Annotated in this window: 60 protein-coding genes and 3 pseudogenes (2 of these 63 running past the window's edge); 6 read left to right on the plus strand and 57 right to left on the minus strand. The window is 38.4% G+C overall.

Annotated features, from left to right (window positions below):
* The 9 genes from JOC76_RS04775 to JOC76_RS04815 all read right to left on the minus strand — a co-directional run.
* Nucleotides 1-133, minus strand: the 5' portion of a protein-coding gene (locus JOC76_RS04775) for a methylmalonyl-CoA mutase subunit beta (RefSeq protein WP_205176452.1). It extends 1757 nt beyond the left edge of the window; only the first 133 of its 1890 coding nucleotides appear in the window; the start codon lies at nt 131-133; the stop codon falls past the left edge of the window.
* 143 nt (nt 134-276) lie between these two features.
* Nucleotides 277-1575, minus strand: coding sequence for a dihydrolipoamide acetyltransferase family protein (locus JOC76_RS04780; protein WP_205176453.1), 1299 nt, complete (start codon nt 1573-1575; stop codon nt 277-279).
* A gap of 15 nt (nt 1576-1590) precedes the next feature.
* Complete coding sequence (locus JOC76_RS04785; RefSeq protein ID WP_205176454.1) at nt 1591-2574, minus strand: alpha-ketoacid dehydrogenase subunit beta; 984 nt, start codon at nt 2572-2574, stop codon at nt 1591-1593.
* A 12-nt stretch (nt 2575-2586) separates the two neighbouring features.
* Nucleotides 2587-3588, minus strand: a complete 1002-nt coding sequence (locus JOC76_RS04790) for a thiamine pyrophosphate-dependent dehydrogenase E1 component subunit alpha (protein ID WP_205176455.1) — start codon at nt 3586-3588, stop codon at nt 2587-2589.
* A gap of 65 nt (nt 3589-3653) precedes the next feature.
* The gene (lpdA, locus tag JOC76_RS04795) at nt 3654-5075 is read right to left on the minus strand and encodes a dihydrolipoyl dehydrogenase (protein WP_205176456.1); all 1422 of its coding nucleotides are present in this window, start codon (nt 5073-5075) and stop codon (nt 3654-3656) included.
* A 22-nt stretch (nt 5076-5097) separates the two neighbouring features.
* Nucleotides 5098-6216, minus strand: a complete 1119-nt coding sequence (gene buk / locus JOC76_RS04800; protein ID WP_372441908.1) for a butyrate kinase — start codon at nt 6214-6216, stop codon at nt 5098-5100.
* 130 nt (nt 6217-6346) lie between these two features.
* Nucleotides 6347-7450 (minus strand): branched-chain amino acid dehydrogenase, encoded by a 1104-nt coding sequence (gene bcd, locus JOC76_RS04805; RefSeq protein WP_205176458.1) that lies wholly within the window; start codon nt 7448-7450, stop codon nt 6347-6349.
* A gap of 29 nt (nt 7451-7479) precedes the next feature.
* The gene (gene yqiS, locus JOC76_RS04810) at nt 7480-8385 is read right to left on the minus strand and encodes a phosphate butyryltransferase (RefSeq protein WP_205176459.1); all 906 of its coding nucleotides are present in this window, start codon (nt 8383-8385) and stop codon (nt 7480-7482) included.
* A gap of 125 nt (nt 8386-8510) precedes the next feature.
* The gene (locus JOC76_RS04815; RefSeq protein WP_205176460.1) at nt 8511-10586 is read right to left on the minus strand and encodes a sigma-54 interaction domain-containing protein; all 2076 of its coding nucleotides are present in this window, start codon (nt 10584-10586) and stop codon (nt 8511-8513) included.
* Nucleotides 10587-10770: 184 nt separating this feature from the next.
* Here JOC76_RS04815 and JOC76_RS04820 point away from each other — a divergent pair, with 184 nt between their 5' ends.
* Complete coding sequence (locus JOC76_RS04820) at nt 10771-11007, plus strand: DUF2627 domain-containing protein (RefSeq protein WP_205176461.1); 237 nt, start codon at nt 10771-10773, stop codon at nt 11005-11007.
* Between the two features lie 338 nt (nt 11008-11345).
* Here JOC76_RS04820 and JOC76_RS04825 read toward each other — a convergent pair whose 3' ends face one another.
* Nucleotides 11346-12071, minus strand: coding sequence for a glycerophosphodiester phosphodiesterase (locus JOC76_RS04825; RefSeq protein WP_205176462.1), 726 nt, complete (start codon nt 12069-12071; stop codon nt 11346-11348).
* A gap of 37 nt (nt 12072-12108) precedes the next feature.
* On the opposite strand from JOC76_RS04825, the gene JOC76_RS04830 reads away from it, so the two are divergent.
* Complete coding sequence (locus JOC76_RS04830; RefSeq protein ID WP_205176463.1) at nt 12109-12246, plus strand: YycC family protein; 138 nt, start codon at nt 12109-12111, stop codon at nt 12244-12246.
* 69 nt (nt 12247-12315) lie between these two features.
* Here JOC76_RS04830 and spo0A read toward each other — a convergent pair whose 3' ends face one another.
* The 22 genes from spo0A to spoIIIAA form a co-directional block, all read right to left on the minus strand.
* Nucleotides 12316-13107, minus strand: a complete 792-nt coding sequence (gene spo0A / locus JOC76_RS04835) for a sporulation transcription factor Spo0A (RefSeq protein WP_205176464.1) — start codon at nt 13105-13107, stop codon at nt 12316-12318.
* A gap of 433 nt (nt 13108-13540) precedes the next feature.
* Nucleotides 13541-14830 (minus strand): SpoIVB peptidase, encoded by a 1290-nt coding sequence (spoIVB, locus tag JOC76_RS04840; protein WP_205176465.1) that lies wholly within the window; start codon nt 14828-14830, stop codon nt 13541-13543.
* Between the two features lie 122 nt (nt 14831-14952).
* A complete protein-coding gene (gene recN, locus JOC76_RS04845; RefSeq protein WP_205176466.1) occupies nt 14953-16641 on the minus strand; it encodes a DNA repair protein RecN in 1689 nt (562 codons plus the stop codon).
* 17 nt (nt 16642-16658) lie between these two features.
* Nucleotides 16659-17108: a transcriptional regulator AhrC/ArgR gene (gene ahrC, locus JOC76_RS04850; protein WP_205176467.1), complete on the minus strand. Its 450-nt coding sequence runs from the start codon at nt 17106-17108 to the stop codon at nt 16659-16661.
* A 137-nt stretch (nt 17109-17245) separates the two neighbouring features.
* Nucleotides 17246-18082 (minus strand): TlyA family RNA methyltransferase, encoded by an 837-nt coding sequence (locus tag JOC76_RS04855; protein WP_205176468.1) that lies wholly within the window; start codon nt 18080-18082, stop codon nt 17246-17248.
* Nucleotides 18083-18086: 4 nt separating this feature from the next.
* Nucleotides 18087-19988: a 1-deoxy-D-xylulose-5-phosphate synthase gene (dxs, locus tag JOC76_RS04860; RefSeq protein ID WP_205176469.1), complete on the minus strand. Its 1902-nt coding sequence runs from the start codon at nt 19986-19988 to the stop codon at nt 18087-18089.
* A 160-nt stretch (nt 19989-20148) separates the two neighbouring features.
* Nucleotides 20149-21042 (minus strand): polyprenyl synthetase family protein, encoded by an 894-nt coding sequence (locus JOC76_RS04865; protein ID WP_205176470.1) that lies wholly within the window; start codon nt 21040-21042, stop codon nt 20149-20151.
* A 2-nt stretch (nt 21043-21044) separates the two neighbouring features.
* Nucleotides 21045-21278, minus strand: a complete 234-nt coding sequence (locus JOC76_RS04870) for an exodeoxyribonuclease VII small subunit (RefSeq protein ID WP_205176471.1) — start codon at nt 21276-21278, stop codon at nt 21045-21047.
* Nucleotides 21268-22626, minus strand: coding sequence for an exodeoxyribonuclease VII large subunit (xseA, locus tag JOC76_RS04875; RefSeq protein WP_205176472.1), 1359 nt, complete (start codon nt 22624-22626; stop codon nt 21268-21270). Before xseA ends, JOC76_RS04870 begins: the two co-directional genes overlap by 11 nt.
* Nucleotides 22627-22900: 274 nt before the next feature.
* Complete coding sequence (gene folD / locus JOC76_RS04880; protein WP_205176473.1) at nt 22901-23758, minus strand: bifunctional methylenetetrahydrofolate dehydrogenase/methenyltetrahydrofolate cyclohydrolase FolD; 858 nt, start codon at nt 23756-23758, stop codon at nt 22901-22903.
* A 35-nt stretch (nt 23759-23793) separates the two neighbouring features.
* Nucleotides 23794-24186, minus strand: coding sequence for a transcription antitermination factor NusB (gene nusB / locus JOC76_RS04885; RefSeq protein WP_205176474.1), 393 nt, complete (start codon nt 24184-24186; stop codon nt 23794-23796).
* Between the two features lie 505 nt (nt 24187-24691).
* Nucleotides 24692-25099: an Asp23/Gls24 family envelope stress response protein gene (locus JOC76_RS04890; protein ID WP_205176475.1), complete on the minus strand. Its 408-nt coding sequence runs from the start codon at nt 25097-25099 to the stop codon at nt 24692-24694.
* Nucleotides 25100-25117: 18 nt separating this feature from the next.
* Nucleotides 25118-26473: an acetyl-CoA carboxylase biotin carboxylase subunit gene (gene accC / locus JOC76_RS04895; RefSeq protein ID WP_205176476.1), complete on the minus strand. Its 1356-nt coding sequence runs from the start codon at nt 26471-26473 to the stop codon at nt 25118-25120.
* A 14-nt stretch (nt 26474-26487) separates the two neighbouring features.
* Nucleotides 26488-27006 (minus strand): acetyl-CoA carboxylase biotin carboxyl carrier protein, encoded by a 519-nt coding sequence (accB, locus tag JOC76_RS04900; protein WP_205176477.1) that lies wholly within the window; start codon nt 27004-27006, stop codon nt 26488-26490.
* A gap of 258 nt (nt 27007-27264) precedes the next feature.
* Nucleotides 27265-27822 carry a SpoIIIAH-like family protein gene (locus tag JOC76_RS04905; protein ID WP_205176478.1) on the minus strand — a complete coding sequence of 186 codons (558 nt, stop codon included), beginning with the start codon at nt 27820-27822 and terminating at the stop codon, nt 27265-27267.
* A 14-nt stretch (nt 27823-27836) separates the two neighbouring features.
* Nucleotides 27837-28487 (minus strand): stage III sporulation protein AG, encoded by a 651-nt coding sequence (gene spoIIIAG / locus JOC76_RS04910; RefSeq protein ID WP_205176479.1) that lies wholly within the window; start codon nt 28485-28487, stop codon nt 27837-27839.
* Nucleotides 28480-29109: a stage III sporulation protein AF gene (spoIIIAF, locus tag JOC76_RS04915; protein ID WP_205176480.1), complete on the minus strand. Its 630-nt coding sequence runs from the start codon at nt 29107-29109 to the stop codon at nt 28480-28482. The genes spoIIIAG and spoIIIAF overlap by 8 nt, the downstream gene beginning before the upstream one ends.
* An 11-nt stretch (nt 29110-29120) precedes the next feature.
* Entirely contained in the window at nt 29121-30320 is a 1200-nt protein-coding gene (gene spoIIIAE, locus JOC76_RS04920; protein ID WP_205176481.1) for a stage III sporulation protein AE, read from the minus strand.
* 178 nt (nt 30321-30498) lie between these two features.
* Nucleotides 30499-30888 carry a stage III sporulation protein AD gene (gene spoIIIAD / locus JOC76_RS04925; RefSeq protein ID WP_205176692.1) on the minus strand — a complete coding sequence of 130 codons (390 nt, stop codon included), beginning with the start codon at nt 30886-30888 and terminating at the stop codon, nt 30499-30501.
* A 16-nt stretch (nt 30889-30904) separates the two neighbouring features.
* Nucleotides 30905-31108, minus strand: coding sequence for a stage III sporulation protein AC (gene spoIIIAC / locus JOC76_RS04930; protein ID WP_205176482.1), 204 nt, complete (start codon nt 31106-31108; stop codon nt 30905-30907).
* 11 nt (nt 31109-31119) lie between these two features.
* Nucleotides 31120-31635, minus strand: coding sequence for a stage III sporulation protein SpoIIIAB (gene spoIIIAB, locus JOC76_RS04935; protein ID WP_205176483.1), 516 nt, complete (start codon nt 31633-31635; stop codon nt 31120-31122).
* Between the two features lies 1 nt (nt 31636).
* Complete coding sequence (gene spoIIIAA / locus JOC76_RS04940; protein ID WP_205176484.1) at nt 31637-32560, minus strand: stage III sporulation protein AA; 924 nt, start codon at nt 32558-32560, stop codon at nt 31637-31639.
* A 206-nt stretch (nt 32561-32766) separates the two neighbouring features.
* On the opposite strand from spoIIIAA, the gene JOC76_RS04945 reads away from it, so the two are divergent.
* Entirely contained in the window at nt 32767-33438 is a 672-nt protein-coding gene (locus JOC76_RS04945; protein ID WP_205176485.1) for an SIMPL domain-containing protein, read from the plus strand.
* A 78-nt stretch (nt 33439-33516) separates the two neighbouring features.
* Here the strand turns inward: JOC76_RS04945 and JOC76_RS04950 are convergent, their stop codons facing one another.
* The 16 genes from JOC76_RS04950 to JOC76_RS05025 form a co-directional block, all read right to left on the minus strand.
* Nucleotides 33517-34026 (minus strand): TlpA family protein disulfide reductase, encoded by a 510-nt coding sequence (locus JOC76_RS04950; protein ID WP_205176486.1) that lies wholly within the window; start codon nt 34024-34026, stop codon nt 33517-33519.
* A 70-nt stretch (nt 34027-34096) separates the two neighbouring features.
* Nucleotides 34097-34228 (minus strand): CcmD family protein, encoded by a 132-nt coding sequence (locus JOC76_RS04955; protein ID WP_205176487.1) that lies wholly within the window; start codon nt 34226-34228, stop codon nt 34097-34099.
* A 12-nt stretch (nt 34229-34240) separates the two neighbouring features.
* The gene (locus JOC76_RS04960) at nt 34241-35002 is read right to left on the minus strand and encodes a cytochrome c biogenesis protein (protein ID WP_205176488.1); all 762 of its coding nucleotides are present in this window, start codon (nt 35000-35002) and stop codon (nt 34241-34243) included.
* Between the two features lie 3 nt (nt 35003-35005).
* Nucleotides 35006-35686: a heme exporter protein CcmB gene (locus JOC76_RS04965; protein WP_205176489.1), complete on the minus strand. Its 681-nt coding sequence runs from the start codon at nt 35684-35686 to the stop codon at nt 35006-35008.
* Complete coding sequence (gene ccmA, locus JOC76_RS04970; protein ID WP_205176490.1) at nt 35683-36387, minus strand: heme ABC exporter ATP-binding protein CcmA; 705 nt, start codon at nt 36385-36387, stop codon at nt 35683-35685. The genes JOC76_RS04965 and ccmA overlap by 4 nt, the downstream gene beginning before the upstream one ends.
* 25 nt (nt 36388-36412) lie before the next feature.
* A complete protein-coding gene (locus JOC76_RS04975; protein ID WP_205176491.1) occupies nt 36413-37420 on the minus strand; it encodes a hypothetical protein in 1008 nt (335 codons plus the stop codon).
* Nucleotides 37417-37791 (minus strand): hypothetical protein, encoded by a 375-nt coding sequence (locus JOC76_RS04980; RefSeq protein WP_205176492.1) that lies wholly within the window; start codon nt 37789-37791, stop codon nt 37417-37419. Before JOC76_RS04980 ends, JOC76_RS04975 begins: the two co-directional genes overlap by 4 nt.
* 12 nt (nt 37792-37803) lie before the next feature.
* Nucleotides 37804-38307 carry a cytochrome c-type biogenesis protein CcmH gene (locus tag JOC76_RS04985; protein WP_205176493.1) on the minus strand — a complete coding sequence of 168 codons (504 nt, stop codon included), beginning with the start codon at nt 38305-38307 and terminating at the stop codon, nt 37804-37806.
* Nucleotides 38308-40290 (minus strand): heme lyase CcmF/NrfE family subunit, encoded by a 1983-nt coding sequence (locus JOC76_RS04990; RefSeq protein ID WP_205176494.1) that lies wholly within the window; start codon nt 40288-40290, stop codon nt 38308-38310.
* A 24-nt stretch (nt 40291-40314) separates the two neighbouring features.
* On the minus strand, nt 40315-40767 hold the full coding sequence (locus JOC76_RS04995) for a cytochrome c maturation protein CcmE (RefSeq protein ID WP_205176495.1): 453 nt from the start codon (nt 40765-40767) through the stop codon (nt 40315-40317).
* Between the two features lie 13 nt (nt 40768-40780).
* Entirely contained in the window at nt 40781-41839 is a 1059-nt protein-coding gene (locus JOC76_RS05000; RefSeq protein WP_205176496.1) for a hypothetical protein, read from the minus strand.
* Nucleotides 41840-42355: 516 nt separating this feature from the next.
* Nucleotides 42356-43012 carry a c-type cytochrome gene (locus JOC76_RS05005; protein ID WP_205176497.1) on the minus strand — a complete coding sequence of 219 codons (657 nt, stop codon included), beginning with the start codon at nt 43010-43012 and terminating at the stop codon, nt 42356-42358.
* 9 nt (nt 43013-43021) lie between these two features.
* Complete coding sequence (locus tag JOC76_RS05010) at nt 43022-43471, minus strand: PCYCGC motif-containing (lipo)protein (RefSeq protein WP_205176498.1); 450 nt, start codon at nt 43469-43471, stop codon at nt 43022-43024.
* 183 nt (nt 43472-43654) lie between these two features.
* Complete coding sequence (gene efp / locus JOC76_RS05015) at nt 43655-44212, minus strand: elongation factor P (RefSeq protein ID WP_205176499.1); 558 nt, start codon at nt 44210-44212, stop codon at nt 43655-43657.
* A 21-nt stretch (nt 44213-44233) separates the two neighbouring features.
* Nucleotides 44234-45295, minus strand: coding sequence for a M24 family metallopeptidase (locus JOC76_RS05020; RefSeq protein WP_205176500.1), 1062 nt, complete (start codon nt 45293-45295; stop codon nt 44234-44236).
* A 72-nt stretch (nt 45296-45367) separates the two neighbouring features.
* Nucleotides 45368-45856 carry a YqhR family membrane protein gene (locus JOC76_RS05025; protein ID WP_205176501.1) on the minus strand — a complete coding sequence of 163 codons (489 nt, stop codon included), beginning with the start codon at nt 45854-45856 and terminating at the stop codon, nt 45368-45370.
* 241 nt (nt 45857-46097) lie between these two features.
* On the opposite strand from JOC76_RS05025, the gene JOC76_RS05030 reads away from it, so the two are divergent.
* Entirely contained in the window at nt 46098-47042 is a 945-nt protein-coding gene (locus JOC76_RS05030; RefSeq protein ID WP_205176502.1) for a DUF1385 domain-containing protein, read from the plus strand.
* A gap of 57 nt (nt 47043-47099) precedes the next feature.
* The gene (locus JOC76_RS05035) at nt 47100-47492 is read left to right on the plus strand and encodes an SA1362 family protein (protein WP_307784689.1); all 393 of its coding nucleotides are present in this window, start codon (nt 47100-47102) and stop codon (nt 47490-47492) included.
* 154 nt (nt 47493-47646) lie between these two features.
* On the opposite strand, the gene JOC76_RS05040 is transcribed toward JOC76_RS05035, so the two are convergent.
* From JOC76_RS05040 to lipM, 7 genes and pseudogenes are all read right to left on the minus strand, one after another.
* Nucleotides 47647-48531 (minus strand): patatin-like phospholipase family protein, encoded by an 885-nt coding sequence (locus tag JOC76_RS05040; RefSeq protein ID WP_205176504.1) that lies wholly within the window; start codon nt 48529-48531, stop codon nt 47647-47649.
* A 79-nt stretch (nt 48532-48610) separates the two neighbouring features.
* Nucleotides 48611-49636, minus strand: coding sequence for a spore photoproduct lyase (gene splB / locus JOC76_RS05045; RefSeq protein ID WP_205176505.1), 1026 nt, complete (start codon nt 49634-49636; stop codon nt 48611-48613).
* Between the two features lie 291 nt (nt 49637-49927).
* Nucleotides 49928-50383, minus strand: a complete 456-nt coding sequence (locus tag JOC76_RS05050) for a C40 family peptidase (RefSeq protein WP_239557547.1) — start codon at nt 50381-50383, stop codon at nt 49928-49930.
* Between the two features lie 158 nt (nt 50384-50541).
* Nucleotides 50542-51144: pseudogene (locus tag JOC76_RS05055) on the minus strand (ribonucleotide reductase barrel domain-containing protein); the annotation flags it as partial.
* A 290-nt stretch (nt 51145-51434) separates the two neighbouring features.
* Nucleotides 51435-52571, minus strand: a pseudogene (locus JOC76_RS05060) (ribonucleotide reductase barrel domain-containing protein); the annotation flags it as partial.
* Between the two features lie 327 nt (nt 52572-52898).
* A pseudogene (locus tag JOC76_RS05065) lies at nt 52899-53714 on the minus strand (ribonucleotide reductase barrel domain-containing protein); the annotation flags it as partial.
* A 328-nt stretch (nt 53715-54042) separates the two neighbouring features.
* Nucleotides 54043-54879 (minus strand): octanoyltransferase LipM, encoded by an 837-nt coding sequence (gene lipM / locus JOC76_RS05070; protein WP_205176507.1) that lies wholly within the window; start codon nt 54877-54879, stop codon nt 54043-54045.
* Between the two features lie 193 nt (nt 54880-55072).
* On the opposite strand from lipM, the gene JOC76_RS05075 reads away from it, so the two are divergent.
* On the plus strand, nt 55073-55459 hold the full coding sequence (locus tag JOC76_RS05075) for a rhodanese-like domain-containing protein (RefSeq protein ID WP_205176508.1): 387 nt from the start codon (nt 55073-55075) through the stop codon (nt 55457-55459).
* A gap of 90 nt (nt 55460-55549) precedes the next feature.
* Here the strand turns inward: JOC76_RS05075 and gcvPB are convergent, their stop codons facing one another.
* Nucleotides 55550-57010: an aminomethyl-transferring glycine dehydrogenase subunit GcvPB gene (gene gcvPB / locus JOC76_RS05080; RefSeq protein WP_205176509.1), complete on the minus strand. Its 1461-nt coding sequence runs from the start codon at nt 57008-57010 to the stop codon at nt 55550-55552.
* A protein-coding gene (gene gcvPA, locus JOC76_RS05085) for an aminomethyl-transferring glycine dehydrogenase subunit GcvPA (RefSeq protein WP_205176510.1) crosses the window boundary here: on the minus strand, nt 57003-57671 show its 3' end. 678 nt of this gene lie beyond the right edge of the window; 669 of the gene's 1347 nt are visible here — the last part of the coding sequence; its start codon lies beyond the right edge, outside the window; the stop codon is at nt 57003-57005. Before gcvPA ends, gcvPB begins: the two co-directional genes overlap by 8 nt.

Consider the following 57671-nt stretch of genomic DNA (forward strand, 5'->3'; position numbering starts at 1 on the left):
GTTTCAAAACTATGTTTTCATATGTATCATGATTTAAAGATTCTATCCTTTTCCCTTTGAGAAAGGCTTCCACTTTAGCTTGCCAATCCTTTTCAGTTCGCTCTGAAAAAGATTGATTTTTAAGATTGTCCATCTCCCTTTCCCCCTCGCTTTTCAAATTAAGCTAAAATTCAATTAATTCCCCTTATTTCTATTTTATGGCACAAATACGATTCAGGCAATGAAATTCCCTTTATTAACATGAAAACCGCTGCCAATCTGGCAGCGGTTTTTATGTTAATAAATAGATGTGGTTGATTTTGATACATTTTCAAGGATTTCCTTCACCCGTTGCAGGAAGCGACCGGATATAAGTCCGTCCAATACCCTGTGATCTATTGACATACATAGGTTCACCATATCTCGAACTGCTATCATATTATTATTCATGACCACAGGACGCTTGACAATGGATTCTACTTGGAGAATCGCTGCTTGCGGGTAATTAATAATCCCCATGGATTGAACAGAGCCAAATGAACCTGTATTGTTCACAGTGAATGTACCACCCTGCATATCTTCTGATTTCAGTTTTCCTGTCCTCACTTTTATAGCAAGTTCAGAAATTTCTCGGGCAATTCCTTTAATGGTTTTTTCATCTGCATTTTTAATGACAGGTACGTAAAGAGCATCCTCTGTCGCAACCGCTATGGAAATGTTAATATCTTTCTTTTGAATAATTTTATCTCCAGCCCACATTGAATTAATTTGCGGGAATTCTTTTAAGCTTTGAGCCACGGCTTTGACAAAAAAAGCAAAGAAAGTTAAATTGAAACCCTCTTTTTTCTTAAATTCATCTTTCAAACTATTACGATATTCCACGAGATTGGTTACATCCACTTCGATCATTGTCCAGGCATGTGGAATCTCGTGTTTGCTTCGAAGCATATTTGACGCTATTGTTTTACGAACCCCTGTTAGTGGTATCTCGGTGTCACCAGCGAATGTAGGAACAAGCACTTGCCCGGTGGCAGGTCCTGGTACAGCAGTTGGTTGACTAGGTACAGTGTTTAAAACTTCTTGCATTTCTGGCCTTGAAACGGTTTCTTCCACTGTTTCAGCCGATGGTATTTGACCAGATTCAATTAATTTCAATAGATCTTTCCTTGTAATCCGACCACCAGCACCTGTCCCTGAAACCTTGGTTAGATCAATCCCGTGTTCTTGAGACAGCTTAAGTACGGCAGGGGAGTAACGCGCTTTATTACTTTGATCCAATTGCGTAGTAGGTTCTTCTTTACCAGCTGGTAGTGTATTAGAATGATCCGCAGCGAATGATTCCGTGGTTCCATCGGCATCGAGCTCTATCGTACATATCACTTCTCCTACTGTTAACGTATCTCCTTCTTCTGCAATTAACTCTTTGATTACCCCTGTAAAAGAAGACGGGACTTCCGCATTTACCTTATCAGTCATAACCTCGGCAAGGGGATCGTATTTATTTACCTTATCGCCAACAGCTACTAACCACTTGCTAATCGTACCTTCGGTTACACTTTCCCCTAACTGAGGCATTTTAATTTGTTCAATTGCCACTAGTTCCTTACCTCCTTAAAATGCCGCAAGCTCTCGCATCGCTTTTTCAACTTTGTCCGGATTCACCATAAAGAATTTTTCCATTGTTGGAGAATAAGGCATAGCCGGTACATCTGGTCCTGCGAGTCTCTTAATTGGAGCATCTAATTCAAATAAGCAATGTTCGGCAATGATCGCTGAAACCTCACTTATGATGCTTCCTTCCTTATTATCTTCCGTAATAAGCAAGACCTTACCAGTTTTAGAAGCTGCTTCAATAATAGCCTCTTGATCTAACGGGTAGACCGTTCGTAAATCAAGTATATGAACTGAAATTCCATCTTGGGCTAATTTTTCTGCCGCTTGTAGGGCAAAATGAACACATAACCCGTACGTAATAACTGTAATATCTTCACCTTCACGTTTAACGTCAGCCTTCCCTATCGGTAAAGTATAGTCATCTGTAGGGACCTCACCCTTAATTAAACGATAGGCCCGTTTATGTTCAAAGAAAAGAACAGGGTCAGGGTCACGAATGGCCGCTTTTAATAAGCCTTTGGCATCGTATGGTGTGGAAGGCATAACGATTTTTAGCCCAGGTTGATTGGCAAAAACCGCTTCAACTGATTGGGAGTGATAGAGCGCTCCATGTACCCCGCCTCCATATGGTGCACGGATGACAATCGGACAGCTCCAATCATTATTTGATCGATAGCGAATTTTTGCAGCTTCAGAAATAATTTGGTTGACAGCCGGCATAATAAAATCAGCAAATTGCATCTCTGCAATTGGACGCATCCCATACATTGCCGCCCCAATTCCTACCCCTGCAATAGCTGACTCAGCTAGTGGAGTATCAATGACCCGTTCTTCGCCAAACTGTTCATATAAACCTTGTGTTGCTTTAAATACACCGCCTTTTACCCCTACATCTTCACCCAGAATAAATACTTTAGGATCTCGTTCCATTTCTTCACGCATTGCCATTGTGATTGAATCAATATATGAAATAATTGCCATTTTACGTCCCCCTTACTCTTCCGTTTCCGCATATACATATTTCAATGCATCTTCTGGTGCAGAATAAGGAGCATTTTCTGCGTAATCTGTTGCCTCATTCACCAGCTTCATTACACGTTCATTAATTTCATTTTCCAGTTCATCATTCATGACACCTGTTTCCTTCAGGTACGCTCCAAAGGTAATAATCGGATCCTCCGTTTTTGCTTTTGCCACTTCATCCGGTGCCCGATAAGTACGATCATCATCATCCGAAGAATGTGGCGTAAGCCTATAAGACACTGTTTCGACTAAAGTTGGGCCTTCACCGCGCCTTCCTCGGTCAGCAGCCTCTTTTACAGCTTTATACACGTCTAAAGGATCATTGCCATCCACCGTAACACCTGGCATACCATATCCAATCGCACGGTCTGAAACCTTCTCACATGCTAATTGTTTCTCAATGGGTACTGAAATCGCATATTTATTATTTTCACACATGAAGATAACCGGGAGTTTATGCACTCCTGCAAAATTTGCTCCCTCGTGAAAATCACCTTGGTTAGATGATCCTTCTCCAAAGGTAACGAATGTCACTAGATTTTTCCTAACCATCTTTCCTGCCAGCGCAATTCCTACGGCGTGAGGAACTTGTGTCGTAACGGGTGATGACCCGGTTACGATTCTATTTTTCTTTTGTCCAAAATGTCCAGGCATTTGCCTGCTCCCCGAATTGGGGTCCTCCGCCTTTGCAAAACCCGAAAGCATCAATTCTTTTGGTGTCATTCCAAAAGTTAATACAACCCCCATGTCACGGTAATAGGGGAGTACATAATCTTTTTCACGGTCAAGCGCAAAAGCAGCTCCTACCTGTGCGGCTTCCTGCCCCTGACAGGAAACAACGAATGCTATTTTCCCTGCTCGATTTAACAGCCACATCCGCTCATCAATGCGCCTTGCCAGAAGCATTGTTTCATACATCTCCAATACCTTTTGGTCGCTTAAACCTAACTTATCATGACGATTTTCTGTCATTAATACATTACCTCCAGTTGTTCAAATAGACACGAACACAAATTAAAACATGAAATTTTTAATTTTTATGAATGAATTGCTTTTCCGTCAACCGCTAGTGCCGCTTCTCCAATGGCCTCTGTTAAGGTTGGATGCGGATGAATGGTATGAGCAATTTCCCAAGGTGTTGCATCTAATACCATCGCAAGCCCTGCCTCTGTGATCATATCTGTTACATGCGGACCAATCATATGGACCCCTAGAATATCATCAGTCTCAGAATCAGCTACAATTTTCACAAAACCATCTGATTCGCCAAATACAAGGGCTTTTCCGATTGCCCGAAAAGAAAACTTACCTATTTTTACTTTATGCCCATTTTCTCTAGCCTGCTCCTCGGTTATTCCAACACTTGATACCTCAGGATTACTATAGATACATCTTGATACTAAACGATAATCCATTGGTGATGGTTTTCCCCCCGCAATATGTTCTACAGCTAAAATCCCCTCATGTGATGCTACATGTGCAAGTTGTAAACCGCCAATAACGTCGCCAATCGCATAAATATGGGATTCCTTTGTTTGGTAAAAATCGTTTGTTACAATAAAGCCCTTTTCAATTTGAATCTCAGTATTCTCAAGTCCAATTCCCTCTATATTGGCTTGGCGGCCAACCGAGACTAAGAGTTTTTCAGCTTTAAATTGTTTCAGTACTCCCTTAACTTCCGCTGAAATATGAACCTCTTGATCCTTTATAATTGTCTCAGGGAGGACCTTTGCACTCGTAATGAGATTGATCCCTTTCTTTTTCATTACACGCTGCATTTCTTTTGAAATTTCTTTATCTTCGGTTGGGATGATTCGGTCTGCAAACTCGATAACAGTAACTTCTACTCCAAAATCTGACAGCATGGAAGCCCATTCGATTCCAATTACACCGCCGCCAACAATAATAATGGATTTGGGCAAAGCCGAAAGCTGTAAGGCTTCATCCGAAGAAAGGACGAATTTGCCATCTATTTCTAACCCAGGAAGTGTTCTTGGTCTTGATCCAGTAGACACGATCACATTTTTAGGAATTAACATTTCGTTTTCTGTTCCGTTATTCATCTCAACTGAAATCGTACCTGGTATTGGTGAAAATATCGATGGTCCAAGAATTCTGCCAATTCCTTCATAAACATCAATCTTTCCTTGCTTCATTAGATGTTGGACACCCTTATGTAATTGATCAATAATTTTATTTTTTCTCGCTTGAACTTTACCAAAATCTAATGAAACATCACCAGTTATTACACCAAATTCGGCACCCTGCTTTGTTGTTGCAAATACTTCAGCACTTCTAAGTAAGGCCTTGCTTGGAATACAGCCCTTATGCAGGCAGGTACCGCCTAATTTTTCTTTTTCTACAATGGCTGTTTTTAAGCCAAGTTGTGAAGCGCGAATAGCTGCCACATAGCCGCCAGTTCCACCTCCAAGAATGACCAAATCATATTCTTGTGCCACTTAAATGTCCTCCCCATTTACCTTAAATTTTTAAAGGATGAAAATTACCTGGATATACCTTTACATCCTCTTCACCTCGTAAAACCCGAAGTGCTCCTTCCGCCAAGGCCTGAAGTTCATTTTCTCCTGGCTGAACAAATACATCCGCAATCCAATTAATCCGATCACTGATTAATTTCACAAATTCATCTCCATATGCGAGTCCACCAGTTAAGACAATAGCATCCACCCTGCCTGAAAGGACAGCACTGCAAGCTCCAATCTCCTTTGCAACTTGATAGGCCATTGCCTCATAAATGAGCTTTGCTTCCTTGTCACCTGCGGCAATCCTCTTTGCGATTAATTCTGCATCGTTTGTACCAAGATAGCCAACTAGCCCACCTTGTCCCACGAGTTTCTTCATCATTTCTTCCCGATAATAGTCACCTGAATAACAGAGAGCAATTAAATCCCCTGCTGGCACCGTACCGGCACGTTCAGGACTAAATGGACCATCTCCATGAAGACCATTGTTCACATCAACAACTTTGCCTTGCTTGTGAACACCAACAGTAATACCGCCACCCATATGGGCTACAATTAAATTTAGTTCACTGTATTCTTTTCCAAGATCCCTTGCTACTCTTCTAGCAACCGCTTTTTGATTTAAGGCATGAAAGATACTTTTTCTTTCAATTAAGGAAAAACCAGAAATTCTTGCAATGGGCTCAAGTTCATCAACAACCACTGGATCGACTATATAAGCAGGAATATTTAAACCTGAAGCAATCTCGTAAGCTAAAATACCACCTAAATTTGATGCATGCTGTCCTGCATAACCAGATTTTAAGTCTTCTAGCATAAGGTCATTGACTTCGTATGTTCCTCCTTCAATTGGACGAAGCAGACCGCCACGACCACAAACAGCGGATAATTTCGAGATATTTATTCCTTCATTATCCAGTGTTTCCAAAATAGTCGTTTTTCTAAATGAATATTGGTCAATAATATTTGTAAATGTATTCAAAATTTCCGCATGATGGCGGATTGTTTTTTCAAAAATCGAAACTTCCTTCTCAAATACGCCAATTTTAGTGGATGTTGATCCTGGGTTGATAATTAGAATTCGCTCTCTATTCTCTGGCAACGTCAAAACCTCCACTTAAAAACATCTTTTTAAAGGCAAATGCGCTGAATTCGAATTCAGCGCTCTTGCCTTGACAATCGCTTATCCCTTTTAAAAATTCAGGATTGGTTCACTAAGCTCGATGACACTTACTAGAAGTCGTTTTTTATCTTGAGATTCGATGGCTTAAGATATGATGGCCGTTTTGCAGGAACTGGCTTCTAGAATTACGAATTCTGGCTATTCTTTCTTCTGCCATTCTATCTGCTGCAACATATGTTGGAATACCATCTCGTTTCGAAATTTCAATAACCTTCTCAATGGTTGTATAAAGCTGTTCAACTTTTTTCATTGCGCGTTCTTGATTATATCCATAAAGCTCATCTGCCACGTTAATGACGCCACCTGCGTTTATAACGTAATCTGGAGCATAAACAATCCCCATCTCGTGAATGATATCTCCATGCCGAGCATCTTTCAATTGGTTATTAGCAGAACCAGCAATTACTTTTGCCTTCAATTGAGGGATTGTGTCATCATTTATGGTTGCCCCTAATGCGCAAGGTGCATAGATGTCACACTCAACCCCATAAATCTCATGAGGATCCACTGCACGGGCGCCAAATGCTTTAACAGCACGATAAACCGCTTCTTTATTGATATCTGTTACAATCAGCTGAGCTCCTTCTTTATGAAGATATTCGCAAAGAGTAAAGGCCACATTTCCAACACCTTGAACTGCAACTACTTTTCCTTCAAGTGAATCTGTTCCAAAGGCTTCCTTCGCAGCTGCTTTCATTCCGCGATAAACCCCAAACGCAGTGACAGGTGATGGATTTCCAGAAGAACCAAACGCTGGAGAAATACCTGTCACAAAATCGGTCTCTTCATGAATGATATCCATATCGGCCACGGTTGTCCCTACATCTTCGGCTGTAATATATCGACCATTTAAGCCTTGTACGTAACGACCAAAGGCCCTGAATAAAGCTTCATTTTTGTCTTTCCGGGGATCGCCTATAATAACTGTTTTTCCTCCCCCAAGATTTAAGCCTGCGGCTGCATTTTTATAAGTCATTCCTCTTGCAAGGCGAAGGGCATCTTCAATAGCCGCCTCTTCGGTTGCATATGTCCACATCCGGGTACCACCTAATGCTGGACCAAGTGTTGTATCATGAATAGCAATAATTGCTTTTAAACCGGACTGTTTATCTTGACAAAATACTAATTGTTCATAATCATAGTTCTCCAAGTACTTGAAGATTTCCATGTTTGTTTCCTCCTCAAAGGGTAAAAAATCTATTTATTTACACAGCATAATGCTAACGCTAAAGAATAAAGCTTGCTTTCAGCTGTATCTGATCTGGATGTTAGAACAATAGGGGCATTAGCTCCAGCAAGTACAGCTCCAACACTAGCTTTAGCAAAGTAAATTAACGATTTATATAAAACATTCCCAACCTCGATGGAAGGCACGAGTAATATATCGGCATTACCGGCCACATCACTTACTATGCCCTTGTGTTTAGCAGCTAGTTCTGAAATGGCATTATCGAGTCCAAGAGGTCCATCAACGATGCAGTCAACTATTTGTCCTCGTTTATTCATCATTGCTAGCGCGGCAGCATCAAGAGTAGCCTGCATGTTGGGATTAACTGCTTCAACTGCAGCAATTACAGCTACCTTGGGAATTGCTATCCCAACTGACTTTGCAAGTGTAACGGCATTATTTATAATGCTTACTTTTTGTTCTAGATTAGGGGCAATGTTCATGGCTGCATCAGTAATTAAGATGAATCGGTCAAATTCAGGAATTTCAAAACAGGCAGTATGTGACAGTACATTGCCAGTTCTAAGTCCATAATCTTTATTTAATACAGCCTTTAATAAAATATTGGTTGGGATATTTCCTTTCATTAAAACATCTGCTTGCCTATTTGAAACAGCTTGAACAGCCGTTTCTGCAGCAGAAGTAACAGAGTCTGCATGAACAATTTTTAATTTATTATTATTCAATAGCTCTTGTTTTTGCAATTTAATTAGTGAAATGATTTTTTCACGATCACCGAAGAGGATAAATTCAGCTAGATCGCGATTTAATGCATCTATTACGGCCTCAATGACTTCAGCGGTTTCTGCTGCAGCAACAGCAACTGTATAAAGGCCTTTACTGTTTGCTTTTTCAAGTAGCGAGTCAAGTAGCAAGCAGTCATCAACCCTTTCTCTCTATTCCCTCACAATAAAACATGCAAGTTTTATGCCAATGATTTTATATGTACACAATTGATTTTACTGAACAAAACAGTGCAATAAATTTCAGATACTGAAATTTATTGCATGCCGTTTTTTTCAAGATTGAATTTTTCTAGCTTATAATAAAGGTTTCGAACTGATAACCCCAGTGTTTTTGCAGTTAATGTTTTATTCCCATTCAACCTATTCAGCGTTTCCTGAATAATCTTAGCTTCGAATTCCTCTAGCATTTCAGGCAATGTCTTTGCTAAAGAATGATTTTCATTAGAATTACCTAAAGAAGAAACATTTCGGCTATTTATATTTCGTAACTCAGGAAGATGGTGAACATTAATTAAGGTTTCATTATACTTCATAAAAATAATAGCCCTGCCAAGGATATTTTCTAATTCTCTCACATTCCCCGGCCAGTCATAGATTATTAATTGAGCCAATGCCTCTTCGGTTACCCCTTCGACGTTTCTTCCATAATCCCGATTAATCTTTTCAATTAACCGCCTGCATAAAATTGGGATTTCCTCTTTACGTTTTCTAAGAGGTGGAATTTGAATAGGCATGCGATTTAATCGGTAATATAAGTCTTCCCTAAACGAACCGATGGCAATACCCTTTTCCAAATTGACATTTGTTGCAGCAATGATTCTTACATTTATGTTAATTGGCTTCGTTCCGCCTACACGTATGATTTCACTTTCCTGTAAAACCCTTAGGAGTTTTGCTTGAGTATTGGCCGACAATTCACCTATCTCGTCTAAAAAGATACTGCCATTGTTAGCCTCCTCAAACAGTCCACGCTTACCTCCCCTAATGGCACCTGAAAAAGCTCCTTCCTCATAACCAAATAATTCACTCTCTAGTAAGGATTCTGAAATGGCTGCACAATTTACTCGAATAAACTTGTTATATTTCCGGTCACTAGCATTGTGGATCGCGTGGGCAAATAACTCTTTCCCCGTACCTGATTCCCCCCGAAGGAGCACAGTTGCTGGGGTTTTCGCTCCGAGCTTTGCCTGTTCAATTGCAATCACCATTTCCTCCGAACGTCCAATAATATCTTCGAATGTGTACTTCGCTTCAAGGTTTCGGATAATTTGTCTCGCTCGGTTCAATTCTCTGCTTAATGATTTCATTTCTGACATATCGTGAATAACACCCACACTGCCTTTTAATTTTCCCTTTACAATAATGGGAGCTACATTAACAATTACTTCCTTTTTGTTAGGCCCTAATCTCATAGGTACACCTCGGACAGCCCTTCTAGTCTGCAAGACCTTCATATGCATGCTTTCTCCCTCAGATATATCTGCAGTGGCTGGGTGCCCAATTACCTGTTCTTGTGTAAGTCCAGTCAACCGGGTGTAGGCTGGATTAATAAGGATACCGCGCCCATTTTCATCAACAACGGAAATAGCATCATCACTCGAATGAATAATCGCCTGAAGCATTGTTTGAATTTCCTTTAAATCTGTAATCTCCTCTGCTAAATTAACGACTTCTGTAATGTCTTTAAAGACAGCAAATGCCCCCATTAAGGTTCCATTTTCCTCTAAGATTGGAATGCGGGTAGTAATAATTTTCCGACCATTTTTCAAAACCATTTCCTGATTAGACTCTATCCTTCTTGTCTTCAGAATGAGTAAAAGCCGGCTAGTGGGAATCACTTCGAGCACTTCTTTTCCGATTGCCTGTTCTTTTGATACATCCATGATTTCTTCTGCTCTTTTATTAAAAAGGATGACTTTTCCTTGCCGATCTATCACGACCATTCCATCATTAGTCGCATTAAAAATGAGTTCCTGCTTGTAGGAATCATTCTTGAGTTTTATCACCAGCTCTTCCTTTTCCTCCATGAGTTTTGCGACTAAAAAAGCCACACTTCCCGGAATTAATACTGTTTTTCTGTTTTTAGCATTGCGAATGGCCTGAAAAACTTCATCGTCACCAGTTACGTCAATAATGATATCGATTTCCTCATTAAGAAACGGCTTCCAGCATGTCCCTGTTTTTATTCCCTCTTTCCGCGAGAGGATGAATCCCGGAGCATTTTCGTTTCTATCAATAACTACTTGGACTTTAAGTACTTCGGATTCTTTTAATATTTTTAAGATTGCCGTTCCACCTTTTCCAGCTCCAACAATCATAATGTTTTGCATTTACTTAGCCCCTTTGATTTATAGGAAATATTTTTCATTAATCAGAGGAAAATTTCTGCAATTCTCTTCATTAACAATTTTATACCGAAAACACTCACTTTGACAATTTTCTTCTATGTATTACTATTCTGTTAAGATATAATGTTAGTGAAGTCTTTACATTTCTAATTGGAAGGATTTATTTATGATACGTATTATCGCCCTTATCATTTTAGTCATTCCAGGTGCATTAGCAGCTTTAGGAATTAAATTAATGCGTGATATGACATTTGGGATTCTTCAAGCTCCCTTTCCTAATTTATGGCTTCAATTTTTAGTAGGATTGATCTTTTTCATTGGGGGACTTGGATTTGTAGCTGGTTTTATTTTACACAGAGACCGAAAACGTAATAAAGTGCAGCCAAAATTTAAGAAATATTAAGCAAGGCGCAAGCGCCTTGGTCAGCCCCGACAAGCATAAGACGCTCCCAAAAGGAAGGCGCTTTTTGCCTTCATTTTGGGAGTGGCTGTAGACCATCGAGGGGCTAGGCGCTGGAGCCAGAAAATTTCTCGAAGTCGAAATTTATATTTTCTTAATCATTTAAAAAAGGAGAGGCTGTTCCAACATGAACGGCACTCTCCTTTTTATAATTAGGCTGTGTTAAAGGCCATTGTTGATTTTGAAACAATGTTGATCTCCACTGCAGGCGCCCGCGGAAAGCGAGCGCCTGCAGTGGAGATCAACATTCATGTTTAACACAGCCTATAATTAAAGTTGTTCTATTTTTTTTCATATTGTTTTCTGATTCTAAGGGCTTTTACTGGATCATCTGTTATAAAAGCTTGACAATTAAGGTTAAAAAACCGATGCATATCCTCTTCTTTGTTTACTGTATAAGGACGTACCGCAATTCCATTCTCCATGGTATGGAAAAGAATATTATCAGACATTGCCGAGTGTTTAGGATGAATTCCTTTTGCCCGAATCGATTGGGCATAAATCCAAGGCATATAAATTCCTTCAATAAATAGGGGTGCTGTTTCTATTTCTGGCGCAATCCGAAAACTGTAAACGATACTATAATGATTAAAGGAAGAAATAATGATTCGCTCGGAGAGGCTGTATTTTCGGACAAGCTGAATAACTTTCTCTTCCATCCCTTCATAGGGAATAAGCCCATTTTTCAATTCAATATTACAGATTAACTCGTTTGTTTGGAGCCATTCTAATACCTCTACTAAGGAAGGGATTTGTTCCTTTTTTAACCCTTTTTTATTCGCATTTAGTTTTCTAATTTCTTTAAATAAGAAATCTTTCACAAATCCGCTTCCAGTGGTTGTTCGATCCACCTTCTCATCATGGATGACGACCACTTCACCATCCTTAGTCAATTGTACATCTAACTCTAAGCCATCAGCGCCTGCTTTTTCCGCTTCAATAAAGGCGCCCATCGTATTTTCAGCATAAGAGGCGGAGTAGCCACGATGTGCAAAAATTTGTGTCATTTTTTTCACTTCCTAAATAAAAAAATGGAGGCATCTTATGAAACCATTACAATTATCACCAGAAACTGCCTTAAAACTATCTGAGCAATTAAACATACCGTTAGAACAGCTTATGCACTTACCTCAACATATTCTTTTAAAAAAACTAATGGAAGCAGAAAAGAAAAAAGAATAAAAAATTCCTAAAAACTTTTAAGGCCTTCATCAATAAATGAAGGCCTTTATAAATATTACCGATTGGTTTTTAAGAAGCCTTATGTTCAAGGCGTAATTTATCAGCTACCATCGCAATAAACTCACTATTTGTAGGTTTTGCTTTTGACATGCTAACAGTATAACCGAACAAGGAAGAAATGGAATCAATATTACCGCGGCTCCATGCCACTTCAATGGCATGGCGGATAGCTCGCTCAACACGGCTTGCTGTTGTATTATACTTTTTAGCAATATCTGGATATAACACTTTTGTGATAGAACCTAAAAGTTCGATATCATTGTAAACCATTGATATGGCTTCACGTAAATACAAATATCCTTTGATATGTGCTGGAACACCAATTTCATGGATGATGCTAGTGATACTAGCATCGAGATTTTTGGGTTTTGGTTCTGATTGAGAACGGTAACTTACAGCAGGTGCCTTGCGTGCAAATGAATTCGTATTTCCGCTGACTTGTCGAATATGATTACCGAGATTTTCCATATCAAAAGGTTTCAAAATAAAATAGGAGGCACCAAGTTCAACTGCCTTTTTTGTTACATCCTCCTGTCCAAATGCTGTTAGCATAATGACATTTGGAATAGTTCCTTTTTTGACATCACGTAAGCGCTCAAGGACAGCCAAACCGTCAAGATGCGGCATAATAATATCTAATACAAGAACATCAGGCTCTGACGAAGCCAGCATATCTAAACATTCTTGACCGTTATGGGCAATTCCTACAACTTCCATATCATCCTGGGAAGAAATATAGTCCTCTAATAGTCCAACTAACTCTCTATTATCATCAACAACGCACACTTTTATTTTCTTCAATTCCAGTTCCTCCCTTATTTCAAATCCGCCTCTATTTTTAACTGAACATTTTCATCATATGTTTTGTCTTAATTATATTGTAAATTAGAAATTCGACAATGCAACTAAAATTCCTTTCATTTTTTTAATATTTGTTAAAATAGTGATAAAATCTTATCTTTTCTTTGTTATACTTCTTTTTTCGACTCAAATCGCATTTTTTCCATAATCTAACTGATTTTTGTCGAATAATCTTTATTAAAAAAAGAAGCAAAATAGGTTTTTTTACCTATTTTGCGTTAATTGGCTAGCTCCAGCACCCAGCGGCGAGACGACTTCGCCCTTCGCCCTACGATAAGTCAACACGGAAAAGCTTCGCTCTCCGTGTTTCCTTTATCTCAGTTGAAGGGCTCCAGTCCATACGCCGCTAAACGGGTGCTTCCGCTTTTCTATTTTAACTAGCTTTGTCCTTCGGTGTTTCGTATATATTAATTCCAGCTTCATTAAGCATCCATTCAATATGAACTCCATAGCCGGATGTAGGATCATTGACAAAGACATGTGTTACAGCACCAACTAGCTTTCCATTTTGAATAATCGGGCTTCCACTCATCCCCTGTACAATGCCTCCTGTTTTTTCAAGCAGCTTAGGATCGGTTACTTTTATCACCATGCCTTTTGTTGCCGGAAATTTTTGCGGGATTGTACTAACAATTTCGATATCAAACTCTTCTACTTTGTCATCATTAACCACTGTTAAAATCTTTGCAGGTCCTTCTTTAACCTGATCTGATAAAGCGATTGGAAGTGCTTTATCCATTATTCCATTTTTTAAATTTCTGTTCAATTCGCCAAATATTCCAAACGGGCTATTCTTTTGAATATTTCCGACAATTTCATGATCAGATGAAAAGCGTGCTAATTTTTCACCTGGATCACCATTGCTTCCTTTTTCGATTGATGTAACCGTGGATCGAACAATTTGACCATCTTCAACCACAATTGGCTTTTTGGTATCCATGTCTGAGATAACGTGCCCAAGGGCACCATATTTCTTAGATTGCGGGTGGACAAAGGTCATCGTACCAATTCCTGCTGCAGAATCTCTGATATACAAGCCAAGCTTATAGGTATTCTCACCTTTATCTTTTAAAGGTGTTAGTTTAGTGGTGAATTTTCCACTTTCACGACTTATGACCAAATTAAGGGGTTTTCCATCTTGACCGGCAGATTGGACAAATGGAGCAACATCTGTCATTTTTTCAATCTTATTGCCATTAATTTCTGTAATGATATCTCCAACTTTAATTCCTGCAATTTCACCTGGAGATTTTTTTCCGTTTTCCGTATTGATTAGGTGGTGACCAACCACCAATACACCAACAGTATTCAATTTTACACCAATTGATTGACCTCCGGGTATCACACGGAAATCTTTTAAGACCTGTACATCGACCTTTTTAATCGGGATCCCTGCATACTCTAGAAGCATGACGTTTTTTCCATGTTCATTCGCATTAACTGATACCGAATTTTTTTCCTGATTAAGTGAAACCTTTGAATTGTGAGAAGCCAAGATGGCTGTTACCGGGGCAGCCTTCTGAAATGTGTAATCTTGTCCTTCAAATACGGTTATTGACTTGGGAATGGCAAGGTATTGCTGTAAAGGCTGAAAAAAAATAAGGCTAATTAATGAAACAAGGAGAATTCCACCAATAATTTTTCTAATTATTTCTAACTTCAAATCATTCACTCTCCTCGCTTCTTTTCACTCACTTATAAATGGCTACATCTTTAATTTTGCCTCCTTGACAATCATTTATAACTTGGTTCAACATAAAAAAGCTACCCAATTTGGATAGCTTTTCATTTAAGCTTAATTTTACCAGCTATTTGTAATAATTCTTCCGCATGTTTCTTGGTTAAATCGGTAATTTCCGTACCTGAAATCATTCGTCCAATTTCTTTTATTTTTTCCCCAGTCTTTAATGAAGTAACAGAGGTTTTAGTTCGTCCGCCTTTTATCAATTTAGCGATAAATAAGTGGGTATCGGCCATTGCTGCTACTTGCGGTAAATGGGAAATACACAAAACTTGAGAACCGATTGCCACTTTATAAATTTTTTCAGCAATAGATTGAGCCACTCTGCCACTGACCCCTGTATCCACCTCATCAAATATAATTGATGTGACCCCTTGATGTTTGGAGAAGATACTTTTTAAGGCCAGCATAATTCGTGACAGTTCTCCTCCTGAAGCCACCTTTGATAACGGTTTTAATGGTTCACCGGGATTGGTTGAAATATAAAACTCAACATGATCGACACCATTTTTTGCAAAATGATGGGGTTCTGACTCAAAGCGAATTTCAAAAATAGTTTTCTCCATATAAAGTTCTTTTAATTCTTTATGGATTAATTTTGTTAATTTTTCTGCCCATTTGTGACGAATTTCTGTTAATTGCTTTGCTTCGAGTATCAGATCTTTTTTAATGGATGATAATTCCTTCTCAAGTTCTCCAATATGTGTTTCTTTATTTTGCAGCGTTTCAATTTCTTCTTCTATCTTGGCTGCATATTCTAATATTTCTATGATTGTTTTACCATATTTTCGTTTCAGTTGATTTATCTCATTTAAACGATCTTCAATATCATTCAACCGCTGCGGGTCATATTCAAGTACGTCTAATTCGTTTCGTAATGCATGTGCTACATCCTCTAAAAGATAAAAACTATTTGAAACCGAATCAGATAACTCTTTAAAGTTTGAATCAAGTGCTGCTGCATCTTCAAGGGAGCCCATGACCATCCCAATCCAATCAAGCCCCTTTTGTTCACCTTTTAAAGCATTGTAGCCTGTTTGAATGGCTTCGAATACTTTTTCAAAATTCCCTAGTCTTCTTTTTTCTTCTGCCAATTCTTCGTCTTCGTTAGGCTTTAAATTTGCGTTTTGTATTTCGTCTAATTGAAATTGGATTAAGTCTAATCGATGTGCAGTTTGCTGATCATTTTCGCTTAATAATTTAAGCTTATGTAATGTCTGCTCATAGCGGCGAAAGACCTGAGAATATTCTTCCAATGATGGATTAATTTCTTCTGCTCCGAACTGATCAAGCAATGGAAGATGTCTAGTTTCATCCATAAGTTCTTGATGTTCATGCTGCCCATGAATATCGACCAGTGTTGACCCTATTTCCCTGAGTGTTGCAATCGTCACCAATTTCCCGTTAATCCGGCACACACTTTTCCCAGAGCGGGAAATATCACGGCGTAATATTACCATACCTTCCTCAATATCAATGCCAAAATCATATGCTCTCACATACACGGGATGATTGGGGTCATCTAATTGAAATAAACCTTGAATGACGGCTTTTTCTTCTCCGTGGCGGACAAATTCAGCTGACCCTCTGCCTCCCACTAGTAAATGAATAGCATCAATGATAATTGATTTACCGGCTCCTGTTTCCCCAGTAAGAACCGTTAATCCTTTTTCAAATGAAATGGATAAATCCTCAATAATGGCAATGTTTTTAATTGATAATTCAGCTAACAAGGAACCTCTCCCCCAATTTAAAGCATATCTAGGAACCGATTGGTGATGACCTCTGTGTCTTCTGGTGTTCGGCAAATGATTAACATGGTATCATCACCACAGATTGTTCCTAATATTTCATCCCAATCCAAATTGTCAATTAGTGCACCGATTGCCATCGCATTTCCTGGTAAGCACTTCATGACAAGCATATGACCAGCGGAATCAATCCTGATAAAAGCATCGATAAGCGCCCTTTTTAATTTTTGTAATGGATTAAAGCGCTGATCTGCCGGTAAACTGTATTTATATCTTCCATCTGTTAATGGCACCTTGACTAAATGCAGCTCTTTTATATCTCTAGAGACGGTTGCCTGTGTTACGTTATAGCCTGCCGCCTTCAATTCATCTACTAATTCATCTTGTGTTTCAATATCATTGCTGGCAATAATTTCTCTAATTTTAATATGTCGTTGACCTTTATTCATTGTTTCACCCCGTAATAAAAAAACATCAAAGTATTTTTACTATAATGTTTATCTACCCATATGTTAGCCCATTTCTTTGGGAATGTACATTTTTTTTTATAAAAATACAATCATATGCAAAAGGATAGGCTTAGCGCCTACCCTTCTACTTGCTTTGTATGGAATTCCTTATGAGATTCCTCGACAATCTCAACAGGCTGTTTCTGCAGTTGATTAATTCCTGCTTCCTGTTCACCTTCCCATTTAAGGTGAAGCAAAAATTCAATATTCCCGTCTCCTCCTGTAATAGGAGAATAGGATAAGTTTTTTATTGCATAACCTTCCTTAACCGCGAAGTTAATAATTTTTTCAATTACCTGTAGATGTACTTTACCATCCCGTACAATTCCTTTTTTACCAACTTGTTCACGACCCGCCTCAAATTGCGGCTTTACTAGCGCAATAATATCACTGCCTGGAATTAGAAGGGTTTTTAACACAGGTAAAATTAAAGTTAATGAAATAAAAGATACATCGATAGTGGCAAAGTTAGGCATTTCCCTGCTTAAATCTGCTGGTGTAACATAGCGGAAATTGGTCCTTTCCATTACCACTACCCTTTCATCCTGACGGAGCTTCCAAGCCAGCTGATTGTATCCAACATCCAGCGCATATGACATCTTAGCTCCATTTTGCAGGGCACAATCTGTAAATCCTCCTGTTGAAGCACCAATATCTAATAGTACTTTTCCTTGGACATTTACATCAAATACTTTTAATGCTTTTTCCAGCTTCAAGCCTCCTCGGCTAACGTAAGGAAGGACATTTCCCTTTACTGTTAAGGGAATATCGACCTTCACTTTTTCACCAGGTTTATCTAAACGTTCTTCATTTGTATAAACTAAGCCTGCCATTATGGCTCTCTTAGCTTTTTCTCGGGTCTCAATTAGTCCTCGATCAACTAATAAAACATCTAACCGTTCCTTATTTTTCATTGTTTTATGCCCTTTGTTGTTTTTTTCTTATCTGCGCTAATAACGATGCTCTCTTAACTACTTCTTCGGTTGTTAGCCCAATCTCTTTAAGTAAAGAATCAACATCACCATGCTCAATAAATTGGTCGGGTATTCCCATTCTATCAATGAGTGCTTGATGATATCCATGGGAGCCGGCATATTCCAAAATGGCACTTCCAAACCCACCTTGTAAGACTGCCTCTTCAATGGTTAAGATTGGGATATTTTGATCTAAGAGCTCGGTAAGCATCGTACTATCAATTGGCTTGATAAACCTTGAATTGATAACACGTATTGATAGGCCCTGCTTTTCAAGAATTTGGGCTGCCTCCATTGCCATCGGAATGGTAGTACCAAAAGTTAAGATGGCTGCATCCTTACCTTCTTTTAATGTCTCCCAACTGCCTATAGGAATGTTGTGGAATTCCTCATCCATGTCTACCCCAATCCCATTTCCGCGTGGGAATCTCATAGCTATTGGGCCATCATTATAATTAAGTGCTGTATAAACCATGTTTTGACCTTCATTTTCATCCTTGGGCATCATTAAAACCATATTGGGCATATGCCTTAAAAAAGCAATATCAAATACTCCCTGATGGGTTTCACCATCAGCACCTACTAATCCAGCCCGATCAATACCGATAAAAACATTTAAATTTTGTCGGCAAATATCGTGGAGAACTTGATCATAGGCCCGTTGTAAAAAGGTTGAGTAGATTGCTAAGAATGGCTTCATGTTTTGAGTTGCGAGTCCTGCCGCAACCGTTGCTGCGTGCTGCTCAGCAATGCCGACATCAAACATTCGGTCAGGGAACTCGCTGGCAAACCCTTCTAACTTCGAACCAACTGGCATAGCCGGAGTAATGGCAACAATTCTTTCATCAGTTCTTGCCAGTTTACGAACCGTTTCACTTACAACACTGCTCCATGCAGGCGGTTGTTTTTTAGTAGGTTTAACAAAATCCCCTGTATCCATTTTATAGGGACCCGTGCCATGCCATGTCCCAATCTTATCACTTTCAGCCGGTCTAAATCCTTTACCTTTTTTTGTGATCACATGAAGAAGTACAGGTCCTTCAGTTTTTTTAGCATATTGAAGGCTTTCAAACAAATTATCAAAATTATGGCCATCAATAGGTCCTAAATAAGTAAAACCTAGCTCTTCAAAGAACATCCCAGATACGACCAAATATTTCAAACTATCCTTTATTCTTTCTGCGGTAGCCGCCAGCTTTCCACCTACAGCAGGGACTTTCTTTAAAAGCACTTCGAGTTCATCTTTTACCCATTGGTATTTTCCGGCTGTCCGCAATTGGCCCAATATATTATGAAGGGCGCCGACATTTGGCGCAATCGACATTTCGTTATCATTAAGGACAACAATCATATCCTTTTTTTCATGACCAATATGATTTAAGGCCTCTAATGCCATACCGCCTGTTAAGGCACCATCCCCAATGACTGGAACTACAAAAGATTTCTCCTTTTTTAAGTCTCTCGCTATAGCCATCCCCATAGCTGCAGAAAGCGAAGTTGAACTATGCCCAGTTTCCCAAACATCATGCTCACTTTCTATTCGTTTAGGAAAGCCACATAATCCTTTAAATTTTCTTAATGTATCAAACTCACAGGCCCTTCCGGTTAAAATCTTATGAACATAAGATTGATGACCAACATCCCAAAGAATTTTATCCTTTGGACTATCAAAACATTTATGTAAAGCAATCGTTAATTCGACAACTCCCAAATTCGGTCCGATGTGTCCACCGGTCACAGATAATTTTTCAATTAAAAATTCGCGAATCTCCTTACTTAGAGCCTCAAGCTCACGATTCGACATCCCTTTTAAGAAGGATGGGTCCTTGATTGATAATAAATCCATTTCTGGACCACTCACTTTCATACTTTTTCGTTCATTTTTATATTTCTAGTATTTGTATCTATAACTGAAAAAATAGCCGCTAACACTAAGTGATAACGGCATTAAACAGCATTTCTTGTAAATAAGAACAATAGAAGCTACTATACTAGCCTAAAAACACCTAGTGATCCCTTGAAGCAACTAAATCCGTTATCTCATAAAGAAGAGCAGTATTTAAGTCCGTCTTTTTTAAGTATTCTTTTGACAGCTTAATTTGATTCTGAAGGGCTGCCCTGGCTCCCTCTAGGGACAATAGTTGGGGATAGGTACTTTTTTGGTTAACGGTATCACTTCCAACTGGCTTTCCAATTTTTTGTTGATTGCCAACTAAGTCTAGTATATCATCCTGAATTTGGAAAGCTAGACCCAGATGATGAGCAAAGGCTGATAAATCTTGTAATATTCGTGGATTAGCTTCAGCCATAATGGCTCCTGCTACTACACTGAATTTAAGAAGCTTACCCGTTTTGTGAATATGTATATACTCTAATTCATCCAAGGACAAAACTTTGTTTTCCCCTTCCATGTCAGCTACCTGTCCGCCTACCATTCCCTCCGCACCAGCTGCTTTTGCCATTTCGATCACTAAATTAATTTTTGCTGAGGGAGATACAAAATGATCAGAAAGCAAATTGATTACTTCAAAACTATAGGTTAATAAAGCATCTCCTGCAAGTATGGCGATTGCTTCTCCGAATACTTTGTGATTAGTTGGTTTACCTCTACGTAAATCATCGTTATCCATACTTGGCAGGTCATCATGTATGAGGGAATAGGTATGAATCATTTCAATTGCACAGGCCGCAGGAAGTCCCTTATTAGGGTCGATTCCAAATGCATCTAATGTTGCAAATAACAATAAAGGACGAATTCTTTTGCCCCCTGCTTCAAGAGAATAAATCATGGAATCCTTAATTACGGAAGGAGCATCCAATTTTTCTACAAGTGCTCGAAGTTCCCGAATAAGCTGTTGTTGATATTGTTTACTAAATGTCTCTAGTATCCCGGTTTCCAAGCCTACTCCTCCTCCGCAATAGAAAAACGCTCCGTACGTCCATCCTCCGTAATAATTTGCGTTAGCTGTTCTTCCACAGTTTTTAATTTATCATGACATAATTTTGAAAGTTCCATACCTTCTTTGTAAAAAGTAATCGCTTCTTCTAATGGCACATCTCCTTCTTCAAGCTTTTCGACAATTTGCTCAAGCTTCGCCATGGCCTCTTCAAAGGTTAAAGTTTTTTCATTTGTCACTAGCGTCTATCTCCTTTATTGTTTCCACATGACAGAAAAGGCTTCCATCTGTTAATTGAATTTGGACCCGTTCATTTTCTTTTACCTGCTTTACACTTTTAACGAGCTGATTATCCTCTGTGTATGCCAAACTATATCCCCGCTCCATTATTTTAAGTGGACTTAATGCTTGTAATGTAGAGAGAATTCGATCAAAATCAGTCTGTTTTCTCACATAAATTTGGTTTACGGTTCGGTTTAAATCTTTTTCTAGTCTATAAAATTGTTTTTTTGCCTCTTGTAGCCCTTCATTTGGATGATTTCGCTGCAATCGTTTTGATAATATTTCATGCTGGTCTTTTTTGATTGACGATAATCTCGAGGCACCTCGGACGAGCATTTCAGTTAACCGATCAACCTGTTCCAGCTTTTGCTCATAAAGCCTCCTAGGATATCGAAATGCATAAGACTTCTGAACACGGTTTAACCGTTCCTTTTCAAACTTAAACTTACCACTCATAACACCAATCAGACGAGTTTGCCGCTGTAAAATTCGGTCTAGCAGCTCCTCAATATGGGGAACAGCTAATTCCGCTGCACCGGTTGGAGTAGGCGCTCTTAGATCGGCGACAAAATCAGCAATGGTAAAGTCGGTTTCATGACCGACTGCTGAAATAATCGGAATTCTGGAGGAGAAAATGGCACGGGCTGTCAATTCTTCATTAAACGCCCATAGCTCCTCAATCGATCCTCCTCCCCTCCCAACAATAAGGACATCTATTTCCTTCAGATTATTGGCCTTTTCAATCGCCTTAGCAATGGACGAGGCAGCGTTCTCACCTTGTACAAGCGCTGGAAAAACAAGAATATTCGCAATCGGATATCGCCTTTTAATAGTGGTAATGATATCTCTAATCGCCGCACCGGTTGGCGAAGTAATCACACCTACTGTTCCTGGATAAAGAGGGATGGTCTTTTTGGTCTCCGGAGCAAAAAGACCTTCCGATTCTAACCTTTTTTTCAGCTGTTCATATGCTAAAAACAATTCTCCGATTCCATCAGGCTGCATTTCTCTTATGTAAATTTGGTATTGTCCGCTCGGTTCATAAACACTTACCTCACCTTTTACAATCACCTTCATCCCGTTTTCCGGTGCAAACTTCATTAAACGTGACTGGCTTGAAAACATGACTGCAAGAATCCGAGCTTTGTCATCCTTTAAAGTAAAATACATGTGTCCGCTTGAATGCTGTTTAAAATTTGAAATTTCGCCTCTCACATGAACCTCACGTAAATGAGGATCAGCATCAAATTTTCGTTTTATATATTTGGTTAATGCATTCACTGTTAGATATCGTTGTTCCTGCATGAAGAGCTCCTTTTGTTAAAGATGCGAAAGTATAAATTTCGACTTTGAGAATTGGCCAGCTCCAGCGCCTAGCCCCTCGAGGTCACAAGCCAATCCGTCCAAAAGGTTAAAAGGCAACCTTTCAGACGGCTTGTCTTGTGCTTGTCGGGGCTGACCAAGGCGCTTACGCTTTTATAATAATAAAACTGTCCTTATCCATTATACATTTAGCTCTATTTTTTGTCTGTAACAACAATAAGAACTCAATGTAAGAAGATAAGGACAATCTTTTAACTTAATTTCGATCCAGACTCCAAGCAGCAGATTTTGCAGTATTATACATGAGCATCGTAATCGTCATTGGACCTACTCCTTTTGGAACAGGGGTAATAAATCCTGCTTTTTCCACTACCTCATCAAAAGCAACATCACCGCAAAGTTTACCATTTTCATTACGATTAATGCCGACATCAATAATTACAGCTCCGTCTTTTACATGCTCTTCCTTGATAAAGTTTGGAATTCCAACGGCAGCTATTAGGATATCTGCTTGATTTGTATGGAATCGTAAATCTTTTGTTTTCGAATGACAGTAAGTAACTGTCGCATCTTGATTTAAAAATAATTGACCAACTGGTTTACCAACAATATTGCTTCTTCCCACTACCACAACATGTTTTCCAGCAACAGAGATGCCTGTTTCTTCAAGTAATACCATAATTCCATACGGTGTACAAGGTAAGAAGGCATCCTGACCTGTCATCATTCTCCCAATATTAATCGGATGGAATCCATCTACATCTTTTGATGGAGATATTGATTCAATAACTTTCTTTTCTTCAATATGTTTTGGAAGTGGCAATTGTACTAAAATCCCATGAATTTCAGGGTTTTCGTTTAATTCATTAATTTTAGCCAATAATTCCTCTTCAGAAACTTCTTCCTGCATTTCAATTAACAGCGAGTTCATTCCTAGTTCTTTACAAGCCTTTTCCTTATTGTTCACATAGGTCCTAGATGCATGATTATTACCTACAAGAATAACCGCTAAGCCTGGAGTAACCCCTAGTTCTTTAAGTCTTTCAACTTCTTTAGCAATTTCTAATCGTTTCTTCTCGGCAATTTCTTTTCCGTTAATAATTTGAGCTGTCATTGTTGAATTCCCCCTATTCGTTAGTAAAACCCATCTTACTTATGTAATGTTCCTTTAATTTTAGAAAGAACACCATTAATAAATTTGCTTGATTGGTCATCTCCAAATACTTTTGCTATCTCAATAGCTTCATCTAGTATAACATTTTCCGGTATTTCCTGAGAGAATGTTAATTCGAAGGCAGCCAATCTTAAAAGGTTTCGATCTACTGTTGCTAATCGGTCTAAAGACCAATTTTCAAGGTTGGCTGTAATTAGATTATCAATTTCACTTTTGTGTTCCACGACACCTAAAACCAATTTGTTGAGGTAGTCGTCATGCTGTTCCCCTTCCAACACATGTTCAATCGCTAATGTTGGTTCTGTGTTACTAACATCAATTTGAAAAAGAGCTTGTAATGCTTTTTCCCTGGCTGTTCTTCTCTTCATAATACGGTTAACTCCTTTAGATATATTAACAAATTTTTATTTGATTTTGGTAAATGAACTGCCACAAAACAATTAAAACTAGCTTGCACATAAAAAGATAATAGCATAACTAAAATGGAATCGCACGGTATGTCTAATTATTTTATATTATGCTGTGTTAAACCAGTATTTTTTTTACAAATATTTTACTTGAATTAGCTTATGAAAAAGGATGAGGTAAACATGTGATGTTGATTTCCGCTCCAGGCGTTCGCTTTCCGCGAGCGTGCCGGGGAGCCTCCTTCGGCGCTAAAAGCGCCTGTGGGGTCTCCCCTGCCCCGTACTCCCGCAGGACTTTGAAAACTCTTCCTCGAGTCCTCCCACGCACGAAGAAAATGCGATAGCATTTTCGAGGAGTCGAACGCCTTCCGCTCCAATCAACATCGTTCCAAAATCAACTATAACCTTTAACACAGCCATAAAAAAAGAGAAGAACCAAAGGATTTAAGACCTTTGGTTCTTAGTATTATAATTCAGATTCAATTTCCTGTTCATTCTTTTGCGTTTCAAATTGAATTCCGACAACATGTATGTTGACTTCCTCTGCGTCTAAAGCAGTCATGTTCAACAAGGCCTGACGAATATTATCCTGAACCTGTCCTGCAACCGTTGGTATGGAGGTACCGAATTTCATTAAACAATATACATCCACTTTGATTCCGGTCTCAGTCAGTTCGACCTTAACGCCCTTACCATGATTCTTTTTCCCTAGGCGTTCCACCACACCTGTGGCAAAGTTTCCGCGCATGCCAGATACACCTTCCACCTCGGATGCAGCGATACCGGCAATCACTTCAATTACCTCAGGGGCAATTTCAATTTTACCATGTCCATTGTTTCCTTGTTCCATTTCCAAGACACTAAATTCGCTCATTTTAAACACCTCCAGATATTAGACAGACTTCATCACATCATGCAATTCAAGAAATTTCGTATTAAAATTGCCTTCCACAAATTTCTCATGCTCTAATAATTTTAAATGGAATGGGATTGTAGTATGGATACCTTCTACAACAAACTCACTTAGAGCACGCTTCATTCTTGAGATTGCTTCTTCTCTGGTGCTGCCATAGGCGATGACCTTCGCAATCATGGAATCGTAATATGGCGGAATGGTATATCCTGGATAAGCCGCTGAATCAATACGAACTCCTAACCCGCCTGGTGGTAAATACATCTTAATTTTCCCTGCTGAAGGAAGAAAGTTCTTCTCTGGGTTTTCTGCATTAATCCGGCACTCAATTGCCCAACCTGTAAAAGTAACATCTTGCTGTTTAAGGGTTAGTTTTTCTCCGTTTGCAACTCGGATTTGTTCTTTAATCAAGTCAGTTCCAGTGACCATTTCAGTGACAGGATGCTCAACCTGAATTCTCGTATTCATTTCCATAAAATAAAACTTGCGATTGCGGTAGTCATATATAAATTCTACTGTGCCAGCACCTGAATAATCAACTGCTTTTGCCGCTTTTACCGCTGCATTTCCCATTTCTTCACGAATCTCACCATCTAAAGCCGGTGATGGCGATTCTTCCAGCAGCTTTTGAAGCCGGCGCTGGATTGAGCAATCTCTTTCACCTAAGTGAATCGTATTTCCATGTTTATCACCTAGTACTTGTATTTCAACGTGACGGAAATCCTCAATATATTTTTCTATGTACACACCAGAATTCCCGAAAGCCGTCAACGCTTCCTGCTGAGTGATATTGATTCCTTTTATTAATTCCTGCTCATTTTTGGCAACACGGATCCCTTTACCGCCCCCGCCTGCAGTTGCCTTAATGATGACCGGGTAATCGATTTGTTTAACAAGCTCAAGTGCTTCATCAATATCATTAATAATTCCTGTTGATCCTGGAACAATTGGTACTCCTGCTTCACGCATGGTTTCCCTTGCAATATCCTTCGTTCCCATCTTCGTAATCGCTTCTGGGCTTGGTCCAACAAAGGTGATATTACATTCTCGACAGAGCTCAGCAAAGTCTGCATTTTCAGCAAGGAACCCATATCCCGGGTGAATGGCATCACATGAGGTCAATCTTGCAACACTAATTATATTTGTAACGTTTAAATAACTGTCTTTTGATGATGTTGGTCCTATGCAATAGGCTTCATCTGCGAGTTGAACATGCAGGGCTTCACGGTCGGCCTCTGAGAAAACGGCAACCGATTCAATCCCCATTTCCCGACAGGCACGAATAATCCTGACGGCAATTTCTCCTCTGTTTGCAATTAACAGTTTCTTTATCATCCTGTTATCGCTCCTTATTCCGGTTTTACTAGAAATAACGGCTGGCCATATTCGACTAATTGGCCATTTTTAACCAGTACTTCAACGATTTCTCCGTTTACTTCTGCCTCAATTTCATTAAATAATTTCATTGCTTCCACAATACAAACGATGGAATCTTTCGATACCTTGTCTCCTGCTTTTACATATACATCTGTATCAGGAGTTGGTGAAGCATAGAAAGTCCCTACCATTGGGGATGTAATCTTGTGTAAGTTTGCTTGTGCCGCTTGATTATTTTCCAGTGCTTTTGCTGATTCCTGCGCAGCTTCCTGGACCTGAACAGCAGGTACTGGCTGTGCGACAGATCCCGTTTGTACTGCAGCAGGTATTAAGTCAACTGCCTGTTGTATTGGAGCCGCCTGTGAAATAACAGCAGGTGCACTATTTTTCTTCATTTGAATTTTTGAACCATCAATTTCATATACAAATTCATCGATACTAGATTGATCAACCAATTTAATCAATTCTCGAATTTCTTGTACTTTTAACATTGAGTAACACTCCTTGTACAACTTTAATTAGTACTAACTACTAATACTATACGATAATAGCTAGTAAAAGTTCAATAACCTAAATTCAACTGAAGAGTCGATTTAAGAAATGACTTCCGTCTCTATATTAATCTTTTTTGATAAAAAAAAGAAATCATAACAACTATTCTCCTTATAAATGATGATTTTTACCTACTCTAATCAATCTTAAACATGAAAAAAGGAAAGCTACAAACTTTCCTTTTTTTCCTTGTTTATTTATTTTGCAGGCTGATATTCAACCGCTACATAATTTGTTTCACCAATTTCTTTTTTCACTTCTAGCATAATTTTATTAGCATCTGAAGCTGATGGCTTTTTCTTGGCCTTTACAGTCACTATAACCTTTGAGCCATCTGCTCTTACAAGAACATCTTCATATCCCATTGTTTTAATAAAAGTCTCAAGCAATTCCTCACTTTGGGCAATTTGATTTAGTTTATCCATTTGATCCTTTACTTTACTTTTTTCAACTGGTGAAAGATCGGTTGAAGCCAATTCGTTTGTTAACTCTTCTTGTTTTTTGCTCCGTATGTCTTCAAGATTCATACGAAGTTCTTCAAAAGCGGAATCTCCAGCAATACTAGAAACAACTGTTTCCCCCGCTTTTGCCTTCGTTGGAGTACTTGTTTTACCTAAATTTTGATCCTTAGCCTTTTGTTGTACTGCTGTTAAATTATTACTCTTTTGCTCTGGTGATGTAATGTAATAGACTGATAATACCACTACTAAACTTAACATTGTTAATAGCCAAACTGTTTGTTTTTTCAAAAGCATTCTTACTTCCCCCTTTATTTTTTAGGCATAACTGCTACTCGATAGCTTGGTACGCCTAAAGCTTTTGTAACGGCATCCTTAATCCATTTTTTCACTTCTATATTATCTGCTCCCTTAGCAACGACTAAGACACCACGAATATCGGGTTTCTGGGTTTCTACGACAATCGGAACCTCTTTATCTCCATTTCGGAGAATAACCAGTTGTTCGTCTGTTGATGAATCTACTACTTTTCGCTGTCCGCCTTCTCGATCTGTTTCATCAGTTGTTTGCGTTTTTGTTGTTGTATTTTTTTGAAGTATTTTTTTATCGGTGGAATCAATGGTCACCACTACGGTTACATCGCCAACACCGAGCATTTGCTCTAAAGCCTTCCTCATTTGAGTTTCATATTTATCCTCATAATCAGCAATGGTCTTATTCTCAGAACTATTTTTCAAACCAAAAGTAGGAACATCTTCTGAAGCAGCTTTCGCATTGGTTGAAACAGTTTGTGCCTGAGAGGATGAGTTACCTTTAAAAACAATATTACCTACAAGCATAAAAGCAGCTCCAATACAGAGAACCAGCAACATATACTGGTATTTACCAGGTTTTTTTCCATCCTTATCTTCAGGTTTTAGTATTTTTTTGAGCCATGATAACGGTCCTTGGTTTTTATCCATTATTGTTATTAATCCCCCCTTCAATCGAAACTTTTACTGTTTTAGCTGATACATTCCATTTCTTTGACAGAAATGAAGCAATTTTCTCTGATTCTTTTGTTGATCCTTGAGATGGAAGAGGTTTTTCTGTGTTTATTTCGATTTGTTTAATCGCTTCGACTGTCTGAACGCTATTTTCTGGCTGTTTTAGAAGAACCGTCACCTTTTGGAGGTTTTCAGGGAATGCTTTGTCACTTTCATCGTTTACTGCTAGGTCAATTTTTTCGATCTCCAATCCGTATTGATTCATCAACTCCTCCTTAACATCCTTTTTTAGCTGGACAGCCATTTCTTCTAAAATATATGCATGCTGGGAAGCTTGTATTTCTTTTTTCTTTAATTCTATTGAACTTTTTATATTTTTTTCTCCAGAACTTGGAAATATTGAGATTGAACTAATATTTGTTTCAAAATCATTGGAAATGAGCTTGAAAATTGGAGTAAGAATGATCGCAATTAAAAGCAGTCCTGTAACCATTTTCGTATACTTCTGCATACTAGAGTTTGGAAGAAGCATATCAATGACGGTTGCTAACAAGATAAAAAGGATTATATTTGTAACCCATTCCTTGATAAAATCCATATTTCTCCCCCTTATCTCATCATCATGGTTAAATTTCCTGCTGCAACAATAACCGTAATACTTAAAAAGAACATGAGTGAGACAATCCCTAAGGCAGCAAATACATAGATGACACTCTTACTTATAATATCCAAGCACTTTATAACTGGTCCTCCTCCTAATGGCTGAAGGATGGCAGCTGCAAATTTATAAATAAAAGAAATCATTAATATTTTCAGAGCCGGAAACGCTACGATAATTAACAGAATGGCAACACCTGCAATACCGACCGTATTTTTCAACAGTACTGAAGCACTTACAACCGTATCGGTTGCATCTGTAAACATTCGTCCGATAACAGGTATAAAATTTCCGGTAACAAATTTTGCGGTTCTAATCGCGATTCCATCCGTAACTGCCGCTGATGCTCCTTGTACTGAAATAACCCCTAGAAATACCGTTAAGAAAAGTCCCATTAACCCAATGCTCCAATTTCTTAGCAAAGCTGCTAACTGGGTAACTTTGTATTGATCAGAGATGGTACTAACAATACTTAGTAAAACCGCTAAAAAGAGCAGGGGAAGAATAATATATTGCATAATTAAGCCGCTTGAATTCATTAAGAATAAAATAACTGGATGAAAAAAGGCTGCAGAGACAACTCCTCCAGAAGCGGCAATTAAAGCAAGCAGTAGAGGAACAAGAGCCAGAACAAACGAGGTCATTGTCCCAATCGCTTCATTTGTGTAGCTGATGGCAATATGAAAACTATTTAATGCTAAAATAACCAACACCATATAAACAATGGAATAGGCTACTTTACTGATCGTGCTTTGCTCAAAGGCATTTTGCATTGATTGAAGAAACATACTGAAAATAGTTAGCAAAATTAAGGAACCCAACAATTTACCATTTGCTACAAACTCATGAAAAGCAAATTTTAGTATTCCTTTCCCCCATTCATTAAAGGAAAATTTTTTATCCCCTTTAACAAAGTCGTAAAGACTTCCCTTTTGGCTTTCCGGAAGAAATCCGCCATATTTAGTGGTTATATCCTCCCAATATTGCTGAAGGTCGGATAAATCCAACGATTCTAATTGTTGGTCTACTAAATTCTGTGCCGAGAGTGTTGTGGAGGTGTCTTTTGATTCTTCAGCAGCTTGTACATTCGGGATTGAAAAAAATAAGAAAAAGAGAATCATTATAGGAATAAACGGCAACCTTTGCTTCATCATTACACCTCTTTAATAGAAAAGCGTAAGCGCCCGGTTAGCGCACGACAGGGCTTGAGCGCTCCGTATGAGATAAAGGAAACACGAAGAGCGACAGCGATTCGATGTTGACTTATCGTAAGGAGGAGCGTGAAGTACACTAGTCGCTGGGCGCTGGACACAAAGCCCCAATCTATAATTAACTAGGAATTAGCTTTATAATCGTTTCGATTAATACAGTTAAAATTGGGATGGACATGGCTAGAATTAAAATTTTTCCGGCTAACTCTATCTTTGATGCAATGGCTCCTTGACCGGCATCTTTGGTAATTTGAGTGGCAAATTCTGCTATATAGGCAATTCCAATAATTTTGAGGATGGTCTCAACATAAACCATATTTACTTTTGCATTTACTGCCAGCTTTTCAAGCATATGAATGATTTCAAAAATTTTATCAACTAAAAAGAGAAAAATGGCACAGCCTACAAAAACAACTAAGAGAAAAGCAAAATTTGGTTTCTGCTCTTTAATAATTAAGGCAAGAAATGTTGCGGTAAGGGCTACACCGACAATTTTTAAGATTTCAATGGCTGAGCCCCCCTTTCTATTGAAACAAGAATACAGATTTTATTTTTTGGAAAAGGTCATCTACAATTGTAGCTACCTGAAACAAAATATAGATAAAACCAAATAATGTGACCCATTGGGCATATTCTTTTTTTCCTACCTGATCAAGGACGGTATGCAAAAATGCTACAACAATTCCTACCCCAGCAATTTTAAAAATAATATCCACATCTAAACCCATTGCTTTTCCCCCTAAAATAATAAAATAATCAGTAACAATCCTGATAAGAAGCCTAAACTTTTTAGCATTTTTTCATATTTTGCCTGCCGATCAATGGCATCGGCTTCTTCTCTTTCAAGATGGGAAAGTGTGAGCAAAATTTGTTTTTGCTGGGAATTACGATCATAACGGCCCAATGTTTCCCCAAATTGCTTCATAATTTCAAATTCACCTTGTTTTAAAGCGGTTAATTTCCATATTTCTTGTAAACTAGTCTCCCAGGCTGCTCTGACAGTAGTTTCTGTATTCGTTAATCGATTTGCAAAGGTATCAAAAAACTTGGAAAGTGGATTCGTTAGTTGGGAAGCTAATCTCCGGGCTGCTTCATGTAATGGTGTATGGCTGTACATGATTTCAGCATCGAGCGACTGTAATGCTGATCGTAATACTCTTAACTGCTTCGGCCGGTCACTAAATTTCCGGGCTAATTCAAACCCCGTCCAAGTCGTCGCAATAATAATAAAAATAGCACCAATTATTTTAATCATTTTATGTCACTCTCACTTTTTGTAGCATTTCGTTACCATTGGCATCGAGGATACGGGTAATAGTTCCAGGTCCCGACGCTCTACTAAGAATGACAAACCGATCAAATATCATTTGCTCCATAATATCCTTTAAGGAGGGACGCTTTCTTATTTCTTCTATATTCGAACCATGTGTAGTCATTATCAACTTAATTCCAGCATTGACTGCCTCTTGGATTGCTTCTCCATCTTCCCGACGTCCGATTTCATCAACGATTAATACATCCGGACTCATCGATCGAATCATCATCATCATTCCCTCTGCCTTTGGACAAGCGTCTAACACATCGAGGCGATGGCCAAAGGTTAATTGCGGAATCCCATTTACGCATCCTGCAATTTCACTCCGCTCATCCACAATCCCGACTTTTCTAGCGTAAATGCCCCTTGAACTACTTCCTGTTGAAATAATCCGCGCGATATCTCTTAACAAAGTTGTTTTTCCTGTTTGCGGCGGTCCAATAATCATGGTATGCATCCAGTCCTTTTGATAGATCGAAGGAATGATCGGTTCTGCAATGCCAACCTTCTCTCGGGCAATCCTAATATTAAAGGAAGATATATCTCTTATTGCCTTGACCTTTCCATCCTCAAGAATGACCTTACCTGCTAGTCCGATACGATGTCCTCCGGAAATGGTAATATAACCTCGCTTAAGTTCTTCCTCCAGTGTATAAATCGAAAAATGACTAATTTTATTCAACAAATGGAAAGCATCTTCTGGCTGAATAATATAGGATAGAAACCTCGGCGATCCCTTTAGAGTAATTTCAATCGGACGATTAATACGAATACGAATCTCTTCCACTTCTTCTTTTTGATTGGGAGGGATTTGGCTGATTAGGCTGGCAAGATTATTTGGTAAAAAATTGAGAATTGATTCCACGTCTACTTCCTCCTCATATTTCCTTTCTCATTATTTAAAATGTATGCCTGCTTGGACACAATATGACATGCATGTTTGCTAATTAGGTCTATTTTTTTACGCACCCGAAAAAAGATAATTAATGATTTCTAGACTAGTTAGTTAGTAAGGAACATTTTCCTGGGGCATCCATAATTTAAAAAAGAATGTAACGGGAGGGAGAAAATATGAATCATTACACTGTACCTAATCGGAATGGATTGCATTCCAAGGGTCATTTAATAAAAGTGACAGGAGAAGGAACAATTCATTTACAACCTGATACTGCATCGGTAAACTTAGGAATTATCACAGAAATGAAGGAGCTTTTAGCCGCACAACAGCAAAATTCTAAAGATGTGGCGAAAGTAATTGAGGCACTGCGGAAACTAGGAATACCTGCTAATTTAATTCAAACATCCGATTATCGAATTGAAACAGAGTACGATTATGATCAAGGAAAACAACTTTTTCGAGGTTATAAAATTAATCATTTACTACAGGTGAAAATAGAAGATTTGTCTTTAATAGGGAAAGTCGTTGACACTGCTGTACAAAATGGGGTGAATTTTGTCTCTAACATCCAATTTAGCCTTAAAGACAAAGATTCTTTTTACTTACAAGCACTTAATCTTGCACTTAACAATGCAACCGAAAAAGCTAAAACCATTGCCTCCAACTTAAATGTCACTTTAATTCCAACCCCTAGTACAGTGGTTGAAGCAGGCTCTATTGCACAACCAATCCCTTTTCAAGCTGAAGCTCTAATGAAAGGAACTAGTTCTACTCCCATTGAACCAGGGCAAGTTAAGATAAGTGCGGTCATAGCAGCTGAGTTTCACTTTTATTCGAATATTTGATTTTAACAAAAAGGACTGATTCTAAAGAATCAGTCCTTTTTGTTAAGATTATTTTCGCATAAGAGCCTTTGTAATTAACTATTTATCATATTTTTTTGCCCAGTTATATAACTGCATTTCTGTTACAGGTCCATTAAAATGCTCTCTGATGATTCCCTGTTTATCAATAACAAAAGTTTCAGGTTGTCCAGTAACATTATATATTTTTGATACTTTGGCATTGTAGTCAAAGAGATAGTGCATTCCTTCTTGGTTATTTTTGGTCGATTCTTTAATTCTATCAATGGTTTCGCCGCGATTTATCATTAGAAATGGATATTTGTTACCATAATCCTTTTGAAATTGTGTCAGCTCAGGGAAATCCTCTTTACAAGGCGCGCACCAGCTTGCGAAATAATTGATAATAACCACTTTGCCTTTATATTCTGAGAGTTTCGCAGTCCCTCCCTCATATTTTGGCAATTCAAAGTTATAAGCTTTATCACCTACATCGGTGGTTTTTCCTTTTGTCACTAAACTATACCCAAAAAAGCCAAACATACCTACTAATAGTATAAATACGAGTAATTTAATGACTCGCTGGTTCATCGTGCTTCCTCCTGATACATGGGAGTTTTTTACAAATATTCTTAAATAGTTTCATAGTCCCTATATAAATTTACTTTTCCAGTTCCTTTAAAAACTCAATTTCCTTTTTAAGTTTTGTGTGCCTTTTGCCTAGAATTAACATGTAAGCAAAAATAACCATCCATGCAACAGAATAAGCACCATACATATATTCATATCCCATTTTCAATTCCTCCTATTTTTCCATGTCTGCTCTTAATTTTTCTTTATAACATTCAACTTTAATTTTCATATTTTCAAAATTAACACCTTTGTGAAGCAAATAGGTATAAAGAATCGTGAATGCTGCAAGTGATACAAATAACGCAGTCAGCATGGTTCCCTCTATACCTCCGCCTTGCTGGGAAGGTCCACTGCCAAAAACAATTGGATGGAATTTTGTTTGCCACCAGCGAATGGCAAAAAAGACGATGGGAACATCAGCAAAGCCCATAATGCCGAATACAGCTGCTAGTCTTGCTTTTTTATCCCAAACACCATCCATTTGACGGATCATAATGTAGGCAATGTAGATAAAAAATAAAATTAATGTTGTGATTAACCGTGGTTCCCATACCCACCAGGTATTCCAAGAAGATTTGGCCCAAATGGGTCCTGTTGTTAAGACAATAATCGTAAACACAATACCAATCTCAGCAGATACATAGGCATACGTATCAAAAATTCTTTTTCGTTTGATTAGAAATAAGATACTAAATACGAATGTAACGAAAAATGCCATAAAGGCTAGCCAAGCTGAACTTACATGGAAATAAAAGATTTTTTGTGCCGCACCCATGTTTTTTTCTTCCGCAGCATAAATAAAAATAAAGTAAATATTAACTAACATGGAAATGACTGTACCGCCAAACAATAAATAAGCTAAATTGCTTTTTTTCTTTTCAACCGAATAAGCTCCAGGAAGGACTGTTTTCTCTCGTTCGAGATTCATACTCATCACTTAAACCTCCAGCACATAATCTATTAATAAACAACAAACAACAAAGAAGATCACATCGTATGCCGTAACCAGTTGGATCCAGGCTATGGCACTTGAAAGTTTTTCCATGTTTGTTAGGATAATCTTTGTTGCCTGGACAACACCAATGAGGATTGGCGTTGTGATGGGAAAAAGCAGAAGTGGCAGCAGCATTTCACTACTTTTTGAATTGGATGCAAGGGCAGCTAAAAACGTTCCGATTGCGATGAATCCAAAACTCCCTAAAAACACAACTAAGATAAAAAAGGCAAAGCTGCCGAGAAATTTAAAATCAAATAATAAAAACAAAAACGGAATCGAAATGAGTTCAACTACCAGCATCATCGTGAAATTTGCTAGAAACTTACCAAGGTAAATACTAACCGCTTCCATAGGTGCTACCAATAAGCCCTGCAAGGTATCATTCCGATGTTCAGAAATAAACGATCGATTAAGTCCTAGGATTCCTGCAAACACGATAATAACCCAAATGACCCCTGGAATAACAGCCTTTGTTGTATTGTTGGCCGGATCGAAAGCAAAACTGAAAACAACAATTACAAGTCCTGCGAAAATAATTTGTGTGGTTAGTATTTGTTTTGTTTTTAACTCTGAATATAAGTCCTTTTTTGCTAAGAAGAGGGCGGTTCGGAATAGGTTCATGATACGCCCTCCACTTGAAAATCATATTTTTCAGTAACAAAACCTAGATTTCCCTTTTCAAGGTTAAAGTCATCAGCAATCTTGCCATTTTTCACAATGATAATCCGATCGCAGATTTCTGCTGCTTGTTTAAAATCATGAGTAACCATTAATGTAGTGGTCCCTTTTTCTTTCATAGATAAAATGACATTATTTAAAATGGAAATGGCCCCTTGGTCCAATCCGGTGTGAGGTTCATCTAATAGAAGAATTTCCGGATCATGAATTATTGCCCTTGCAATGGCAATCCTTTGAATCATGCCTCGGGAAAAATTCTTTACTGGCTCATTTAAAAAGAATGATAAACCAACATCTTTTACAAGCTTCCTAGCTTTTTGTTCAACATCCTTAACCCCATATATATTCCCAAAAAATACGAGGTTTTCTAACGGTGAATAATGATCATAAAGCAAACTGGAATGAGGTAAATATCCCAATAATTTTTTTAATGCCATCTGGTTCTTCCGGAGTTCCAAATCATTTACAATTACTTGTCCAGATGTAGGTTTTATTAAGGTTGCAAGTACCTTTAAAAGGGTACTCTTCCCAGCACCATTTGGACCTAGGATGGCCACCGTTTCCCCTTTTTTTATTGAGAGGTCAACGCTACGTAAGATCAGCTTATTATCAGCTTGCTTCGTCAGCTTCTTTATTTCAATCATGTGCTTCCCCTCCCATCCCAGCTTTTTACTCAATAAAACTTCGTAAACTCAACTTAACTTGAATTAAATGCTGTTTATAGGCAGCAAGTTTTGCCTGGTATTCATCTTCTGGAAGTTTTCCAGCATTAAAGCTTTCTTCTAACTCAATAATCTTGTCCATAATTGCTTTTTGCTTTGCGATTAATTGCTTGAATGCTTTTTCTTCTTTATCTGCACTCAGTCTTTCTTCTTCTAATCTAGCTTTTCTTTTAAAGTAAATAAAAGAAGATATCCCTGCAATAATGATTACCCCGACAATAATTAAGAAAATATGTGGGTTCAAACTATGCAATGGAGATTCTTCCCACATTCTAATATGTCCAGGGTTGTGAAATGCCGGTGCCGTGTGAGTGACATTACTTGTATTTCCATTATCTGTTGTGCTTGAAGATTGCTTACTACTACTGCTACTTCTATCTGAAGGAGGTTGAACATCCTTTTTATAGATGAGTGTAAATGTCTGGTTTTCTTTTAAACCTTCAATGCTGTATCCATAATAGTTTTGGTCATCGAATTGAAATGTCCCTTGGCTAGTTGCTTCTGCCCCTGTAACTTCGACGCTCCCCATTCCTTCAGGTACAAGAATCTGCATAATTCCAACAGGGTAATCCATCGTTAATTTAATTTCTTTCCCTTTTGGTATTCGATAACTGTAAGGGAGTACGGTTGTTTGATTCGCAGGGACTGAAGTGGTTGTGATAAACCCCTTATCGACTTGCTTAAAGGCAATTTTACTATCTAAAAAGTTAAGATCCCTAGCATGATCGGGCAATGTAACCTTTAAAACAGCTTCACTCTTACCATCACCTTTGTATTCCTTAGAAGATGAATTAGAATAATTAACCATATTCATCAAATTGGTTGAACCATCTTCTGCTGGACTTACTACAAGGTAATGCATGTCAATTGAGATGTTAGAACCTGTTGCGGCTAATCCATGAAATGGAATGAGCATCCAGAGTCCAAGGAAGAGTAGGGTGATTTTCTTGATCACTTTCCTTCCCCCTTTTGCTTTCCATAGCTTTTCAATTGTGCTTCAATTTCCTTTTCTACTTCTGCCATTAGCTCTTTATCAATACTAGAATCTACTAATTTTTCCTCTTCCTTCATAATCTTGGCAACTTCTGCTTCATACTGCCTTTTTAAGTTTTTATAATCAGCAGGTGAGATTTTATCCATTTTGTACTCAAACTCAATCTCATTGAGTGTAGTTAAAAGAGACTCTTTGGTAGTTTCTAAATCTTGGTCCTTTGAATTTAATTGAATAATTGTATTCCATTTAAAAATTGGTGCTAATATTAAATACAAACATATGAGCGCCAATGCTGCAGTAAAAATCATAGAAATGATTGAAATATCATGCATTTTGTCCACATCCTAAAGATACTTTTTGCGTTCTTCATCGATCATAGAGGAAAGAATTTCTCCTTCTATTTCATCCTCAGTGCTTTCGTATTCAGTCATTACGGCGTCACTACCTTTTTTCTTTACCCATTTACGAATAATGATAAATACAGCAACTGCAGCTACTCCTAATACGACAAACGGAAGAACCCAAGCTGTTAAACTAAACCCGCTTTTCTCGGGAGAGGTTAATATTTCTTCACCATAAATATTGATATAGTATTGTCGGATTTTATCCTTATCCCAGCCTTTATTCATCATACTAACCAAGTCTTTTTTAAACTCAGTCGTGAGACTACAGGTATTTGGATCACATTCATAGTGGTCCTGACCACACCCGCAAGTACAGGCAAATTGCTCAGCTACTGCTTTAAATTCTGCCGATTTATAATCTATTTCCTTTGCTTCCGCCCGTATAAAAGTACCTTGAAAAATGATCGCAATGAGGATAAGCCCTAGATATAGTTTATTTCGCATTTATGACACCTCTTTGCGTACTCCTGTATATCTAGGAGTAACATTTCCATATTTTCCGTTCCAAACAGCAAACAGTGCACCAATTACGATCATAAAGGAACCGATCCATAACCAGTCCATCATTGGATTCACTTTGACGACAAAGGTTGCTTTTCCATCATCTTCCCATGCGCTTAACACAATATATAAATCTTCTTTTAAGGATGAAATGATTGCCACCTCTGAAGATGGTTGGTCCCAGTTACCGTAGAATACTTTTTCTGGCTGAAAAGTACCGAGTTTTTTACCATTTTTAAATACGGTGACGTCAGCGTAAACAATATCGTTTGCTCCCTCTTTCTTTTGATCAAGGCGCTCATAATTGAGTCGATAATTATTGATCTCAATCGACTTTCCTAGCCCAACGGTTTTCATTGTTTCAACATCATAGTTTTGTGAACCAATAATCCCCATTGTAATAAAGGCAATACCGAGGTGAACAATATATCCACCATAACGGCGGCGGTTTCGAATCATTAACCGATATAAAGCGACTAACGGTGATTCTTTTGTCATCTTTCTTCTAGCTTTTACACCTCTATAAAACTCTAAGAAATGAGTAATTAATAATAGAATGATAACTCCGTATCCGATAACAGCCCATGCTTTTTGGATACCAAGCACCACCATTAATACCATTCCAATGACAGCCAGAATAGCTGGAATCATGAAGTTTTTTCTAAGATTTTTTACTGTAGATCTCTGCCACGCAAGCATTGGACAAACAGCCATTACAAACATCATCGACAATAGGATAGGTGCTTCCACTTTGTTAAAAAAGGGCATTCCAACTGTTACCTTGGTTCCGCGGACAGCTTCAGATACAAGTGGGAAAACCGTTCCCCAGAATGTAGCAAATGCAGCACCGACAAGTAATAAGTTATTAACTAAGAATGAACTTTCTTTTGAAACAATTGAATTAAATTCTCCTGCACTTCTTTTAAGTAAGTTGTACCGGCTCATTAAAACATATAAGGCCAGAATGACTGCAATAGCCATAAAGATTAAGAAATATAATCCTAAATTTGAGTTGGAAAATGCATGCACAGATGTTAGTACACCACTACGCACGAGGAAAGTTCCAAATAAAGTAAATGCGTAGGATACAATAATTAAGCTTATATTCCATATTTTCAACATGTTTTTCCGCTCTTGTATCATGACGGAATGAAGGAACGCAGTCGCTGTGAGCCAAGGCATAAACGATGCATTTTCCACGGCATCCCATGCCCAATATCCGCCCCAACCTAGTTCGACATAAGCCCATTGGCCTCCGAAGATATTTCCTAGGCTCAAAAATAACCAGGCAATGATTGTCCAACGTCTTGTCATTTTGATCCAAAAATCATCCACATTTTTCAAGATTAAAGCGGCCATTGCAAAGGCAAATGGTACGGCAAGGCCTACATAACCTAAGTAAAGTGTTACCGGATGAATAATCATTCCCGGATTTTGAAGCATTGGATTTAAACCTTTTCCTTCTGTTGGAACAGTAGATAATAGTGCAAATGGCTTTGCAACAAAACCTAAAATGAAAAAGAAGAAAACAGCATTGGCCATTAAAATAGCAGAGATGTAGGGAACCATTGGGTTTCCTTTCATCTTTCTTGAATAAGCGATCATCACCATATAAAGAGTTAAGAAGAATGTCCATAATAATAATGACCCTGCATTTCCAGCCCACAAAGCAGTTAGTTTATAGATGATTGGCAAGTCGCTGCTGGTATAATCAGTCACGTATTCGTATTGAAATTGGGATGTGGCTAATAGGTAGAACATAGAAAGCATTGCCATGGCTGCACAAATAAATAAGGCTATCATCCCGTTCTTTCCACTATTAACGAATTTTTGATTTTTTGTGCTAATCCCCCATGTTAAGACGAGAAGCGAGTAAATGGCTATGGCTAAACCTATATAAATTGATGCGTTGGCAAATAAATACATTTCGTCACCTTCTTACGTTGACTCTTATTTTTCTTTGATTGGTTGATCTAACAATTGTTTATGTTTTTCAATATCATAGTTTTTCATATCTTTTCCCTCGTATTTAGAAGGACATCTGGTTTTTACTGATTCAGCCACAAAAGTATTCTTTTTCGTTGGTGAGCCTTGGAGGATACAGATAACCCCCTCTGAGAAGTTATCTGGTTTTGTCCCATGATAAATAACATGCATGACATTTCCATGATTATCCTTTACGTCAAATTTCAATTGAATCTTATCTGGATTCCATTTAATAGTTTTTTCCATCAGTAAACCTTCAACTGTAACAAAATCATCTTTATGCTGATCTTGAGTTGCTAAAAGTTCTTTCATTGTCAATTCAACACCACTAGAACCAGGAGTAGCTGCCATCAATAAGAATACAATTGCACCTGCAATAATAAAGCCGCCTAACATAACAAGCGTATTTTTCTTCATCCATCTCACCCCATTAAATCAATTTTTTCATTTCTTCTTCATACATGTCTTGATCGATTTTTCCTGTTAACAGTTTCTTACGCAATTCCTTTTTTTCTTCTTCATTATTAGTTTTGTTCACTTTTTTTCCGACTGTCTGCTTTGTTGATCGATTTTTTTGTTTAGTACTTTTAACAGATGTACGTCGCCCTATTGGAGAATGACCTTTTAGTCCGAGATAGACAAGGAATCCCGCAATAATTAAAGCAATACCAATAATGGATGCTGCGCCAACTCCAATTAGCGGCTGCTTGGCGTTACTGGTTGAGGTTCCCTTTTTCACTTGGTCAGTTGCGGTACTGCCACTAGTGCTTTGGGTTGATGAAGATTCTTGTTTGTTAATGGCTTCCATTGTTGATTCGGTTCCATCTTTTTTGTATGAAAAGGAAAATTTAAGATTTTCTTTTGCTTTTACATCCTTATATTGGTAATAATACAACTCTTCTCCATACTCACTTTTGGTGTTATTAGCTGTTTGGGGTTCTACTTGTATATTCTTAGCATCCATTGGGGAGTAAAAGATAACATCTAATTGGTCCATTCCAGCATTATTGTTCAACTGATATGTAAAGTTTTTTTGATCCCTCACATCAATTGTTCGGGTGTAATATTCAATGACAAATTGATAGGTTTGATTATTTTTAATTGCCTTTCCAGGCTTCCATGATATTATTCCTTTTTCCTTGTCAATATCGTAAGGACGTTGAACCTCCGGCTGATTTTCTGCTGGAAATTCTGCAACTAAATTAGCTTCAAAACCCTTATCTTTAGCAGGAATCGGTATTTCAATTTTTCCATCATAGTCTTTACCGCTCTTATTTGTAATCGTCCCATACATGCCTACTAGTAATGATGGAACATCTCTTGAACCCCAATCTTCTGGATAATCAAACTCCGGCATAATTTGTACTTGCATTTCCTTAAATGGAAATTTTTCCGCTTGAAAAACAGTTTCAGCGCTAGCCTTAGAACTGATAAAGTTACCAAGGAATGAGCAAATCACAAACATTGCCAGCCACTTTTTCTTTAGCATAAAAACCCTCCTTGATGAAACACCTTCATTTTCCCTTAATTTGCACTATAGTCCTCTTAGAAAAAATATTATTGTTTCTCTACCTATATAGTTGAATCACTCTTGAACATTTTGTTAAAGGGTGGAAACGTTTGACTTTTTGACAAAAAACCACCACAGAATGTTCACATTTTTGGCACCCCATCGAAATTCCATGTATTTTGTCGGATACAACTTTGAAAAAATAGTAAGAAAAGCGCAAGCGCCTTGGTCAGCCCCGATATAGGGAGACTTATCGATGGCAAGCAAAGCGTAGTCAGAGATTAGTCTCCCTTAATGCGTACAGAAAACGATAGTTTTCTGTAGCCAAGCATAAGACGCTCCCAACAGGAAGGCGCTTTTTGCCTTCCTGTTGGGAGTGGCTGTAGACCATCGAGGGGCTAGGCGCTGGAGCTAGACAATTCTCGAATTCGAATTTATACTTCATGTCATAAAAAAAACTGCATCCATTCGGATACAGGTTCTCAACTTTTTATGCTATTTTTGGACTTCCAAAGATCGGATATAGGTAACAATATCTGATATATCCTGTGTCTTTAATTGCCGTACACCGTCAAGACCTTTTAAGGATGGACCCATTCTAGTCTCTTCCCGACCATATGCAGCACTAATCCATATCTGCTTGTCAGTTGTGTATTTTAAATATTGTGGATGCGACAGTGCGGTTCCCATATGTAACATCCCAGTTCCTGCTTTCATATGACAATTTTGGCAATATAGATTGTATAATTTTTGACCATTTGCTGGATTTCCGGCAATGGTCTTCGGAACATCAAATTTAATATCCTTCGTTTGCCAATTTCGGATGAAGGCTACAAGGCTTTTCAGCTCTTTCTCTGATAATCTGGGTCCATATGCTGGCATTCCTGTTCCTTCTCTTCCAAATTTTATATAATTATATAAATTCTTATCCGTTACCGTGTTTAAAAAATTTTGATTATTCAAAGAGGTTCCAGCTTTTTCACCTTCACCTTTTCCATTGTCACCATGACAAACTAAACAATTTTGATTATATGCTTTCTCACCAGCAGCAATAGCTTGTGAATTCTTTTTAGCAAATATATTACTGTTGCTTATACAAACAATAATTCCAATAATAACCAAGATATAAAATCCAATTAGTATTTTTTTCATGGGTTACCCCTACTTTGGCTCAGGTGTTGGGGTTGCTTCCCCAAGATTTTTATATTTATCAGTAATTAATTGATAAATTTTCCCAGAACTATCACCATTAAGATGTAGTTCTACTGCATCCCGGGCAATATTGATACAGGTATCACAGGATATACCATGTGAATCCCACTCTGTTACAGCGTTGTTATCACCAACACTCTTAACAAAGCAATCTAGGTTGCTCTTATGACCCTCTGCCACACAACCACAATAACACGGTACTTGTGCAACAACATCCGGATAGGTTGATGCCATTATATACGTTTCTTGCACTTTTTCAGATGTATTTAAGACAAAATCTGGTAATGGTGCATGTTTTTTATCAAGCTTCCAACTGTGATCATCAAGCTTGGAACTGCAACCCGCAGCTATTATGGCTAATAAAATGAAAAGGAAGAAGAAAGTTGTTATTCGCTTCATTTTCGATTCACCCCTTTACTATATTCTTATACACATGTATTTTAACAAATAGGTCTTTCCGCACTAGCTCTAAATTCTTACTATTTAGTGAAGTTTTTAAGCTTACTAACTGTAGAAAGCCATCTATCCAGGCAATAAAAAAAACCTTAGACCCAATTTTGGTCTAAGGTTTTTGGTTAAACTTTATGCGCGAGAAACATAACTTGCTTCTGATGTATTAATGATGAGTTTATCTCCTTGGTTAACAAAGAAAGGCACTTGAACAATAAGACCTGTTTCAAGTGTTGCAGGCTTTGTACCGCCAGAAGCTGTATCCCCTTTGATACCTGGTTCTGTTTCAGTTACTTCTAATTCAACAGTGTTAGGCAGTTCTACCCCAAGGGTTTCATGTTGGAACATCATGATATGAACTTCCATATTTTCTTTTAAGAATTTTAATTCGTATTCAATATTTGATGCAGGAAGTTCTACTTGTTCGTAGGATTCCATATCCATAAACACATGAGCATCACCGCTTGCATAAAGATATTGCATTTTGCGATTATCAATTTGTGCTTTTTCTACTTTTTCACCTGCACGGAAAGTTTTTTCTTGAATAGCACCATTACGTAGGTTACGAAGCTTTGAACGAACAAATGCAGCACCTTTTCCTGGCTTTACGTGTTGGAAATCAAGAACGCGCCATAGACCGCCATCGACTTCGATCGTTAATCCCGTTTTAAAATCATTTACAGATATCATGTGTAAATCCTCCTAAAAATCTTACAATATAATTAGTTCTTTTGTTGAGTGGGTTAGAGCTTCATTATGAGTGTCCGTAATCAAAGTATCATCTTCAATTCGAACGCCGCCAAGACCTGGGATGTAGATACCTGGTTCACAAGTAACCACCATGCCAGGTTCTAAGATAATATCAGACTTCATTGATAATCCAGGACCTTCGTGTACCTCTAGTCCTATCCCGTGTCCAGTGGAGTGACCAAAGTATTCGCCATAACCCTTTTCTGTTATGTAGTCTCTCGTTATAGCGTCTGCTTCTCTTCCAGTAATTCCTGGTTTCAATCCAGCCATTCCACGTAATTGTGCCTCAAGTACAATATTATAAATAGCTTTTAGTTTTGCATCAGGTTCACCAACGGCAACAGTCCGGGTAATATCCGAAACATAACCGTTGTAATAACAGCCATAATCCATCGTTACGATATCTCCAGATTCAATTACCTTATCACTTGCAACACCGTGTGGAAGTGCAGAACGATGACCAGAAGCAACGATGGTATCAAATGAAGAGGAAGTTGCCCCAGCCTTTCTCATAAAAAACTCAAGCTCATTAGACACTTCTAATTCGGTTTTTCCTGGACGGATAAAATCCAAAATATGTTTAAACGCAGCATCAGCGATATCTGCTGCTACCTTTAATATCTTAATCTCTGCGTCTGTCTTAATCAAGCGTAACTTTTCAATTAAACCGGAAATGGGAACAAATTCAGCATCTATTTCTTTCTCATATCCTTTAAAGGAAGAATATGTTAGAAAATCTTCTTCAAAACCAAGCTTTTTGATGCCTAAATTTTTAACTTGCTTTGCAACTTCACTCGGAACTGAACTTGAATATTTAATAATCTCAAAGCCTTGGCATTGTTCGGTGGCTTGTTCAATGTAGCGGAAGTCTGTAATAAACTGAGCACTCTCAGCGCTAATTAACACCACACCTGCTGTTCCTGTAAAATTAGATATGTAACGGCGATTGTACGGGCTGGTTATCAATATTCCATCAATGCCTCTTTCTGAAAAAGCAGACCGTAATTTCTCTAATTTCGGCATGTATCTCCACTCTCCCTTATATTTGTAGATAAAAATATTTTATCATAACCTTTAATAATGGACTAATGAAACTTAGGTTGAAGCCTCTTTGTCTTGAACTTTATTAAGTTCATATTCATAATTAATGGAATATCCAATAAAGGTTCCATATAACATATATAAACAAATCGAAGTTATGATGGTGTCCCGTTTTAATTCCAGCAGTGGCTTGATTCCTGGGAAGATAGGATTTAGAACAAAAAATACCAATAAAAATAAAATAATACCAAATCCGACCCCAAACCATATGCCTTTTAACTTTCTTAGAACAGCATAATATACGAAAGCAGCAATAATTGAAACAATCGCCAAGAATACCATCGAAATTAATTTACCCAACCATCCATACTTCCAATTTCCCAGGGCCCATGGTTCCAAAATGACATTCGGGCTAACTTCTGTAAAATTAAAAAAATAAGCAATATATCCTATAGCACCCCAAAAAATCCCTCCAAATAAACCGGTCCAAAAAACCATCATTAAAAATGACATTTGTTTTGGATATAGTTGTTCGTCTAACATTTTTTAACAGCCTCCATTCTATCTTTTGAACATGCTCGTTTTTATGTATTTGATACTAAATTCCATAGTTATTATGCCCTTTGAAGTGTAATCCTTACCTAGAAAAAAATTTTTTACTGTTTTAGAGTGAAATATTTTGTCTCTCTAGAGGTTTTTTCACTTTTCTAGTAGAATAAAATTAAGTACATACAGATTAATCATTTCTGCTATTGTGCAACTTTGTTAATAGGTTGGTGTAACCATGTCTAATTCTCAAAAACCCGTATATGGCGGCCAGGCAGTTGTTGAAGGAGTCATGTTTGGCGGGAAACATCATTACGTTACGGCTATTCGCAGAAAAGATCGCTCTGTAGAATACTTTCATATGCGGCGGAAAGCAAATCCTTCTTTAAGCCGTTTAAAAAAAATCCCGTTCCTTCGAGGTATTATTGCAATCATTGAAGCAAGTGCAAATGGCTCAAAACATTTGAACTTTTCTACAGAAAGATACGATGTTGACCCTAAAGATGACGAAACCATTAAGGAAAAAGAAGATTCAAAATTAACGATGTATTTAGGAGTAGCCGTTATCGGAGTTATTTCTTTTTTGTTTGGGAAGTTTGCTTTCACGTTAATCCCTGTCTTTTTAGCTGTACTAACGAAACCCATTTTCCCATCAGATTTTGCTCAAGTAATGGTAGAAGGCTTTTTTAAGCTTTTACTACTCCTTATATATATATACTTTGTTTCACTTACCCCCTTAATAAAAAGAGTGTTCCAATATCATGGTGCTGAGCATAAAGTAATAAACACCTATGAAGCAGGGGTAGAATTAACGGTTGAAAATGTGCAGGCCCATTCAAGGCTTCATTATCGATGCGGCAGCAGTTTCATCCTATTTACGGTCGTAGTCGGCGTTTTTGTTTATTTACTTGTCCCAACCACCCCACTTTGGTTAAGGGTTGTTGACCGCCTTCTTTTAATACCCGTGGTGTTAGGGATTGCATTTGAAGTTTTACAGGTAACCAACAAATTAAGAAATGTACCAGTCCTTAAGTATTTGGGTCTGCCTGGACTTTGGCTTCAACTGTTAACGACGAAAGAACCAAATAATGACCAAGTAGAAGTGGCAATACTTTCTTTTCAAGAGTTATTAAAAAGAGAGAAAGAAACAGAATTTGATGCAAAAAATGAAGAAATTGTCTAAATCTTTTTACCTTTGTGTTTAAAAGAATAAAAAAATGCTTATGATGCTCTTAGGGAGGTGGCTTTCTTGAAAAATCGGATATCAACCATTATTGTTGGGTTACTTATTATTCTTGCAATACTGGGAATTGTCGGTTCCTTTACAGCAAATCCTGCCGGTTTCATTCAGGGAATAGCTGTCATCGCATTGATCGGTTTAGTTATTTTTTTCCTGTTTCGGAAGTATTCAAATTCGAGCCCTCAGAAAAAAGAGCAACGGGCATTTCTTAAGGCAGCTAAAAGATCAAAAAAACGATTGCAGCAAAAGAGTGGAGATTCTACTGCCAAAAGCTCAGCTCTAGGAACTTTAACCAAATTAAAGAAAAGCAGCAAACTAAAAAAGAAATCCCCTGCGCATCTGACCGTTATTGACGGCAAAAAGAGTAAAAAGAAAAATCGAGCGTCTTTTTAGACACTCGATTTTTTTATTAGAAATGTGGAAGCGCCTTGACCAGGTGCGCGAGGCTACAGTCAAGCCGGCGAGAAGGCTGCTCTTTAGACTTCTTGACAGATTGGCTTATGACACCGAGCCCCTAGGTGGCGAATCTAGACAGTTCTCGTAGTAATTAGTAAGTCCATTTATCTAAAAACTTTTTAGCATGATTTCTGCCGATTTCAAATAATTTTTGCTTCTTTTCATCGGTTATAGAAAATTCGGTTAAAGACACACCTTCTGCTTTTATAAAAATAATATTATCAACATGTTTTTTTGAAATATATCGTTGATCATGGGCATCCTTCATTGTTTCAAATATGGCCCCAAATAGTTGAATGCCATTTTTAATTTGATGTTTTTCATGTTCATATTCGCTTGGGCTAGTCTTTATTCCAAGTACTGGCCTGACTTTTTTTTCTGTATCCGTATCAAACAGCCACATCGGAAAATTACTAAGCACCCCACCATCGACAATGACATTTACGCCATCATTAGACCGTAATTTAACTGGTTCATAAAAATATGGAATACTGCAACTCATTCGAATGGCCTTAGCTATCGGGAAGGATCTCGGATTTATCCCGAATTTTTCTAAATCATCGGGCAGCACGACCAATTGTCCATTTGATAGGTCAGAAGCAATCACTCTTAGCGCATCTGGCGGAAGATCTGAAAATGTTCTTAAGCCTTTTGCTTCAAGCTTCTCTTTCATCCATTTTTCCAGTTCATTTCCTTTATATAGGCCTAATTTCCAATATACAAGCAGCCATTTTGCAATCGAGAATGGGATAATGGTCTTTCGAGTATCAAGCATCTTAGGCAAATCAAATTCATCTACCAACTGATAAATCTCTTTACTTGTATACCCGGCTACGATCAAAGCGGCAATAATGGAACCTGCACTTGTTGCAGCGAGCCTTACAAATTGAAACCCCCTGCTTTCAATTTCTTCATAGGCTCCTAAAATGGCAAAACCTTTAATTCCCCCTCCAGAAAAAACGCCGTCTATTTTCATGGCAGCCACTCCTAAAGATGAACTTGTTACATCTTTAGTCACGGGGATTGGAATATAGTACGGCGGACAAGTAGAAAATTTATGTGAAATATTGAACTACAGCGTTAGGAAAAAATTCCTGAACATATTCTCTAATGGACGTTTCCAGATCCTTTGCCGCTTCATCTGGATAGACATATTTTCCAATGCCATACCGCCCCCATTTGTATTTTCGCTCCTCCTCATTCATTTCAAGCTTGGTTTTCGGATAACGCTTAGCAATGACGTTTTTTGCTGGTTTGGTAAACCGATGTTGAATTAGTTCAAAAGTAAGATCCGGTATCTCTACACCCGCTAATTCTTCGCTTAGCCGTTCAAATAATTCTCGATAGCCTTCTTTCCAATCTTCATGCATGTAGATTGGCGCAACGATAAAACCTAGCGGATATCCAGCATTAGCTACTTTCCGTGCGGCTTTTAATCGATCCTCAAAGGACGATGTACCTGGTTCGAAGTTTTTTATTACATAACGAGAATTCACACTAAATCGGAATCTTGTTTTTCCATTATGTTTGGCATCTAGCAGGTGGTCAACATGATGAAATTTTGTTACAAATCGAAGTTGTCCATACTCGGATTGTCCAAAGAATTCGATTGCTTTCTTTAAAGAATGGGTTAGGTGGTCTAATCCCACAATGTCAGATGTACAGGCTGCTTCAAAGCGTGTAATTTCTGGTTTGCGCTCGTCGATATATTTTTGCGCCTGCTCAAAGATTTCATCTAAGTTAACATATGTCCTGATATAGGGTTTACTTCCAAGGGTTGTTTGCAGGTAACAGTAATGACAATGCCCCATACAACCCGTGGCGAGTGGAATAGCATATTCAGCAGACGGCTTCGATGTATCAAATTTTAAAGTTCTTCTGATTCCCACAACTAGTGTAGATTTAGCATTGCGGTATTGCTGAAGTTCGTTATCACCAGGTATCCCCCGGACTTGATTATGAGAGGTGGTTTCTCGAATTTCGAGACCCAGTTTTGTAAATTTTTCCTTCAGCTCCCTGCCAAGGGGATATTCTAATGCTTTCGGCTCGATATAGACAAGCTGTGGCATAAAAGGATCCATACTCATTCCCTCATTTCACTCTTTTTTAGTAGTATGAGTTGTTGTAAAGGAAGATAGTTAATAATAAGGGAGAGAAGTTTTTACCATATTAAGAAAAGCGCAAGCGCCTTGATCAGCCCGACAAGCACAAGCCAAGCCGACCGAAAGGTTGTTCTTTAACCTTTTGGACGGCTTGGCTTGTGACCTCGAGGGGCTAGCGCTGGAGCTGGACAATTCTCGAAGTTGAAATTTCTTATTTCTTAAACAAAAAAAGAGCACCGGTTTTTAATCCGATACTCTTCTCATTTTATATTAGATACGCTTTGCTCCGACATATCTAGGCTTCCAATAGGTATTGCTTGTATATGTGATGATAACGCCTTTTGAGGAAGAAGCCATAATCATTTTTCCAGAGCCGATGTAGATGGCTACATGTGTTGGTTTGCTTGCTTTAGTTGGGGCAAAGAACATTAAATCTCCAACCTGTAGTGAACTTACTCGATATCCTTTTGTATAGAACATATCTGATGCCGTACGTGGCAGTGTTACGCCTGCCTTGCCAAAAGAATACTTAACAAGTCCAGAACAATCAAAGCCAGAAGGTGTAATTCCACCCCATCTATATGGAACACCAAGGTTTGCTTTTGCTACTGTTATTGCTTTTGTATGATAATATGCCGCTTCTGCTTTTTCACCCGAAGTGGCAAACAAAGACGTTGCAATTGTAGCTGTCATTACGATTGCTGCAATGATTTTCTTTTTGAACATTTTGTTATTCCCCCTTGGGTGATTTGATACTTTTACTATACTAGGATAGGATAACAGGCTCATCACAGCCATATTACAATTCGATTACAATGTTATATTAGTAAAATTTATAGAATAAAAAAGAGGATGGAACAGTTAGCTCCATCCTCAAAAAGATTTTATAAACCACACTTTAATTGGGCATTACAGTTGGTACATGTATTGCATCCGCCAATTTCTTTGACTTTTCCTTTACGGCAGACCGGACAGGTATTACCGACCTCTGAACCGATTGTTACGTCTGTTGAGCGAAGGTCGCTAATTGTGTCGACAAGCACGACATGTTGATGTGGTTTTTCATCAAACATGGATAGTTGCTCATTTGTATTATCCTCAGCTTTTAGAGTCAGTACTTGTGAATCACGTGAACCGTCTACATATACAGTACCGCCTTTAGCACCGCCGCGATAGAGGCGCTCGTACACTTTTTCTACTTGTTCTACGCTGTATCCTTTTGGTGCGTTAACGGTTTTACTAATGGAGCTGTCGATCCAACGCTGAATGACACATTGAACGTCAGCATGTGCTTCTGGTGCAAGTTCCATGGCTGTAACGAACCATTTTGGCAGGTTGTTCGGATCTGCTTCTGGGTGCTGATCTAAATATTCTTGGACGATATCTGCTTTAACTTCAATAAATTTACCAAGTCGTCCACTTCGGAAGTAAGAGAATGAGAAATAAGGCTCTAATCCTGTAGAGACGCCAACCATTGTTCCAGTACTCACGTTTGTTACTCTCTATATTTCATAGAGGGCGGGGTTATTAGTACCCGCTCCATATGTCGCCATATGGGTCAGACTATATCATCAACCATATAAGTGGTTGCTCAGCATGTAGTCGTTGAGGGGTCAGCCACGACTTCCCTGCGGATTGTCTGGTAGGCTTTCGCCAACACTCTTACCTTTTTACCTATAAAAAGTTGGCAAGACTAGGTAGTAAGAGATACGCCAGGGTTTCCCGCATATAGCTAAGTTTACGCAGCGCTCTTACGAACACTTGGGGCAATATGTTTACCCGTTGGAGCAACAGTTAATAAATGAGAATTTCTAATTCCTTTTTCAAGTATAGATTCACGGACATCTTCAGGCATCTTTTTCATAAATCCAGTGTTAATGAATGCCTGTCTTAATCGGTTTGTTTCTTCAGGTGTATCACCAGTTAAGAATGGGAAGCTACCTTTCTCTGTTGCTAATTCAACCGATGTTCTATAAGCTGTTGTAGCAATCGCTTCGAATACTTTATCAACTAGCTCGTTACCCTCAGGTGAACCATACTCTGTTTCACAGTAAATTAAGAGATCATGTAATCCCATAACGCCTAGACCTACGCGTCGCTCACCAAGAGCTTGTTTTTTGTTTTCTTCTAAGAAGTATGGAGTAGCGTTTATAACGTTGTCTTGCATGCGAACACCGACCGCTACTGTTTGTTTAAGCTTCTCAAAATCAACTGTTTTGGTTTCTTTATTTGCCATCTCAGCAAGGTTTACTGCTGCAAGGTTGCACACAGAAAATGGTGCAAGTGGCTGCTCTCCACACGGATTTGTCGCTACGACTTGTTGTCCATATGCTTTCGCATTGGTCATGTCGTTAGCATTATCGATAAAGAAAATACCTGGTTCTGCAGAGTAGGTTGCGCAAATGTTGATTAAGTTCCAAAGTTCTTTTGCTTTAATCTTCTTATAAACACGAACTTTGTGTCCGAGTTTTTCCCACTCACGGACGTCACCAACTTTGTGCCACTCTTCATTGTAGATTTTCATTTCATCTTGATTGTATTGCTCTACATATGGGAAACGAAGATCATATTCACCGTCGTTTTCAACAGCTTCCATAAATTCCTTTGTCAAACATACTGAAATATTTGCACCAGTTAGGAACTCAGAATTATGAACAGTGTAATTACCGCCGGTTAGAAGCTTTTCCTCAGCATGAGCAATGCTATTTTCATCAAAACCACCAAATCCAGGAATGCTTTTGTAATTCACAATTCCTTGATACATCGCAGTTTCTTGTAGCGTTAATGGTGTAAATTTAAGTTTGTCTTTTGCATGCTTCTTAATCGTTTCATCGTTTGTATTTTCAATTAAGAATCTTAGAATTCTAGGATTCTGCATTTTGGAAATAATGAATTCAATAATGTCAGGATGCCACGCTTATACCGTCCCTTTCAGGATATTTATTCTGCTTGTCAGCAGACGGCCTAGACTATATCATCACCCTCAGCATTTCTCTGTTAGGGGCCGGGCGCTTATGAGAGTTTATTGTTGGGACTCACTCTCTAGTCGTTGAACCTTCGCCATTAACTATGCCCAATGACGCTTGGCTGCAGATTGTCCAATACTTACAATTTTTAAAGCTTTCACGCCCACCGTTTCCAGTCACGTTGTAGCTTGCAAGTCTCTAAGAATTTCCCTGCAATTCACCCGATTTTCTAGTCATTCATCTTCTGAATGACGCGGACTAGTGCATCTTAATTAATCCGCCAACATTATCATTTGCGCTCCACGTCTTGATCCACCTTGTTCAACAAGATGCGTCAATTTCGCAATATCATCCAACCATGAAACCGAACCAGATGATTTACCATTTACGCCTCGAGCAAGTGTATTTCGTGGTCTTAACGTTGAACCATTCGTTCCAACTCCGCCGCCTCGGCTCATGATTTCCATAACCTGTTTACGATGGTCGGAAATGCCTTCACGTGAATCCGCAACAAACGGCATTACATAACAATTAAAATAAGTTACATCCGTATCAGCCCCCGCCCCGTAAAGAACCCGGCCGGCCGGAATAAAGTTCAAGTTCACTAACTCTTGATAAAACTTCTCCGTCCATTCTAAGCGCTTCTCTTCGGTTGTTTCCACCGCCGCAAGACCTGTAGCATTACGCTTCGCAATCTGCTCATAGAAAAGCTCTAATGGCTTCTCAATAACATCTAGAGACCTAATGATCTCACCTGTTGCTGCTTCCTTAGGATCAAGTACGCCTCTAAATTCCTCTTCAACTAAAACTTTTGCCTTTTTCTTTTCCCAATCAATTTCTAAAATTTTTCCTAAGCCACGTGCAGGAAATTTTGGATCCTCTTTAATCGTTAAAACAACAAAGTCGCCAGTTGTTAGGGTAATTTTTGCAGTGTCTTTAAAGGTGTAACGGTCGAGCATAACCAGTCTTGATACACCTTTATGAGTTATTTTCATATCTGGGGTAACCGGATGCACTGGGGGGAATAGGCGGATATCCTCATTCAACCTTTCAAAATCAATATTCATTTTTTGTCTAAAAACTACAGACATGAGAACAACTCCTTTTATATAAAACTCTATATAGTGCTAGATTCTAGTAGCATCGCTATATCTAGTTGACTTAATAAATTTAAATTAACATAGTTACACACAATAAATCAACATATAGTACCGAAAATATTTTCGACACTACTATATATTGTATGGCGAGCAAATAACATTTATTTTGTCAAACTCAAAAAAACCTAGAATTAGAAGAAAATAAAAGATTTTAGCGGAATTTCGTCAAATAACAGGAAAATTTAACAAAATTCGAGGTTTGCTTCTTTCATAATAGGGCCATTTAAAAAAAAGAAAAAAGCGGCGTTTGCCGCTGTGACTACCTTTTAAAATTCCATTCATCGTTTTCATATCGTTCTTTAGCAATTTTCTCTACATAAGCAAGTTCTTCATCTGTTAATTGGTAGGGTTCGAGCTCAATATTCAACCCTTCAGCAAACCCTTTATAGAAGGCTTCCTTTGCCTCTTCTAATGTTATCCTTCTTGGACTAATCGCGTTTATCGCAACCGCCTTATCTTTAAATGCTTTTTTCATCCGTTCCTTAACACGATCATTTGGGTATTTAAATAAACTAAATAGCTTTTCCTCATCCAAATCCAGTAGAATGGAACCGTGTTGAAGAATGACACCCTTTTGCCTTGTTTGAGCGCTTCCCGCTACTTTTCTGCCTTCAACAACTAATTCATACCAGCTTGGGGCATCAAAACAAACAGCAGAGCGAGGATTTTTTAATGCATCTCTTTCTTCAGCCGTTTTGGGAACTGCAAAGTATGCTTCGAGTCCTAAATGGTGAAAACCTTTTAATATCCCTTCAGAAATAACACGATATGCCTCCGTAACTGTTTTAGGCATCTCGGGATGGTCTTCTGAAACAATGACACTATAGGTAAGCTCATGCTCATGGAGAACGCCACGCCCACCTGTTGGTCTTCTAACAAATCCTAATTTATGCTCTCTAACAGCATCCATATCAATTTCTTTTTCAACCTTTTGGAAATAGCCAACTGACAAGGTTGGCGGATTCCAGCCATAAAAACGAATAACTGGGGGAAACTTTCCTTCACTATGCCAATCAAGCAAAGCTTCATCTAATGCCATATTAAAGGACGGTGAACCATTTCCTGAATCTATAAAACGCCACGTTTCTTTTTCCATTTAAAAACCCCATTTGTATTAATTAGTACGAAATTTAGTCTACCAAAATCTGATAGGAATTCAAGTAGGAGATGTTTTTGGTATAATTTTTTATATAGAAACAAAAAAAGTTTTTCCTTTTCATCTTTATCTTTATTGGAATGACTTATATAATAAATACTAATGCAGTAAAGCTTGAAAGGGGCAAAAGAAGTTGAATCCACTTTATACATTAATCATTGTTGTTGCAGCTGTTGCTATCTACACCGTTTTTACTTATTTTTATCAGAAGAGAATTGTTAAAACGGTTGCAGAAGAAGAATTTCGTGCTGGGTACCGAAAGGCACAACTAATAGATGTTCGTGAACCGAACGAGTTCGAGGGCGGTCATATTTTAGGAGCACGTAATATTCCCATGTCACAAATGAAAATGTGGATGAAGGAAATTCGCCAAGATATGCCTGTATATTTATATTGCCAAAGCGGCATGCGCAGTGCACGTGCAGCACAAATGCTACACCGAAAAGGATATAGAGAATTAACCCAGCTTGAAGGCGGGTTTAAAAAATGGACAGGTAAGGTAAAAACAAAAAAAGCATAAAATTCTAGGGTTCCGATAAAATTCCGGGACCTTTTTTAAATTTTAAAAAAAAAGAAAGGCCAGATTATCTAAATCTGACCTTATCAATTCTTAGGCTTTTACATATTTTAATACAGGTTTACGAGCTGCTAAAGTTTCGTCGAGTCTGCCAACAACGGTTGTATGTGGTGCTTCCTGAACGATCTCCGGATTTTCTTCAGCCTCTTTGGCTATTTGAATCATCGTATCAATGAAAGAATCAAGTGTTTCTTTTGACTCCGTTTCTGTTGGCTCAATCATAATACATTCCTCCACATTTAGCGGGAAATAGATGGTTGGTGGATGATAGCCAAAGTCAAGAAGACGCTTGGCGATATCAAGCGTACGAACTCCTAATTTTTTCTGACGTTTACCACTTAGGACAAACTCATGTTTACAATGCTTATCAAATGGTAATTCATAATAGTCCGCTAGTCTTCTCATCATGTAATTAGCATTTAAGACCGCATATTCCGTTACCGCTTTTAAGCCATCCGGTCCCATTGAGCGAATATACGTATAGGCCCGCACATTGATTCCAAAGTTTCCATAAAACGGTTTTACACGTCCAATGGACTGCGGACGATTATAATCTAAAATAAATTCTTCCCCACACTTTGTAATAATTGGTTTTGGCAAGAACGGGATTAAGTCTGCTTTCACCCCAACAGGACCTGAACCAGGACCACCGCCGCCATGTGGACCTGTAAAGGTTTTATGCAGGTTTAAATGAACAACATCAAACCCCATATCACCTGGTCTGGCTTTAGATAGAACGGCGTTTAGATTTGCACCGTCATAATACACCTTTCCGCCTGCCTTATGGACGATTTCAGCTATTTCGAGTATTTGTTCTTCGAATAAGCCAAGCGTATTCGGATTGGTTAACATAAGTGCAGCCGTGTCGTCACCCACCACCCGTTTTAAATCCTCCAAATCAACAAGCCCTTGCTCCGTCGATTTAACAGTAATTGTTTCAAAACCTGCGATTGATGCGGAAGCTGGATTTGTACCATGGGCTGAATCGGGGACAATCACTTTCGTGCGGTTTGTATCACCATTTGCTTCATGGTACGCACGAATCAGCATTAACCCCGTCCACTCTCCGTGTGCACCTGCTGCAGATTGTAAAGTGACTTCGTCCATTCCAGTAATTTCCATTAAATGCTGCTGAAGGTCGAAAATAAGCGCAAGTGCACCTTGCACGGAATTTTCCTCCTGTAATGGGTGAATATGAGCAAAACCATTGAAACGTGCCACATTTTCATTGATCTTTGGATTATATTTCATTGTACAAGAGCCAAGCGGATAAAATCCTGAATCCAGACCATGATTTCTTTTTGATAATGCTGTAAAGTGGCGCATAATATCAAGCTCAGAAACTTCTGGAAGCTGTGGCTCTTCTTCACGCAAGTAGCCATCAGGAAGAAGACTTGTGAGATCTACTGCCGGTATATCCAGTTCAGGGAGGCTGTAACCAATCCGACCGGGAGTACTACATTCAAAAATAAGTGCTTGGTCTTGATTATGCATGCAAATCCCCCAATTCTTTCACGAAAGTATCAATTTCTTCTTTTGTTCTCTGCTCAGTAACCGCAATTAACATATGATTAGCAAGCTCAGGATAATCACGTCCTAAATCATAGCCCCCAATCATTCCATTTTGTAAAAGTGCTTGATTGATTTCTTTGATAGGTTTGTTTAGTTTCACCACAAATTCATTAAAGGAAAAACCATCAAATACAACCTCGACTCCTGCTGTTTTAAAAGCACTCTTTGCATAATGTGCTTTCTGTAAATTGGTTGCCGCCATTTCACGCATTCCCTTTTTACCTAAAGCTGTCATCGCAACGGATGCGGCAAGAGCATTTAATGCTTGGTTTGAACAGATATTTGAAGTCGCTTTTTCACGGCGAATATGCTGTTCACGCGCTTGAAGCGTTAAAACAAACCCGCGGCGTCCTTGATCATCAACAGTTTGACCGACGAGACGTCCGGGTACCTTTCGCATTAATTTACTGGTAGCGGCAAAATACCCGCAAGAAGGACCTCCGAAAGCGGTTGGAATACCAAACGGCTGTGCATCGCCAATGACAATGTCTGCACCAAACTTCCCCGGTGGTGTTAATACTCCCAGCGAAAGCGGGTTGCTGTTTACCACAAACAATCCCTGATTAGCATGAATGATTTCTTC

It is taken from the genome of Neobacillus cucumis (genome assembly GCF_016908975.1).
Classification (GTDB): Bacteria; Bacillota; Bacilli; order Bacillales; family Cytobacillaceae; genus Neobacillus; species Neobacillus cucumis.

Coding starts and splice junctions, on each gene's coding strand:
- bcd (WP_205176458.1), bottom strand. CDS start 7,450: ATGGAAATCTTCAAGTACTTGGAGAACTATGATTATGAACAATTAGTA.
- accB (WP_205176477.1), bottom strand. CDS start 27,006: ATGTTAAAAGTACAAGAAATTCGAGAATTGATTAAATTGGTTGATCAA.
- JOC76_RS04855 (WP_205176468.1), bottom strand. CDS start 18,082: ATGAAAAATAAGGAACGGTTAGATGTTTTATTAGTTGATCGAGGACTA.
- JOC76_RS05010 (WP_205176498.1), bottom strand. CDS start 43,471: ATGAAGCGAATAACAACTTTCTTCTTCCTTTTCATTTTATTAGCCATA.
- JOC76_RS04980 (WP_205176492.1), bottom strand. CDS start 37,791: ATGCATGATATTTCAATCATTTCTATGATTTTTACTGCAGCATTGGCG.
- splB (WP_205176505.1), bottom strand. CDS start 49,636: ATGGATCCTTTTATGCCACAGCTTGTCTATATCGAGCCGAAAGCATTA.
- JOC76_RS05000 (WP_205176496.1), bottom strand. CDS start 41,839: ATGCTAAAGAAAAAGTGGCTGGCAATGTTTGTGATTTGCTCATTCCTT.
- JOC76_RS04790 (WP_205176455.1), bottom strand. CDS start 3,588: ATGACAGAAAATCGTCATGATAAGTTAGGTTTAAGCGACCAAAAGGTA.
- nusB (WP_205176474.1), bottom strand. CDS start 24,186: ATGAAGAGAAGAACAGCCAGGGAAAAAGCATTACAAGCTCTTTTTCAA.
- JOC76_RS04890 (WP_205176475.1), bottom strand. CDS start 25,099: ATGAGCGAATTTAGTGTCTTGGAAATGGAACAAGGAAACAATGGACAT.
- JOC76_RS04955 (WP_205176487.1), bottom strand. CDS start 34,228: ATGGGATATGAATATATGTATGGTGCTTATTCTGTTGCATGGATGGTT.
- JOC76_RS05050 (WP_239557547.1), bottom strand. CDS start 50,383: ATGTTCAAAAAGAAAATCATTGCAGCAATCGTAATGACAGCTACAATT.
- JOC76_RS04905 (WP_205176478.1), bottom strand. CDS start 27,822: ATGCTTTTGAAAAAACAAACAGTTTGGCTATTAACAATGTTAAGTTTA.
- ccmA (WP_205176490.1), bottom strand. CDS start 36,387: ATGATTGAAATAAAGAAGCTGACGAAGCAAGCTGATAATAAGCTGATC.
- JOC76_RS04785 (WP_205176454.1), bottom strand. CDS start 2,574: ATGGCAATTATTTCATATATTGATTCAATCACAATGGCAATGCGTGAA.
- ahrC (WP_205176467.1), bottom strand. CDS start 17,108: ATGAATAAAGGTCAACGACATATTAAAATTAGAGAAATTATTGCCAGC.
- JOC76_RS04960 (WP_205176488.1), bottom strand. CDS start 35,002: ATGAGTATGAATCTCGAACGAGAGAAAACAGTCCTTCCTGGAGCTTAT.
- JOC76_RS04830 (WP_205176463.1), top strand. CDS start 12,109: ATGAAACCATTACAATTATCACCAGAAACTGCCTTAAAACTATCTGAG.
- accC (WP_205176476.1), bottom strand. CDS start 26,473: ATGATAAAGAAACTGTTAATTGCAAACAGAGGAGAAATTGCCGTCAGG.
- spoIIIAB (WP_205176483.1), bottom strand. CDS start 31,635: ATGATTAAAATAATTGGTGCTATTTTTATTATTATTGCGACGACTTGG.
- JOC76_RS04950 (WP_205176486.1), bottom strand. CDS start 34,026: ATGAACCAGCGAGTCATTAAATTACTCGTATTTATACTATTAGTAGGT.
- spoIIIAF (WP_205176480.1), bottom strand. CDS start 29,109: ATGGATTTTATCAAGGAATGGGTTACAAATATAATCCTTTTTATCTTG.
- lipM (WP_205176507.1), bottom strand. CDS start 54,879: ATGGAAAAAGAAACGTGGCGTTTTATAGATTCAGGAAATGGTTCACCG.
- spoIIIAC (WP_205176482.1), bottom strand. CDS start 31,108: ATGGGTTTAGATGTGGATATTATTTTTAAAATTGCTGGGGTAGGAATT.
- folD (WP_205176473.1), bottom strand. CDS start 23,758: ATGACAGCTCAAATTATTAACGGAAAAGAAATTGCCGAGAAGAAACGA.
- JOC76_RS05040 (WP_205176504.1), bottom strand. CDS start 48,531: ATGAAAATAGACGGCGTTTTTTCTGGAGGGGGAATTAAAGGTTTTGCC.
- xseA (WP_205176472.1), bottom strand. CDS start 22,626: ATGCAGGAACAACGATATCTAACAGTGAATGCATTAACCAAATATATA.
- spoIIIAE (WP_205176481.1), bottom strand. CDS start 30,320: ATGAAGCAAAGGTTGCCGTTTATTCCTATAATGATTCTCTTTTTCTTA.
- JOC76_RS04990 (WP_205176494.1), bottom strand. CDS start 40,290: ATGTATTTATTTGCCAACGCATCAATTTATATAGGTTTAGCCATAGCC.
- JOC76_RS04825 (WP_205176462.1), bottom strand. CDS start 12,071: ATGACACAAATTTTTGCACATCGTGGCTACTCCGCCTCTTATGCTGAA.
- JOC76_RS04985 (WP_205176493.1), bottom strand. CDS start 38,307: ATGCGAAATAAACTATATCTAGGGCTTATCCTCATTGCGATCATTTTT.
- JOC76_RS05025 (WP_205176501.1), bottom strand. CDS start 45,856: ATGTTAGACGAACAACTATATCCAAAACAAATGTCATTTTTAATGATG.
- JOC76_RS04815 (WP_205176460.1), bottom strand. CDS start 10,586: ATGCAAAACATTATGATTGTTGGAGCTGGAAAAGGTGGAACGGCAATC.
- JOC76_RS04965 (WP_205176489.1), bottom strand. CDS start 35,686: ATGAACCTATTCCGAACCGCCCTCTTCTTAGCAAAAAAGGACTTATAT.
- JOC76_RS04945 (WP_205176485.1), top strand. CDS start 32,767: ATGAATCATTACACTGTACCTAATCGGAATGGATTGCATTCCAAGGGT.
- JOC76_RS05005 (WP_205176497.1), bottom strand. CDS start 43,012: ATGAAAAAAATACTAATTGGATTTTATATCTTGGTTATTATTGGAATT.
- JOC76_RS05020 (WP_205176500.1), bottom strand. CDS start 45,295: ATGCCGAAATTAGAGAAATTACGGTCTGCTTTTTCAGAAAGAGGCATT.
- JOC76_RS04820 (WP_205176461.1), top strand. CDS start 10,771: ATGATACGTATTATCGCCCTTATCATTTTAGTCATTCCAGGTGCATTA.
- efp (WP_205176499.1), bottom strand. CDS start 44,212: ATGATATCTGTAAATGATTTTAAAACGGGATTAACGATCGAAGTCGAT.
- spoIIIAG (WP_205176479.1), bottom strand. CDS start 28,487: ATGGATAAAAACCAAGGACCGTTATCATGGCTCAAAAAAATACTAAAA.
- JOC76_RS04995 (WP_205176495.1), bottom strand. CDS start 40,767: ATGAAGAAAAATACGCTTGTTATGTTAGGCGGCTTTATTATTGCAGGT.
- gcvPB (WP_205176509.1), bottom strand. CDS start 57,010: ATGCATAATCAAGACCAAGCACTTATTTTTGAATGTAGTACTCCCGGT.
- dxs (WP_205176469.1), bottom strand. CDS start 19,988: ATGGATTTATTATCAATCAAGGACCCATCCTTCTTAAAAGGGATGTCG.
- JOC76_RS05030 (WP_205176502.1), top strand. CDS start 46,098: ATGTCTAATTCTCAAAAACCCGTATATGGCGGCCAGGCAGTTGTTGAA.